Consider the following 55,776-nt stretch of genomic DNA (forward strand, 5'->3'; position numbering starts at 1 on the left):
GTGAGCGCGCCGGCCAGCCTGCTGTATTTCGACGGCCACTTCGACGTCGCGCCCATCCTGCCGGGCGTGGTGCAGGTGGACTGGGCGATCCATTACGGCCGCCACTATTTCAGCTTGCCGCCGCAGTTCAAGGGTATCAATGCGCTCAAGTTCCAGCAGGTGATCCAGCCGGAGACCCCGGTGCAGCTGGAACTGCTGCACGATATTGCCAAGGGCTGCCTGCACTTCCGCTATGTATCCGATGCGGGGCAGTATGCCAGCGGCCGCGTCATATTGGGAGAGGCGGATGCCTGACTTCAAACCCTGCATCGTGGTGCCGGTCTATGACCACGAACACGCGATCGGCGCAGTGCTGGACGGGCTGCTGCGCCATGGCGCGCCATGCATCCTGGTCGACGACGGCAGCGGCGCCGCCTGCGCCGCCGTGCTGGACGCGCTGGCACAACAACATGCCGGCGCCGTAACGCTGGTGCGGCTGGCGCAGAACCAGGGCAAGGGCGTCGCTGTGCTGAGCGGTTTCCGCCGCGCGGCGGAATTGGGCTACACCCACGTGCTGCAAATCGACGCCGACGGCCAGCACGAAACCGCCGATGTGCCGAAGTTCCTGGCGCAAGCCGCCGCACACCCGGACGCCATCATCGCCGGCCATCCGGTCTATGACGAGTCGGTGCCGAAGGTGCGCCTGTACGGACGCTACGCCACCCACATCTGGGTCTGGATCAATACCCTGTCGTTCGACATCAAGGATTCGATGTGCGGCTTCCGCGTCTATCCCGTTGCGGCGGTCAATGCGCTGGCGGCGCGCCGCCCTATCGGCGAACGCATGAACTTCGACACCGACATCCTGGTGCGGCTGTTCTGGGAAGGCCTGCAAGTGGTGAACCTGCCGACCGGCGTCCGCTATCCGGCGGACGGCGTATCGCACTTCCGCATGTGGGGCGACAATGTGCTGATCACGTGGATGCACGTCAAACTGTTCTTCGGCATGTGGCCGCGCATTCCGCGCCTGTTGGCGCGCAAAAGGCAGGTCCGATGATCGCGCGCCGCTTGCATTGGGCCTCCATCAACGAGATCACTTTCGTGGCGGGCATGCGCCTGATGTTCTGGATTTGCCGGGTATTCGGCCGCTGGCCGTTTCGCGTGGTGCTGTATCCGGTGCTCTGTTGGTACGTATTGAGCAAGCCGCAACCGCGCCGCGCTTCGCAGGCGTATTTGCGCCGCGTGGCCGGCTACACCTCAAGCGCGACGCCGGGCGTGCTGCGCCACTTCGCCGCTTTCGGCGAGAGCATCCTCGACAAGATGTTGCTGTGGGCTGGCTTGTTCAAGCTCGATACGGTCGACGTGCATGGCGGCGACTTGATTGTCGACGCGGCGGCGGCGGGGCGGGGTGGCCTGGTGATCTGCGCCCACCTGGGCAACCTGGAGCTGTGCCGCGTGCTGTCGCGCCGGCGCCACGACATCAAGTTGACGGTGCTGGTACACACCAAGCACGCGCAAGCCTTCAACGACATGCTGGCCCACCTCAATCCGGCGAGCCAGCTGAATTTGTTGCAGGTGACCGAGATGTCGCCGGCCACCGCGATGCTGTTGTCCGAGCGCGTGGCGCGCGGCGAGTTTGTGGTGATCGCCGGCGACCGCATCCCGGTGTCGCACAATCCGCGCGTGGCGTTGGCCGACTTCATGGGCACACCGGCGCCGTTCCCGGTCGGCCCGTATGTGCTGGCCAACCTCCTGCAATGCCCGGTCTTCCTGCTGTTCTCGATCCGCCAGGGACGCCGCTCGGCGCTGTATTTTGAAGCCTTCCGCGACGTCGTGCGTATCCCGCGCCAGGACCGCGACGCCGCATTCCAGCAACTCGCTGGCGACTATGCGCGGCGTCTGGAGCACTACTGCCTGCGCGCGCCGCTACAGTGGTTTAACTTTTACGATTTCTGGCATTTAGCCCAACTGGAACGATCCGATGCACCTCGCTGACACAGTCCAACTCAATTCCACGCCGCGTACCGTGCGCTTCGACCGGGATCGCCTGACGATCGAAGACATCGTCGACATCGCGCAAGGCCGGGCCGTTGCCGCGCTGTCGGACGATCCTGACTTCCGCGACGCCATCGCACGCGGCGCCGACTTCCTCGACCGCCTGCTGCGCGAGGACGGCACCGTCTATGGCGTCACCACCGGCTACGGCGATTCCTGCACCGTGGTGGTGCCGCCGGAACTGATAGCGGAGCTGCCGCACCATCTGTACACCTACCACGGCGTCGGCCTGGGCGAGTACTTCACGCCGGCGCAGACGCGGGCCATCCTGGCTTCGCGCCTGGCGTCGTTGAGCAAGGGCTACTCCGGCGTCAGCGTCGAGCTGCTGCTGCAAATCACACGATTGCTGGACGCCGGTCTGCTGCCGCTGATACCGTCCGAAGGCTCGGTCGGCGCCAGCGGCGACCTGACGCCGCTGTCCTATCTGGCGGCGGTGCTGTGCGGCGAGCGAGAAGTGTGGCGCGGTGGCGTCCAGGTGCCGGCCGCGCAGGCCTTGCGGGAAGCCGGCATCACGCCGCTGCGCCTGCGGCCGAAGGAAGGGCTGGCGATCATGAACGGCACCGCCGTCATGACCGCGCTGGCCTGCATGGCCTACGACCGCGCCGAATATCTGGTCCAGCTGAGCACCCGCATCACGGCGATGGCTTCGTTCGCGATGGACGGTAACGCCCATCACTTCGACGAGGTGCTGTTCTCGGTCAAGCCGCACAGCGGCATGCAGCAGGTGGCGGCCTGGCTGCGCAGCGACCTGCCGACCGACCAGTGGGAACGCAACGGCAAGCGGCTGCAGGACCGCTATTCGATCCGCTGCGCGCCGCACGTGATCGGCGTGCTGGCCGACGCGATGCCGTTCTTCCGTTCCTCGATCGAGAACGAACTCAATAGCGCCAACGACAATCCGCTGATCGACGCCGACAACGAGCGCGTGCTGCACGGCGGCCATTTCTACGGCGGCCATATCGCCTTCGCGATGGACGGCATGAAGAACGCGGTCGCCAACCTGGCCGACCTGCTGGACCGCCAGATGGCGCTGCTGGTCGACAGCCGTTACAACCACGGCCTGCCGGCCAATCTGTCCGGCGCCACCGGCGCGCGCGCGCCGATCAACCACGGCCTGAAGGCCTTGCAGATCAGCGCTTCGGCGTGGACGGCGGAAGCGCTCAAGCTGACGATGCCCGCTTCGGTGTTCTCGCGCTCGACCGAGTGCCACAACCAGGACAAGGTCAGCATGGGCACCATCGCCGCGCGCGACTGCCTGCGTGTGCTGGAACTGACGGAGCAGGTCGTGGCCGCGCTGTTGATCACCGTGCGCCAGGGCGTATGGCTGCGTTGCCAGGTCAGCCCCGAGCTGCAGCCGCAGTCCGCGCTGGCGGCGATGCAGGAAGCGCTGGGCGCCGACATCAAGCCGGTCGAGGAAGACCGCCGGCTGGAGCCGGACCTGCGCCTGCTGCTGGAACGCATCCGCGCCAAGGCATGGGATTTGTATGCGCCGAACTAACAGGGAAAGCCGCTGGTTCGCGGAAGTCGAGATGCAGGTGCAGTTCTTCGACCTCGATCCGATGGAGATCGTCTGGCATGGCCGCTACGTCAAGTATTTGGAAGTGGTGCGCTGCGCGCTGCTGGACAAGATAGGCTACAACTATCCGCAGATGAAGGAATCCGGCTACTCGTGGCCGGTGATCGACATGCAGCTGCGCTATGTGGGTTCGGCCACCTTCGGCCAGACGCTCAAGCTGCGCGCCGACATCGTCGAATGGGAAAACCGCCTGAAGATCGACTATCTGATTACCGACGCCGCCACCGGCAAGCGTTTGAACCGCGCCAGCACTACCATGGTCGCCGTCGATCTCGCCACCAAGGAGATGTGCTACGTGTCGCCTCCTGTGCTGTTTGAAAAATTGGGGATAGAACCTTTATGAAGCCGATGATTAAGCTGATGATTAAGCCGATGAAATCGATATTGCTGGCGACCGCGCTGGTTGCCCTGGGCCAGGCTCACGCCGCCGCGCCGGTGGCGAAGATCCAGGCCATGCTGGCCAAGCCGCCGGTGATGTGCGGCCGCTTCGACCAGAGCAAGCAGCTGGCCGGCATGAAGAAGCCGCTGGCCTCCAACGGCCGCTTTTGCGTGGTCGCCGGCAAGGGCGTGTTGTGGCGCACCTTGCAGCCTTTCCCCAGCACGCTGCGCCTGACGCGCGACGAAATCGTCAACTATCAGGGCGACCGCGTGGCGATGCGCCTGGATGCCAAAACCGAGCCGACCGTCCGCATGATCAACAACGTGCTGTTCTCGCTGCTGTCCGGCGACCTTGGACAGCTGGAGACGCTGTTCGAGGTGGACAGCACGGTTGACGCCAACAGCTGGAACGTGATGCTCAAGCCGCGCCAGCCGGGGTTGGAGAAGGCGATCGGCACCATCAAACTCGATGGCGGCGCCTACGTCAAGACCATCGTCATGGGCGATGCCGCCGGCGACCGCACCACCATCGTATTCTCGGCGATCCAGGCTGGCGAAGCCGCGCTGACCAAGGAAGAGGCGGCGTTGTTTTGAGCCGTACCCGCCAACTCGCGCTGCTGTGGGCCGTGGTGGTCTGCCTGCTGCTGGGGCATAACGCCTATCTGTGGCTGGTGCAGCGCATCGCGCCGGATACCGACATCATGGCGCTGCTGCCGGTGCAGGAGCGTGATCCCGTGCTGCAGCAATCGTTCAGCCATATGGTCGACGCGGCGCAGCAGCGGGTGGTGGTGCTGGTCGGTGCGGACGACTGGCAGGACGCCCGGCGCGCGGCGGACGCCTACAGCGCCGTGCTGGCCGTCCGCAAGGATATATTCGAAGCGACGCCGATCAACGAGCAGACGCAGAACGACTGGCTGTCGTTGTTCCAGCGCCACCGGTTGACGCTGATGACGGCGCAGCAGGAGGCGCAGTTGCGCGCGCAGCCGCCGCAGTTCTGGCTCGAAGCGGCGCTGGCGAAACTGTACGCACCATTCGGCGGCCCGAACCTGGGTTCGTGGCGGGACGATCCGTTCGGCCTTTTCTCCGGCTGGCTGCAGGAGCGGGCGCAGGAAACGCCGGTGCGTCCGCGCGACGGCCACCTGTACGTCGCCGACGGGCAGCGCCAGTACGTGCTGCTGCCGCTGACGCTGAAAGTGCCTGCGCTGTCGATGACGGCGCAGGAAACCGTGCTGCCGTTGCTGAAGCAGGCCGGCGACGCCGCCCGCAAGGCGTTGCCGCAAGTTGAGTTGATACAGGCCGGCGTGATCCTGCACGCGGCCAACGCCAGCGCCCAGGCCAGCGGCGAAGTGTCCACCATCGGCATCGGCTCGCTGGTCGGCATCGTGCTGCTGATGTGGTTTGCCTTCCACTCGTTCAAGCCGATTTCGCTGATCCTGCTGTCGATCGGTATCGGCTGCCTCGGTGCGCTGTCGGTGTGCTGGCTGCTGTTCGGCCGCGTCCACCTGATGACATTGGTGTTCGGCGCAAGCCTGATCGGCGTGGCGCAGGACTACGGCATCTACTTCCTGTGCAACCGCCTCGCGGCCGATGAAAAGCTGGCATCGCCGGCGTTGTTGAAGCGCCTGCTGCCGGGCCTGGGCCTGACCTTGCTGGCGGCGGTGATCGGCTACATGGGACTGGCGCTGACGCCGTTCCCTGGCCTGCGCCAGATGGCGGTGTTTTCCGCGCTCGGACTGGTGTTCGCCTGGCTGACGGTGGTGTGCTGGTTCCCCGCGCTGATCGGCGGCCGCACGCTGAAGAGCGGGGCGCTGGTGCGCGTTTATGGCGCGGCCTTGCAGCGCTGGCCGCTGTTGCGCATGAACCGCGCCACGCTGCTGGCCGCCGTGGCGTTCGCGCTGGCGGCGGGCTACGGCGTGAGCCGCCTGGGCGCCAACGACGATATCCGCCTGCTGCAAAATCCGTCGAAGCGCCTGATCGCCGACCAGATCAAGTTGAGCAAGCTGCTGGACGCGCCGACGCCGGTGCAGTACTTCCTGGTGCGTGGCGATTCCGTCGAGACGGTGTTGCAGCGCGAAGAGGCGCTGAAGGCGCGGCTGGACCCGATGGTGGCGGCGCGACGCATCTCCGGCTACCAGGCGATGTCGAACTGGGTGCCGTCCGCGCGCACGCAAGCCGCGCGCCGTCAACTGATCGAAGAAAAGCTGCTGGCAGCCGGCGGTCCGCTGCACGCCATCGCCGCGCAAACCGGCGAGGATGCGCAATGGGTGGCCGCCACCGCCGCCGGCTTGCGCAGCGCCGCGGCGCCGCTGACGCTGGACGATTTCCTGAAGACCCCCGCCAGCGAACCGTGGCGCCATCTGTGGCTGGGTGACGTCAAAGGCGTCTACGCCAGCATCGTCGCGTTGCGTGGCCTGTCCGGCGCCGCCGTGCCGCAGGTGCTGCAGGCCGCCGATGGATTGCAGGGCGTGCATTGGGTCGACAAGGTGGCCGAGATTTCGTCGGTGCTGGGCCGCTATCGCCAGTATATGAGCTGGGTGGTGCTGGGCGCCTACGCGGTGGTGTTTGCGCTGCTGTTCCCGCGCTACCGCCGCCGGACCTGGCGCGTGCTGGCGCCGACCGCGCTGGCCAGCATCGCCACGCTGGCCCTGCTCGGCATGGCGTCGCAGAACCTCCAGCTGTTCCACGTGCTGGCGTTGATGCTGCTGCTGGGCGTCGGTGTCGACTACGGTATCTTCATGCAAGAGCATCCCGACCGCAGTGACCGCACGCCGTGGCTGGCGGTCGGCATGTCGGCGGCGAATACGATTTTATCCTTCGGTCTGCTGGGACTGAGTTCCACACCGGCGTTGCAGGCTTTCGGCCTGACGATGCTGCTGGGGACCGCGCTGGTCTGGTTGATTGTTCCCTGTTTTGGTTCCGCCAACGAAAGCAAATATGACTGACGCAATGAACATCGAAGCCGTTGAAATCCTGATTGTCGGCGCCGGCCCCGCGGGAGCGGTGGCCGCCGCGCTGCTGCGCCAGCAGGGGCGCCAGGTGCTGGTGCTCGAACGCGAACAGTTCCCGCGCTTTTCCATCGGCGAGAGCCTGCTGCCGCAAAGCATGGCCTATCTGGAGCAGGCGGGCATGCTGCAGGCGGTGGTCGAAGCGGGTTTCCAGTTCAAGAACGGCGCGGCCTTCATGCGCAACGGCCGCTATACCGATTTCGATTTCCGCGACAAACACTCGGCTGGATGGGGCACCACCTACCAGGTGCAGCGTGCCGACTTCGATCATATTCTGGCCAGGGAAGCGGAGCGTTTCGGCGCCGAGGTGCGCTATCGCCATGAAGTGCTGGATATCCAACTGGGCACGAACGGAGTTCCTGCCCTGGTCACGGTCAAGCGAGCGGACGGCGAGCAGTATCAGGTTCGCGCCGGCTTCATACTGGACGCCAGCGGTTTTGGCCGCGTCCTGCCGCGCCTCCTGAAACTGGAAACACCGTCCAACTTCCCGGTGCGCGGCGCGATCTTCACCCACATTGAAGACGGTATCCATGGCGGCGGTTTCGACCGCACCAAGATACGGGTCACCGTGCATCCCCAGCATTGCGACGTCTGGTTCTGGACCATTCCGTTTGCCGGCGGCCGCTGTTCGCTGGGCGTGGTGGCGGAGACCAGCTTCCTCGATCGCTACCAGGGCAGCGCCACCGAGCGTCTGCAAGCGATCGTGGCGGAAGAGCCGTCGCTGTCGGCGCTGCTGGGCAATGCCAAGTGGGATACGCCGGCGCGCCAGATCGTCGGCTACTCGGCCAACGTCGACAAGCTGTGGGGCGAGGGCTACGCCTTGCTGGGCAATGCGGGCGAGTTCCTCGATCCGGTCTTCTCGTCGGGCGTCACCATCGCCTTCAAGTCGGCCAGCCTGGCCGCGGCAGTGCTGGAGCGCCAGTTCGCCGGCGAGCAGGTCGACTGGCAAGCCGACTTCGGCGCGCCGCTGCGCAAGGGCGTGGACACCTTCCGCGCCTTTGTCGAGTCCTGGTATGCCGGCGGCTTCCAGACCATCATCTTCCATGAGAATCAACAGCCGGAGGTGAAACGCATGATTTCAGCCATCCTGGCCGGTTATGCCTGGGACCTGACCAATCCATTCGTCAAGGAGACGTCGCGCCGCCTGACGGCACTGGAGGCAGTATGCGCGCAGGGCTGATGCGCCGTTGTGCGCCGTCGCTCGCAGGGGTGCTTGCTGCACTGCTGCTGGCCGCCTGCGCCACCACGCCGCCGCCGCAGGCCCGCCTGGGACTGAAACTGGCGCCGGCGGCGCTGGGCACGTCGATCAGCGTGCAACAGCACCTGAAGGTCGAGCGCAACGGCCGCACCGATGATCTCGACGTCGCGCTGCAAGTGGAGCCGGACGCGATCGACGTCGTCGGCCTGGCGTTCAGCCAGCGCGTACTGACGCTGCATTACGATGGCAAGGAGCTGACCTCGTGGCGACATGTGATGCTGCCTTCGCAGGTGCGCCCTGAGGACGTGCTGGAGGACATGCAGCTGACCCTGTGGCCGGCCGAGGCGATCGCCGCCGCGCTGCCGCCGGGCTGGCGGATCGCGGAACAGGGCGCGCACCGCACCCTGTTCCTGGACGATCAACCCATCATGCAGATATCCTACAGCGGTACGCCGCGCTGGAGCGGCACCGTGGTGCTGGACAATTTACGATATCACTATAAGCTGACAATACAGTTTGCGGCGCCTACCGAATGAGAACGATGTATGTTGAAATTTTATCTGAACGCTTGCGGCATAGTCTGCGCATTGGGCGACAGCCCGGCGCAGGTGAAGGCGCGCCTGTACGCGGGCGAGACAGGGCTGGCGGCCACCGATAGCTGCTCGCCCGGCCGCCAGCTCCCGCTGGGCCGCGTGCAGGCGGAACTGCCGTCCGTGGCGCATCTGCCGCCGCGCCAGCGCAGCCGCAACAACGCGCTGGCTCTGGCGGCATTGGCGCAGATCCGTCCCCAAGTGGATGCCGCGATCGCGCGTTACGGCGCCGGGCGCGTTGGTGTGGTGCTCGGCACCAGCACCTCCGGCATCGGCGAGGCGGAAGGGGCCCTGGCCGGCCATGCGTCCGACGGCGTGCTGCCGCCGGACTTCGACTACGGCCAGCAGGAGATGGGATCGCTGGCCGAGATGCTGGCGTGGGAGCTGGGCCTGGCCGGTCCGGCCTATGTGCATTCCAGCGCCTGCTCGTCGAGCGCCAAGGCCATGGCCGGCGCCGCGCGCCTGATCAAAATGGGCTTGTGCGACGCGGTGCTGACCGGCGGTGTCGATTCGCTGTGCGCGTTCACGGTGGCAGGCTTCGCCGCGCTGGAGTCGGTCAGCGCGGCGCAGTGCAATCCGATGAGCGCCAATCGCGACGGCATCAACATCGGCGAGGGCGCGGCCTTGTTCCTGATGAGCGGCGAGACCGCCACGGTCGCCTTGCTGGGCTGGGGCGAATCGTCGGACGGCTATCACATGTCCGCCCCCGATCCCGCCGGCGTGGGCGCGCGGCTGGCGATGACGCAGGCGCTGGAACGCGGCGGCGTGGCGGCGTCGCAGATCGACTACATCAACATGCACGGCACGGCGACGCGCCAGAACGACGCGATGGAGTCGGGCGCGATCGCGGCCTTGTTCGGCCACGAGGTGGCGGTCAGTTCCACCAAACCCTTCACCGGCCACACGCTGGGCGCGGCGGCCGCGGTCGAAGCGGCCTTGTGCTGGCTTGCCATGCAGGACGATAACCCGCAAGGCCGCTTGCCGCCGCACCTGTGGGACGGCGCCGCCGATCCGGCGCTGCCGGTGCTGAACCTGGTGGCGCGCGGTGCGGCGCTGGGCCGTCCCTTGCGTCATGTGCTGAGCAGCTCATTCGCGTTCGGCGGCTCCAATGCGGCGCTGCTGCTGGGGAGGACCGCATGACGATGCCGGACGTGCGCGAGCTGGTGCCGCATTCCGGCACGATGCTGCTGCTCGACCGGGTGCTGAGCGCGGACACCGATAACCTCTGCGCCGAGGTGACCATCCACGCCGGCAGCACGCTGGCGGGGGAGGGCGGCGTCGGCGCCTGGGTGGGCATCGAATACATGGCGCAGGCGATCGCCGCGCACGCCGGCTGGGAGGCCTGGCAGCGCAGCGAGGCGGTCAAGGTGGGCTTGCTGCTCGGGTCGCGCAAGTATGTGTGCGGCGTGCCGTTGTTCGCCACGGGCAGCGTGCTGCATGTGCACGTGCATCGGGTGCTGCAAGGTGAAAACGGCCTGGGTGCGTTCGACTGCCGCATCGATGTCGCCGGCGGCGCCAGCGGCGTGGCGACGGCCACGGTGACGGTGTTCAAGCCCGATAATGTCAAACAATTTCTCGAAGATGGAAACGTAGTATGAATCAGAACAAGTCCATGAGCGTGCTGGTGACGGGATCGTCGCGTGGCATCGGTAAGGCGATCGCGCTGCGCCTCGCGCGCGACGGCTACGACCTGGTGCTGCATTGCCGCAGCCAGCGCGCCGAGGCCGATGCGGTCGCGCAGCAGATCGCCGAAATGGGCCGCGCGGTGCGCGTGTTGCAGTTCGATATCGGCGACCGCGCCGCCACGGCCGCCGCGCTGGAAGCGGACATCGAGCAGCATGGCTGCTACTACGGCGTGGTGTGCAACGCCGGCGTCGCGCGCGACAACGCCTTCCCGGCGATGTCCGGCGAGGACTGGGACATCGTGCTGAAAACGAACCTGGACGGCTTCTACAACGTGCTCAATCCGCTGGTGATGCCGCTGGTCCAGCGCCGCAAGCCGGGCCGCATCGTTACGCTGGCGTCGGTGTCGGGATTGATCGGTAATCGCGGTCAGGTCAACTACAGCGCGGCCAAGGCCGGCATCATCGGCGCCACCAAGGCGCTGGCGCTGGAACTGGCCAAGCGCGCCATCACCGTCAATTGCGTGGCGCCGGGATTGATCGAAACCGATATGACCAGCGAGGTGCCGATGGAGGAAGCGCTGAAGATGATACCGGCGCGCCGCGTCGGCAAACCGGAGGAGGTGGCCGCTGCCGTCAGCTTCCTGATCGGCGAAGAGGCGGGCTACATCACGCGCCAGGTCATCTCCGTCAACGGCGGCCTGGCATGAGTCGCCGCGTCGCCGTCACCGGCATGGCCGGCATCAGCCCGATCGGCAACGACTGGGCTACGATACGCGAGCGCCTGCGCCAGTACCGCAACGCCGTGGTGCGCATGGCGGAGTGGGAGGACTACGAGGGCCTGAACACGCGCCTGGGCGCGCCGGCCGCGCCGTTCGCGCTGACCGAACGTTATAACCGCAAGGCGACCCGCAGCATGGGCCGCGTCGCCCTGATGGCCACGCGCGCAAGCGAGCTGGCGCTGGCCGACGCCGGCCTGCTGGAGCACCCGCTGCTCAAGGGCGGCGACATGGGCGTGTCCTTCGGCTCGTCGGCGGGCACGCCGAGCGCCATCGGCGACTTCGGCCGCATGATGGAGGAGCGCAGCACCAAGGGCATCAACGCCACCACCTACATCAAGATGATGGCGCATACGGCGCCGGTGAATATCGGCGTCTTCTTCGGCCTCACCGGCCGCGTGATCACCACGTCCAGCGCCTGTACTTCCGGCAGCCAGGGCATAGGCTATGCCTACGAGGCTATCCGCGGCGGCAAGCAGCTGGCGATGGTGGCCGGCGGCGCCGAGGAGCTGTGCGCCACCGAGGCGGCGGTGTTCGACACCCTGTTCGCCACCAGCACCCGCAACGACGCCGGCCACACCACGCCGCGGCCGTTCGACGGCGGCCGCGATGGGCTGGTGATCGGCGAGGGCGCCGGCTGCCTGATTCTGGAGGACTTGGATCACGCGCAGGCGCGCGGCGCCGTGATCCACGCGGAGCTGGTCGGCTTCGGCACCAACAGCGACGGCTGCCACGTCACCCAGCCGAACGCGGCCACCATGCAGAAGGCGATGCAGCTGGCCTTGAAGGACGCCGGCCTGCAGCCGTCGGATATCGGCTACATCAATGCGCACGGCACCGGCACCCACCAAGGCGACATCGCGGAGTCGCAGGCGACGCTGGCGGTGTTCGGCGGCGCCACGCCCATCAGCTCCCTCAAGAGCTACATGGGCCACACGCTGGGCGCCTGCGGCGCGCTGGAAGCCTGGATCAGCATCGAGATGATGCGCGAGGGCTGGTTTGCGCCGACCATCAATCTGGATGTCGTCGATCCGGCGTGCGCGGCGCTGGACTACATCGTCGGCGAAGGCCGGCAGTTGGAATGCGAGTATGTGATGTCGAATAACTTCGCTTTCGGCGGCATCAACACATCGCTGATTTTCAAGCGGTACGTCAAGTAGCATGAGCGTCGAGGCCTCGCTCTGGATGGCCGACGCCGACGCCATGGCGGACGGGGATTTGCTGCGCCTATGCGAATGGCTGTCGGCGAGCGAGATGGCGCGCCACCGGCGCTTCGTCCGCGCACAGCGGCAACGCCAGTTCGTTGCGGGGCGGGTGTTGTTGCGCATGGCGCTGGGCTCCTTGCTGGGCGTGGCGCCGCGCGATATCGAGCTGGAAGACATTCCCGGCGGAGCGCCTTTGCTGAAGGCCCCCAAGGTACGCGGCCGTGTGCCCGGTTTCAGCATCGCGCACAGCGGCCGCTGGGTGGCATGCGCGGTGAGCGCGCAGACGACGCTGGGACTGGATATCGAAATGCGCGATACTCAGCGCGACCTGGCGGCACTGGCGGCGCAGGCCTTCGACGCGGACGAGATGGCGCAGTGGGCGCGTTTGCAGGCGTTGGACGAGGCGCAGCGCGTGGCCGGCTTTTACGGCTTGTGGAGCGGGAAGGAAGCGCGCTTCAAGCTGGGCGGGACAGCACATGCGCATCGTAGCGATGTGCCGCACGATGAATTGTCGATAGTGTTGTACAGCGCCTTGCCGCTGGCGGCGCCGCCACGGATGGAGCTCGTTACGCTGCCGTCATCGCCACAGCCAATTCCATAGACCCGGCAGCGGTTGATCGGCTCCGGCATCGTCGACGGTGCGGGCCAGCGCCGCGCGCTCCAGTTCCGCGCGATCGTCGTAGAACGGCTTGGCGGCCAGCGGCACGTCGAGTTCACGGGCGACATCGAGCAGGATCTCCAGATACTCCTGAATGTGGCGCGAGGTATAGGTGTTCACGTCGTGGAAGGTGACCACCACCGGCGTGCTGCCGTCGACCGAGGGCATGGCGCCGGCAGCCCAGCGTTTGCGGGTTTCGGCCAGATGGGTGAGCATATTGGAGCGCTTGTGCCAGCTGAAGTTGACGCCGTAGATCTTGCCGTCGTTGGCACTGAGGTCGGTCAGCAGCATGCGCATGCCGTGCTGGTGGTAGGACTCCAGCGTATCGGCGTTGTAGGCCCAGAACGGCGGGCGCACCAGCTTGGGCGCGACGCCGGTGGTGGCAATCAGGTCGTCGACGCCGCGCTGCATCGATTCATCCAGCGCCGCGCGGCTCATGAGGCGGTGGTTCGAATGGAAGGTGGTGGCGCTGTGCAGCGCCACCACATGGCCTTCGTCGTATTCGCGCCGTATCAGGGTGCGGCCGACCGCCGTGCCGCCGCCATGCCAGGCGCGGGTCTGGGTGAAGAAGACCGCCTTGATGTGGTCCTGCAGCGGGTTGCCGGCCAGCGTTTCGAGGATATGCACGGTCGGATTGTCGCTGTCGGCGGCGGCCGGGCCGTCGTCGAACGTCAGCAGGAAGCGTATCGGCGCAGGCGCCGCATCCTGGGCTGCGGCGCAAGGGCCCAGCAACATCGAGCAGAGGACCAGCAGCAGGCGGGGAAAAAGGTTGGACACGGACAGTCGGCATGGCGCGTGGAGCGGGACCGTTATTGTACGTGGTTTTGCCCGGGCTGCCCGCTCCCGGGCGCTTCCGGGCTTACTCGTCCAGGCTCCACACATACTGCATCCTGGTCCAGGACTGCTGCGGCACGCCGTCCACGGTGCCGGGCTTGAATTTGCACAGGCCCAGGCCGGTCTGGGCCGCGCGGTCCAGCTCCCGGAAACCGCTGGATTTCTCCACCTTCGAATCGGCCACCCGGCCGTCGGTGCCGATCAGCAGTGCCAGCGTGACGATGCCGGTATCGCCGTTGCGCAGCGCGGACTTGGGATAGTCCGGCTTGGCGCAGGCCTTGGCGTCCACCACCGCCGCCACCAGTTGCGGCGCCGCTTTCACCACCGTCTTCGCGCCCGGCTCGGCGATTCCCGGCTGGGAGGGCTGGGACGGCGGCTGCTCCGTCAGCGGGCGCGTCGTCACCGGCGGCGGGTTGGACGGCAGCACCGGCGTTTCCACCTGCGGCACGAAGATGTCCGGCGGGGCCAGCTTGGGCAGCGGCACGTCGGGCGGCATCACTTTCGGTGGCGGCGGCACGGGTGCGGTCGGCGTCAGGTCGATCACCGATTCCTTCGTCCTGAACACCGTCAGTTTGGAGCCGTGCAGGAAGGCCGCCAGCAGCGCCAGGTGCAACAGGGCCACGACGGTGAGACCGGTGAGATTCTTTTTCTGATGCATGGTTGCTCCTTAGTGGTGGTGGGGATTGCTATGTGTTGGAAGTATACTATTCCATGTAATAGCAAAATAAAAGGAAATTAATGGAATATTTTGCGTCGTGATGGTGTGGTATGCTTCCACCATCGGGTAGCAAATATTCCAGGAGGTAGTAGTGAAGAAGATACGGGTCTTGCTGGCGGACGATCATCCCATCGTGATGACAGGCTTCGCCATGTCGCTCGAAGGGCAGGGGCTGCACGTGGTGGGACAGGCGCGCACGCCGGAAGAGGCGCTGGAGCAGTACCGCCAGCTCAAGCCGGACGTGGCGGTGCTGGATATCCGCTTCGGCGAGCAGCTGACCGGCCTGGACGTGGCCAAGCAGATCCTGGCGCAGGCACCGGACGCCGCCATCGTCTTCCTCAGCCAGTTCGACCAGGACAGCCTGATCAAGGAAACCTACCGTCTCGGCGGCCGCGCCTTCATGACCAAGGATTGCGACCCGGCCGACCTGGCGGCGGCGGTGCGGCGCGCGCATGACGGCGAGCTGTACTTCCTGCCGCAGATCGCCGAGCGGCTGGCCAACCTATCGGTGCGGGGCGACGCTTCGCCGCAGTCGCAGCTGGACGAGCGCGCACTGGAGATCTTCACGCTGATGGCCGAAGGGCTGACCAACGCGGAGATCGCCGAGAAGCTCGACGTCTCCACCAAAACCATCAGCAACATCAGCCAGGCGGTGAAGGAAAAGCTGGGCGTGCACCGGCCGGCCTACATCACGCGGCTGGCCGTCAAGCACGGCCTGATCGAGCCGTAAGCGGATGCGGCGCGGGAAGCTCTACGACATGCGGCTCGACTTCTGGCGCCACTGGAGCGTGCGCGCGCGGCTGCTGTGCGTCACCGTCATCCCGCTGGCCTATATGTTCAGCACCTTCGTCTGGTACGCCTACCATTCGCGGCTGTCCGAGGTGCGCGAGGAGATGGCCGAGCGCGGCCCGCTGGTGGCCAAGGTGCTGGCCGAGAGCAGCGAATTCAGCCTGCTGTCGGGCCGCTACGACGACCTGCGGCTGACCATCAACGGCCTGCTGCGCTCGGATGCCAGCATCGACCGTATCGAGGTGCTGGACGCGCAGCGGCGCGAGCTGGTGCAGGCCTCGGCGCACGCGCCGGGCCAGCCGGATGCCCGCTACTACGAGGCGCCGGTGCTCAAGCGGCTGATGTTCGTGACCATGCTGGCCGCCGACGGCAAGCCCTACCTGAAGGACAAGCCGGCCGTCAGCAGCGTGGCGGTCGAGACGATGGGCTATGTGCGGGTGACGATGTCGCCGTCGGCGCTGCTGGTCAAGCAGACGCGCCGTTTTTATGTCGAGCTGCTGGTGGCCAGCCTGGGCCTGATGGCCTGCGCGCTGCTGGCGTGGCAGCTGTCGACCGGATTGAACGCATCGTTGCAGGCGTCGATGCAGGCGCTGCGCGCGGCCGATGCGGAAAAGCGCCGCCTGATCCGCAAGGTCAATACCGCCGTCGAGGATGAGCGCAAGAGCATCGCGCTGGAGATCCACGATGAACTCAACGCCACGCTGATCGCGGCGCGGCTGGAGGCGCAGCGCATCGTCGACGTCAGCGAGCCGGGCGAGGTGCGCGAGCGCGCGCAGTCCATCATCAAGCTGGCGCTGGGTCTCTACAACAGCGGCCGCACGCTGGTGCGGCGCCTGCGTCCCGAAGTGCTGGACATGCTGGGCCTGGACGGCGCGGTGGAGGAGATGGTGCGCCATTACGATCGCGCGCACGCCGGCTGCCGCTACAGCTTCCGCGCGGACGGCCAGTTCGCGCAGCTGGAGAGCGGCATCGGCATCTCGGCCTACCGCATCGTGCAGGAAGCCTTGTCCAACATCGCCAAGCACGCGCGCGCCACCAAGGTGACGGTGAGCCTGTCGCTGGACGGGGCAGGGCTGCGCATGGAGATCGCCGACAACGGCGGCGGCTACGACGCGGCGCTGGCCTCGCCCGGCATCGGCATCGTCGGCATGCGCGAGCGGGTGGCCGCCTTCGACGGCCGCATCGACATCAGCACCGCCATCGGCGCCGGCACGCGCATCGCCATCTTCATTCCGCAGGCAGCGCCCATGTCCTGAGCTGGATTGATCTGGCGCTAGCTTGTTGCTTATTGGCATGTTTGGATAGCGCGGCATGGGGTTATAATCCGTTCAACCTTTCCGTAACACCCATCAGAACGGATGCCGCAGACATGAGCCAGCCCAATCAGTTTTCCCTGTTGTCGCAACGCCGCTTCGCGCCGTTTTTCTGGACCCAGTTCCTCGGCGCCTTCAATGACAATCTGTTCAAGACCGCGCTGGTGGTGATGCTGACCTTCGACGCGATGAGCTGGACCACGCTGTCGCCGTCGCTGATCACCAACCTGATCCCCGGCCTGTTCATCCTGCCCTACGTGCTGTTCTCGGCCACCGCCGGCCAGCTGGCCGACAAGTTCGAAAAGTCCGGCCTGACGCGCTTCGTCAAATGGCTGGAGGTGGCCATCATGTGCATCGCCGGCCTCGGCTGGATGACGCACACCTTGTGGCTGCTGGTTACCGCCGTGGTCGGCATGGGCGTCCACTCGACCCTGTTCGGCCCCGTCAAATACGCCTACCTGCCGCAGCAGCTCAAGCCCGAGGAACTGATCGGCGGCAACGGCGTGACCGAGATGGGCACCTTCGTCGGCATCCTGCTGGGCGAGATCCTGGGCGCGGTGCTGGTGGTGCAAAAGCCCAACGGCATCGCCTTCGAAGCCGTCGCCACCATCGCCGTGGCGCTGCTCGGCCTGATCGCCAGCTACCGCATCCCGCTGGCCCCGGCTCCGGCGCCGGAGCTGAAGGTGAGCTGGAACTTCATCGGCGAATCGTTCCGCAACATCAACTTCTCCCGCAAGAACCGCGTGGTGTTCCTGTCCATGCTGGGCAACTCGTGGTTCTGGTTCTACGGCGCGCTGGTGCTGGCGCAGTTCCCGGTCTACGCCAAGGACTACCTGCACGGCGACCACAGCGTGTTCGTGCTGCTGCTGACGGTGTTCTCGCTGGGCGTGGGCAGCGGCTCGCTGCTGTGCGAGCGCCTGTCCGGCCGCAAGGTGGAGATCGGCCTGGTGCCGTTCGGCTCGATCGGCCTGTCGGTGTTCGGCGCCGACCTGTATTTCTCCAGCCAGGGTTTCAGCGCCGGCGCCGCCGCGCTGGCCGCCGGCCCGCACCTGGACGCCTTCGCGCTGATGGTGCAGCATGGCATGTGGCGCATCCTGTGCGACGTGCTGTTGATCGGCATGTTCGGCGGCTTCTTCATCGTGCCGCTGTTCGCGCTGATCCAGACCCGCTGCGATCCCGAACACATGTCGCGCACCATCGCCGGCATGAACATCCTCAACGCGCTGTTCATGGTGGCGGCCGCCGGCCTGGCCATCGTGCTGCTGGGGCAGGGCTTCACCATTCCGCAGTTGTTCCTGGTGACGGCCGCGCTGAACGCGGTGGTGGCGGTCTACATCTTCTCGCTGGTGCCGGAGTTCCTGATGCGCTTCCTGGCCTGGATGCTGATCCACACCGTGCACCGCGTGCGCCTGATCGACGCCGAGCGCATTCCGGCCGAAGGCGCGGCGGTGCTGGTGTGTAACCACGTCAGCTATGTCGACGCCATCGTCATCGGCGCGGCCAGCCCGCGGCCGATCCGCTTCGTGATGGACCATCGCATCTTCAAGCTGCCGCTGCTGGGCTGGATCTTCCGCACCGCGCGCGCGATCCCGATCGCGCCGGCCAAGGAAGACCCGTGGCTGATGGAGAAGGCCTATGTCGACATCGCCCAGGCGCTGCACGAAGGCGACCTGGTGTGCATCTTCCCGGAAGGCCGGCTGACCAGCACCGGCGAGATCAACGAGTTCAAGGGCGGCGTGTCCAAGATCGTCGAGCGCACCAAGGTGCCGGTGATCCCGATGGCGCTGCGCGGGCTGTGGGGCCATCTGCTGAGCCGCAGCGGCGCCAACGTGTTCGAGCGCGCCTTCCGCACCGGCCTGCGTTCGCGGCTGGCGCTGGCGGTCGGCGTGCCGGTGCCGCCGCAGGACGTGACGCCGGAAGGCTTGCAGGAACGCGTGCTGGCGCTGCGTGGCGATTGGAAGTAAATGCCACTTACTGGTTGTTACAAAGTCATTGCAAAAAAATACAGGTTTTCTTTAAACTAAGGGCCGATGCCTTACCGGGCGTCGCACACTCTAGGGGAAACCATGACCATACAAAAATATCTGCTGGCCGCGCTGTCCGCGAGCGGCGTCCTGACGCTGGCCGCCTGTGGCGGCGGCGATTTCATTCCCAACCCGTACAAGTTCCCGGACAAGGGCACGCCGGTGGCCTCCACCGTGACGATCGACTTCAACACCGGCATCGACGGCTGGCGTGCCGACGTCGCCGACTACACCGACAAGGACCGGCCGACCGAAGTCGCTTTCGGCTGGAAGGACTTGCCGGCGCCGCTGAACGGCAAGGGCTACTACCTGGCAGCGCGCAACAACCGCGCCAACGACGTACTGACCTACGCCACGCGCCAGCTGGAAGGCTTCGTGCCGACCACCAAATATGCGCTGACCTTCGAGATGCGCTACGCCACCGATGCGGCCACCGGTTGCACGGGCGCCGGCGGTTCGCGCGGCGACAGCGTGTACATGGTGGCGGCGGCCAACTACTACAACATCAACACGGTGGAGCGCTCCGACGGCCATTTCCGCATGAACGTGGACCGCGGCAACCAGGCGGTTTCCGGCACCGAGGGCAAGGTGCTCGGCACGCAAGGCGTCGCCGGCCTGGACTGCACCGGCGGCAGGTGGGCCAGCACCACCCGCAAGTCGAGCGAGGCGATCGTGGTGACGTCCGACAAAGACGGCCGCTTCTGGATCGCGCTGGGCGCCGACTCCGGCTTCGAAGGCAGCAACGCCTTCTACCTGCAAGGCGCGATCATCAACATCAAGCCGCTGTGAGCGGGGCGCGCAGGCTGGCGCGCAGTTCAGCGAGCGGCCTGCACCTGCTCGCGGTTCTGGCGCGCGCCGGCCAGCCGCACGATCTGGTCCAGCTCCACCGGCTTGACCAGGTGGTGATCGAAACCCGCCTCGCCGGAGCGGCGGCGGGCGTCGCCCTGGCCCCAGCCGGTCAGCGCGATCATCAGGATGCCGTCGGCGCCGGGGCGCTGGCGGATCGCCCGCGCGGTTTCGTAGCCGTCCATGCCGGGCATGCCGAGGTCGAGGATGATCAGGTCCGGCGGATGCTCGGCGCTGGCGGTGATGGCGCTGGCGCCGTCGTACACGGCGTGCGCGTCGAAGCCGTCGATCTCCAGCAGCGCCGCCAGCGAATCGGCGGCGTCCTGGTTGTCGTCCACCACCAGCACCTGCAACTTGCGGCCGTCGGCCGCGCCGGCGGCCGACGGCAAGGCCGGCTCGCGCGCGACGCCGCCCAGCACCGGCAGGCGGATCGCGAATTCGCTGCCCTGGCCGGGCCCGGCGCTGCGCGCCTCCACCGAGCCGCCGTGCATCTCGGCGAAGCGGCGGGCCAGGCTCAGGCCTATGCCCAGGCCGCTGGAGAACTGGCCGGCCACGGTCTTGCTCTGCTCGAACATGCGGAAGATGCGCGCGATGGCTTCGGCGTCCAGGCCGATGCCGTTGTCGCGCACCGTCACCAGCAACTCGTCGCCGCGGCACTGCGCGCTCACCGCCACCTGGCCGCCCTGCGGCGTGAACTTGACCGCGTTCGACAGGATGTTGGCGATGATTTGCACCACGCGCGCATAGTCGGCGTCCAGTATGACGTCCTCGGCCGGCAGCTGCCAGGCGATGGCGATGCGCTTGGCGTCCGCCGCTTGCAGGCACAGCTCGCCGACGTGGTTCATCACGGCGGCCAGGCTCACCTGCTGGCGCTGCAAGGTGATCTTGCCGCTGGTGATGCGGGCCACGTCCAGCAGGTCGTCGACCAGCCGCGTCAGCAGCCGCACCTGGCGCTCCACCATGTCGCGGATGCGCGCTACCGGCGGCGCGTCCGGATACAAATGCGTGAGCAGCGAGACCGAGGTGCGGATCGGCGCCAGCGGGTTGCGCAGCTCGTGGCCCAGGCTGGCGAGGAATTCATCCTTGCGGCGCGCCGCCTCGTGCACCTGGTACTGCTTGTTGCGCGCCCGCAGCGTGGCGTGCAGGGCGGTGATCAGGGTCAGCGTGCGCACCGGCCGCTCCATCAGGTGCAGATTGCCCAGGCCGGCCACGGCCTGGCGCACCGTCGGCGAATCGGCGCCGCGATGGGTCAGCAGGACGATGGGCAGGTCGGACCAGTCGGGCTGGCGCGCCACGTAATCCTGCAACAGTTTGTAGCCGCCCGGCGCCAGCGCTTCCTCCACCGTCAGCACCGCGCCCGCGCCGCGTTCCAGCTGCGCCGCCAGCTCCGCCAGCGTGCGGCAGACGTGGCTGTCGATGGCCGCCATCGCCATCACCTTGGCCGCCAGTGTGGCGTCCTGGCCGGTTGGCGCGTAGATCAGGATGCGCGTTTCCATCGGCGTCAGGCGGCCGGAGTACCGCCGCCGGCGGCCAGCGTTCCGTTGTAGGTGGGCACGCCGGTCAGGATGCCGTGGAAGTCGTTCAGCACCGGGCCGACGTGGATGCCGTCCTTGGCGATCTGGAACCGGCGGATGGTGCGCTCGTGCGCGCTGCCGCGCTTCTTGAATACGGAGATCGCCTGCCGCACCTCGCCCTGGGCTTCGAAGTAGCGCAGCATGATGACATTGTCGGCGATGTAGCTGGCGTCGATCGCGGTGGTCATGCCGCTGCCCAGCATGCCCTGCTGGACGCCGACCACGATGCTGACCACGCCGCGCTGGCCCAGGTAGGTGAGCAGCTCGTGCAGGTAGACGGTGAGGAAGCGTTCGTCCGGCACCGCGTTCAGGTAGCCGTTCAGGCTGTCGATGACGACCACCCGCACGCCGCGCTCGACCGCCTGCATCACCGCGTGCGAGAACTGGCCGGGCGCCAGCTCGGCCGGATCGATCTGCTGGATCGTCAGCAGCTGGCGGTCGATGGCCTCGGCCAGCTGCATGCCGACCCCGGCGGCGCGGTTCAGCATATTGTTGCGCGCCTCTTCGAACAGGAACATCGCGCACGGCTCACCGCGCTGGGTGGCGGCGTGCACGAACTGCGCCGCCAGCGTGGACTTGCCGGTGCCAGGCGGACCGGAGATCAGCGTGCTCATGCCTTCTTCGAGGCCGCCGCCGATCAGCTGGTCCAGCGCCGGCAGGCCGCTCGACAGCTGGCGCCGTTGGCTGACCACGCGGCTGGCGGCCGCCTCCAGGCGCGGGAAGACCTGCAGCCCGCCGCTGATGATTTTGTAGTCGTGGGCGCCGCCGCGGAAGGCGATGCCGCGGTACTTGACCACGCGCAGGCGGCGTCGCTCGGCGCCGTAGGCCTGGTCGGCCAGCTCCAGCGTCAGCACCGCGTGCGCCACGCTGCGCACTTGCAGGTCGGTGCTGAGGGCGGTGCGGTCGTCGAGGAAGATGGTGGTGCAGCTGCGGCTGCTCAGGTACTGCTTGAGCGCGAGCACCTGGCGCCGGTAGCGCAGCGGGCTTTCCGCCAGCAGCTGCAACTCCGACAGCGAATCGAGCACCACGCGGCTCGGCTGGTGGCGCTCGATGGCGGCGACGATGCGCTGGATGGTGGCGCCCAGTTCAATTTCGGACGGATGGAAGATGGTGTACTGCTGTTCGGGATCGAGCACGTCCTCGTTGGGCAGGATCTCTTCGATGTGGATGCCGTCCATGGTCCAGCCGTGCGACTGCGCCACGCTCAGCAGTTCGATGGCGGTTTCGGCCAGCGTGATGTAGAGCACCGTCTCGCCCTGGCGCACGCCCTCGTTGAGGAACTGCAGCGCCAGCGTGGTCTTGCCCGTGCCCGGTTCACCCTCGACCAGGTACAGCCGGTCGCGCGTCAGCCCCCCGGCCAGCACCTCATTCAGGCCGGGCACGCCGGTCGAAAGAAACAGATGAGTAACGCTGTTTTGTGCTTGCATGGGCGCTGTCCGAAAAGTTGGGGCCGCGGTCGCAGGGGCGCGGCTGATGTTTCGGCTGATACTACCTGAAATGGATAAAGCGGGATTTTCGATAGCAAACGTGCGCGCGGCGCTCAGCCCTGCAGGCGCTGCTGGGCGCTGCGCTGCTTGTCGAGGTACATCGCCCGGTCCGCGCGGCCGAGCAGCATCTCGATATCCTGCGGGTCGTCCGGATGGTGGATGGCGATGCCGATGCTGGCGCTCAGCGAGACGGTGGCGGTCTTCAGCCGGAACGGCTGTTGCAGCGCCGGCCGCAGCTTGTCGGCGGTCTCCTGCGCGGCGCTGTCGCTGTGCAGGTTTTCCAGGATGACGATGAACTCGTCGCCCGCGAGGCGGCCCACGGTGTCGGTCTTGCGCACGATGTGCTGCACCCGCGCGGCGAACTGGCGCAGCAGCTCGTCGCCTTCCTCGTGGCCGTAGCGGTCGTTGATCTGCTTGAAGCGGTCGAGGTCGAGGAAGAACACGGCGCAGCTCTGGCGCATGCGGTTGGCGCGCTGGATCGCCTCGGTCAGCGCCGTCATCAGCGCGCGCCGGTTGGGCAGGCCGGTGAGCGTGTCGCGCAGCGCCATCGCCTCCATTGATTCGAACAGCGACTTGCGCTCGCTGATGTCGTGCAGGAAGGCGATGAACAGGTGGCCGCTGCTGCGCGGCACATAGGCCAGCGACACTTCCACCGGCAGCTCCTGGCCGGCGCGGTTGCACAAGGTCAGTTCGATCCGGCGGTTGAGCACGGTGTCGGCGCCGCTGTCGGCCAGCTGGCGCATGTCGCGTTCGTAGGCGCGGCGCAGCAGCGGCGGCAGCACCATCGCCGCCAGCGGCTGGCCGATCACCTCGGCGCGGCGCCAGCCGAACAGTTTCTCGGCCTGGCGGTTCCAGTCCAGCACCACGCCGCCCGGATCGAGGGCGATGAAGGCGTCGTGGGCGTTGTCCAGGATGGCGCGCAGTTCGGCCGCGCGTTCCTGCAGCAGCAGCTGCGTGCTTTGTTCCTGCGCCAGCGCGCGTTCCAGCAGCAGCGCCTTGCGGGCGATCTCGCGGGTGCGCTCGCCGACGGTCGATTCCAGCTTCTCGTTCATGCCGCGCAGCGTGGCCAGGTGGTCCTGCTCGCTGTGCACCAGGTCGGCCAGCGCCTGCGACAGCACTTGCGCCTCGTGGAAGCTGTCGACCAGCGGAATTGGCGGCAGCGCGCCGGGCGGCGTATCGGCCGGCGCGGCCGAGCGCTGTTCGATGTTCTTGCTGAGCGCGTTGAGCGGGTTGGTGAGCCGGCGCGCCGCCGCCGCCGCCGCCAACGCCATGGCCACCCCGAGGATGGCGCCCAGCAGCAGAATCTGGCGTTCCAGCGCGCGCGCGCCGGCCAGCGCCACGTCTTCCGGCTGGCGCACCAGCACCGACCAGGTCAGCGTGGCGGGATCGTCCAGCTTGCCGGTGCGGGAGAAGCCGGTCAGGTAGCTGTGGCCGTCGGCCCAGGTTTCCTTCAGCGATCCCGGTACGCCCGATTGCGACAGCGCCAGGCTGGTGCTGCCGATGGTCTTTTCCTCGGTGCCCTTGGGGCCGAGCATGACGGTGCCGTCGCCGCGCACCACGAAGATATCGGCCGAGTATTGCTGGTCGGCCGGCGCCAGGATGGTTTGCACCATGCGCCGCGCCCAGTTCCAGCTCATGTGCACGCACAGCACGCCGCGGTAGCTGCCGTCCGAACGCAGCACCGGGCCGGCCGCGTCGACGAAGCGCCATGGGTCGGCGCTGTACGGCAGCTTCTTGCCGAGCAGGGTGGCGGGGTGGAAGTCGCCGGCATACAGTTTGTCGCGGCCGCCCTTGAACCAGGCGCGCATGCTGACGTCCTGGCCTTCGAGCAGGCCCTGGGTGGCGGCGTAGACGCTGCCGTCGGGATTGGCCAGGCCGATCCAGGCGTAGTCGGGGAAGGTTTTTTGCAGGCTCTCGAGCACCTGGCGGATCTCGGCGGGGGACTTGGCGTCGCGGATCTGCGGCAGCTCGGTCAGTAGCTGGACGTCGCCGGTGGCCTTCTGCACCACGCGGTTGAGCGAATCGCGCATCTGCCAGGACAGCTGCTGCAGACGCTGGCCCGCTTCGCGCTCGGCGTAGTCGATGGCGAAATGATCGACCAGCACCAGCAGCGACAGCACCGACATCAGCACCGTCGCGGCCACCCCCACTGTCACCAGCGTGGTGAGGCGCGGCCGGGCCGTGCGTGGGGTGGGCTGCGATGTCATGGCGCGGGCCGGAAAAGATGTCTGAAAGAAATTAAATTCATTGTAGCACCGGTCGCGCCGCGCGCCTCTTTCCCCGAGAGAAATTCACTGCCGCGCGCCACGCTTTGCCCTGCCATGGACAAAAAGCGCGCTTGACTTAATTAGAATGATCGTTCATTCTACGTACTTATGCACAATTTTTATACAGAAAGTCCCATCATGGAAGCTCTTTTCTGCAGGACCGCAGCCCTGATCGCTGTCGCCGCGCTGGCTGCCGGCTGCTCCAAAACCACGACCGAAGCACCTCATACGCAGGTGGCGGAAGTGGGCGTTTTTAAAGTGGCGCCGGAAGCGCTGCACATCACGACCGAACTGCCGGGCCGCACCGCCGCCTTCCAGGTGGCCGAAGTGCGCCCGCAGGTCAGCGGACTGATACAAAAACGCCTGTTTGTCGAAGGCGCCGACGTCAAGGCCGGCGTGGCGCTGTACCAGATCGACGCGGCCAGCTACCAGGCGGCCTACAACTCGGCCAAGGCGGCGCTGGCCAAGGCCAAGGCCAACCTGATGACCAGCGGCCCGAAAGTGGCGCGCTACAAGGACCTGGTCGCGATCGAAGGCGTGAGCCGCCAGGACTACGACGATGCCGTCGCCGCCAACGAGCAGGCCAAGGCCGACGTCGAATCGGCCGCCGCCGCGCTGGAGCAGGCGGACATCAACCTCAAATACACCCACGTCGACGCGCCGATCAGCGGCCGTATCAGCCGCTCGGCCGTCACGCCGGGCGCGCTGGTGACGGCCAACCAGACCGGCGCGCTGACCACCGTGCAGCAGCTGGACCCGATCTATGTCGACGTCACGCAGTCGAGCGAAGACCTGCTGCGCCTGAAGCGCGAGCTGGAAAACGGCGGCTTGAAGCAGGCCGGCGGCCAGGCCAGGGTCACGCTGCTGCTGTCGGACGGCAGCAAGTACGCCGAAAGCGGCAAGTTGCAGTTCTCCGATGTGACGGTCGATCCGGGTACCGGCAACGTCACCTTGCGCGCGCTGTTCCCGAACCCCAAGCACGATCTGCTGCCTGGCATGTTCGTGCGCGCGGTGGTGGAATCTGGCGTCAACGAGCAGGCCATCGCCGTGCCGCAGCAGGGCGTGACCCGCAACGCCAAAGGCGAAGCGACGGCGCTGGTGCTGAACAAGGAAGGCAAGGTCGAACAGCGCGTGCTCGTCACCGGCGGCACCATGGGCGACAAGTGGCTGGTCAAGTCCGGCCTGAACGCGGGCGACCTGCTGATCGTCGAAGGCGTGCAGAAGGTGAAGCCGGGTGCGGCGGCCAACGCCGCTAAACCCACTTCCGCTGCCGCAGCCGTGGCCGCGGGCGGCGCCATGCCGGCTAACGCCAAGAGCGCCCAATAAAGGAGCATCGCCATGTCACGTTTCTTTATTGACCGCCCGATCTTCGCGTGGGTCGTCGCCATTGTCATCATGCTGTCGGGCGTGATCGCGATACTCGGCCTGCCGATCGCGCAGTATCCAAGCATTGCGCCGCCATCGATTTCGATCAGCGGCTCGTATCCTGGCGCCTCCGCCAAGACGGTGGAAGATGCCGTCACCCAGGTCATCGAACAGAAGATGAAGGGCATCGATGGCCTGCGCTACATGTCCTCGTCGAGCGACGGCACCGGCGGCATCGGCATCACGCTGACCTTCAAGAGCGGCACCAACCCGGACATCGCCCAGGTGCAGGTGCAGAACAAGCTGCAGCTGGCAACGCCGCTGCTGCCGGCCATCGTTACGCAGCAAGGCCTGGTGGTGGCCAAAGCCACCAAGAACTTCATGATGGTGCTGGGCTTCGTCTCCGAAGACGGCAGCATGAAGCAGGCCGACCTGGGCGACTACGTGGCCGCCAACGTCATCGATCCGCTCAGCCGCGTGGAAGGCGTGGGCGACGTGACGCTGTTCGGCGCCCAGTACGCGATGCGCATCTGGCTCGATCCGGCCAAGCTGCAAAGCTATCAACTGACGCCGGCCGACGTCACCGCCGCCATCACCGCGCAGAACACCGAAGTCTCGGCCGGTGAACTGGGCGGCGCGCCCGCCATGCCGGGCCAGCAGCTCAACGCCACCGTATCGGCGCAGAGCCGCTTGCAGACCGCCGAGCAGTTCGGCGCAATCCTGTTGAAGACCGCAAGCAGCGGCGCCACCGTGCACCTGCGCGACGTGGCCCGCATGGAGCTGGGCAGCGAGAACTACAACGTGCTGGCCCGCTACAACGGCAAGGCCGCCACCGGCGTCGCCATCAAGCTGGCCACCGGTGCCAACGCGCTCGATACCGCCAACGCCGTCAAGGCGCGGATCGCATCGCTGGAGAAGCAGTTCCCGGCCGGGATGAAGGCGGTGATCGCCTTCGACACCACGCCGTTCGTCAAGCTGTCGATCGAGGAAGTGGTCAAGACGCTGGTGGAGGCGGTGATCCTGGTGTTCCTGGTGATGTACCTGTTCCTGCAAAACTTCCGCGCCACGCTGATCCCGACGATGGCGGTGCCGGTGGTGCTGCTGGGGACCTTCGCGATCCTGTCGGCGCTGGGCTATTCGATCAACACGCTGACCATGTTCGCGGTGGTGCTGGCGATCGGCCTGCTGGTCGATGACGCCATCGTGGTGGTGGAGAACGTCGAGCGCGTGATGACGGAAGAGGGCTTGTCCCCGGTCGAGGCGACGCGCAAATCGATGGGCCAGATCAGCGGCGCGCTGGTGGGTATCGCGATGGTGCTGTCGGCGGTGTTCGTGCCGATGGCTTTCTTCAGCGGCTCCACCGGCGTGATCTACCGCCAGTTCTCGGTCACGATCGTGTCGGCGATGGTGCTGTCGGTGCTGGTGGCGATGATCTTCACGCCGGCCTTGTGTGCGACCTTGCTCAAGCCTGTGGCCAAGGGGCATGTGGCGATCAACACCGGCTTCTTCGGCTGGTTCAACCGCAGCTTCGACCGCAGCAGCTTGAAGTATCAGGGCTGGGTCGGCGCGCTGCTGAACCGCAGCGGACGTTCGCTGATCATGTACGCGCTGCTGCTGGCGGTGCTGGCCTTCGTGTTCGTGCGCCTGCCGACTTCCTTCCTGCCGGAAGAAGACCAGGGCGTGTTGTTCTCGCAAATCCAGCTGCCGACCGGCGCGACCCAGCAGCGCACGCTGAAGGTGATCGAAAAAGTCGAGCAGCACTTCCTGAACGAAGAGAAGGATTCGGTGGCGTCGGTGTTCGCGGTGGCTGGTTTCAGCTTCAGCGGCAACGGCCAGAACACCGGTATCGCCTTCGTGCGCATGAAGGACTGGTCGGAGCGCAAGAGCGCCGGCCAGCGGGTGAACGCTATCGTCGGCCGCGCCATGGGCAGCTTCTCGCAGATCAAGGATGCGATGGTGTTCGCCTTCGCGCCGCCTGCGGTGCTGGAACTGGGCAACGCCAGCGGCTTCGACTTGCAGCTGCAGGACCAGGGCGGCGTCGGCCACGAAGCGCTGATGGCGGCGCGTAACCAGATGCTGGGCATGGCATCCAAGAATCCGGTGCTGATGGCGGTGCGTCCGAACGGACAGGAGGACACGCCGCAGTACAAGATCACCGTCGACCAGCAGAAGGCGACCGCGCTGGGCTTGTCCATCGCCGATGTGAACAAGGTGCTCAGCACCGCCTGGGGTAGCGCCTACGTCAACGATTTCGTCGACCGTGGCCGCGTGAAGAAGGTGTATATGCAGGGACAGCCGGATTCGCGCATGTCGCCGGAAGACCTGGGTAAATGGTTTGTCCGTAACGCTGACGGCGAGATGGTGCCTTTCTCGGCCTTCTCGACCGGCAAATGGATCTATGCGTCGCCGCGCCTGGAGCGCTACAACGGCCTGCCATCGACCGAGATCCTCGGCATGCCGGCGCCGGGCCAGAGCTCGGGCGCCGCGATGGCGGAAATCGAGAAGATGGCGGCCAAGCTGCCGCCGGGTATCGGCTTCGAGTGGACCGGCCTGTCGACGGAAGAACGCGACTCCGGCTCGCAGACGACGCAGCTGTATGCGATCTCGATCCTGATCGTGTTCCTGTGTCTGGCCGCGCTGTATGAAAGCTGGTCGATTCCGTTCTCGGTGCTGTTGGTGGTGCCGCTGGGTGTGATCGGCTCGGTGCTGGCGACGTATGTGTTCAAGCTGTCGAACGACGTGTACTTCCAGGTCGGCTTGCTGACCGTGGTGGGCCTGGCGGCGAAGAACGCGATCCTGATCGTGGAGTTTGCGAAGGAGCTGCAGGAGCAGGGCGTGGAATTGAAGCAGGCGACCTTGCAGGCCGTGCGTCTGCGATTGCGTCCGATCCTGATGACGTCCATCGCCTTCGGCCTCGGCGTGCTGCCACTGGCGATCAGCAGCGGCGCCGGTTCCGGTAGCCAGAACGCGATCGGCGTCGGCGTGTTGGGCGGGATGCTGTCGGCTACCTTCCTGGGCATCTTCTTTGTGCCGGTGTTCTTTGTACTGGTGCGCGGTTTCTTCAGCAAGAAGGCCGCCGTTCCTGCCGCTGTTGTGGAGACACATTAATTGTGGATAAATTCATGAAAAAATCTTTACTCTCCATGGCGGCGCTGGCGATGTTGGCCGGTTGCAGCCTGGCGCCGGTGTATGAACGTCCGGCGCAACCGGTGGCGCAAGCCTGGCCGGCCGGCGATGCCTACAAAGGCCTGCCGGCAGCGGCGGCCGATGCCAAGCCGGTGTCCGAAATCCAGTGGCGCGAATACTTTGCCGACGAGCGCCTGCGCAAGGTGATCGCGCTGGCGCTGGCCAACAACCGCGACCTGCGCGTTTCGGTTCTCAACATCGAGAAGGCCAAGGCGCAGTACAACATCGACAGCGCCGCCTTGCTGCCGAAGCTGTCGGCCAATGTCGGCCAGAGCGCATCGCGCACGCCGTCGACCATGACCGGCACCGGCGAGGCGGCCATCAACCGCCAGTACAGCGGCGGCTTGGCGATGGCGTCGTATGAGCTGGGCTTCTTCGGTAAGGTGCGCAACCTGTCCGAGGCCGGCTTGCAGACCTACCTCGGCACCGAGGAAGCACGCCGCGCGCAGCAGATCACGCTGGTGGCCGAAGTGGCCAACGCCTACCTGACGCTGATCGCCGACCAGCAGCGCCTGAAGCTGGCGGCGGAAACGCTGCGCAGCCAGCAAACGTCCTATGACCTGAGCAAGAAGCGCTTCGATTCCGGCGTCACCTCCGGCGTGGATATGTACGAAGCGCAGACCAGCGTGGAATCGGCGCGCAGCGACATGGCGGTCTACACCGCGCAAGTGGCGCTGGACCAGAACGCGCTGACGCTGCTGGTCGGCAGCGGCGTGCCTGCGGACTTGCTGCCCGCCGGCGAACTGGATGCGGTGACCCAGCTGGCCGCGATTCCGGCTGGCCTGCCGTCGGACCTGCTGCAAGCCCGTCCCGACGTGCAGGAAGCCGAACGCGCGCTGCGCTCCGCCAACGCCAACATAGGCGTGGCGCGTGCCGCCTTCTTCCCCAGCATCTCGCTGACGGCGTCGGGCGGCAGCGCGAGCAGCACCTTGTCCGGCCTGTTCAAGGCGGGATCGTCGACGTGGAGCTTCGTCCCGCAGATCAATTTGCCGATCTTCGACGGCGGCGTCAATCGCGCCAACCTGAATATCGCCAAAGCCAACCGCGAGATCTCGGTGGCGCAGTACGAAAAGGCGATCCAGGTGGCTTTCCGCGAAGTGGCCGATGCGCTGGCCCAGCGCGGCACGCTGGACGAGCGCATCGCCTCGCAGCAGGCGCTGGTCGACGCGGCGGACAAGAGCTTCCGCATCCACGAGGCGCGCTACCGCAAGGGCGCAGACTCGTACCTGAACGCGCTGGTGTCGCAGCGCGCGCTGTATGCTGCGCAGCAGGGGTTGATCTCGGCGCGGCTGGTCAAATCGAGCAACGCGGTCACCCTGTACAAGGTGCTGGGCGGCGGCTGGCAGCCGGAAGTGGCGCAGCAGCGCGGTTAAGGCGGACGGGGCGGCGGGCGCAAAGTGTTGCGCGCCCGCCGCCTTCAATTGCTGATAAATTGACAAAAATGGTCTGCTTCGCCACAGTACCGCCTCAGGCAAGTTCGTTACCCAAGGAAGACCACATGACCGCACCCATCGTAAAACGACGCACCGACCCGGAACGCGCGCAGAATCGGCGCAACCAGGTGCTGGAAGCGGCCGCCGTCTGCTTTGCGCGCAGCGGCTTCCATGGCGCGAGCATGTCCGAGATATCCAAGCAGGCCGGCATGAGCGCTGGCCATATCTACAATTATTTCGACAGCAAGGATGCGATTATCCTGGCCTTCGTCAACCGCGAGGCCGAGCATGTATCGGGCCTGTTGCGCGACCTGGCGACGCGTGAGGATCCGCTGGAGGCGATGCTGGAAGATGCGCCCATCCACATCGACGAGTCGCTCGATCCGCAGCCATGGAGTGTGCCGCTGGAGATGTTCGCCGAAGCCTCGCGCAATCCGGTCATCGCTGCCAGGCTGCGCGAAAATGAAGAAGTCTCGCGCGTGCAGTTGCGTGCACTGGTCAAGCGTGGCCGCGAACAGCGCAACCTGCCGGTGGACGATGTGCTGCTGGATGGCCGTCTTGACACGCTGATCTCCTACTTCCATGGTCTGACGATACGCGCGCTGTATCGGCCCAATATGAACCGCGCCAGCCTGGTGGACTCCTTCCGTGTCGCCATGCGCGCGCTGCTGATGACCTGATTTGTCTCGTATTGTTTCCGTCCGCTGCGCGCGAGCGGAGGCTGTTGTACCATGATCGATCTCCCATTCCCGCCTATCGGAGCATCATGACATCCTATGTAATTCCCGCCCATGACATCGTCGGCCTGCCGGTCGCCGGTACCGCCGATCTTTTCCCTGTACGCCGCGTCTACTGCGTCGGCCGCAACTACGCGGCGCACGCGCGTGAGATGGGCTTCGACCCGGACCGCGAACCGCCGTTCTTCTTCTGCAAACCGAATGACGCGCAGGCGGTCATTCCGGTGGCGCCGGGCGCGGTGCTGGACCTGCCGTATCCGCAGGTGACGAACAATCTGCACTACGAGTGCGAACTGGTGGTTGCCATCGGCAAGGGCGGCAGCAATATCGCGGTGGAAGACGCTGCGGCGCATATCTTCGGCTACGCGGTGGGGTTGGACATGACGCGCCGCGACCTGCAATTCAAAATGCGCGACGCCGGCCGTCCCTGGGAAATCGGCAAGGCCTTCGATTATTCAGCGCCGGTGGGCTTGATCCATCGCGCGGCCGAAGCGGGCGATATCAACCGCGCTACGATCCAGCTGGAAGTGGATGGCGTGACCAAGCAATCGGCTACCATCGATCATCTGATCTGGTCGATCAGCGAGACCATCGCCAATTTGTCCACGCTGTTCGCGCTGGCGCCGGGTGACCTGATTTTCAGCGGCACGCCGGAAGGTGTGGGCGCCGTGGTGCGCGGACAGACGCTGGTGGGCAAGGTGGACGGCCTGTCCGGCATCGCCGTCAAATTGGTGTAAATCGTTTATAGCAGTGCGTCGATCGCCGTCAAGGCGGCGAGGGCGCCCATTGCCAGGCCCACATCGAGCGGGCTGGCGACATCCGGTTCGCGCGGATTAATCCGTATCATGCGTCCGTTGTGATTCTTGAGTACGCGCTCGCCGAAGTGGCGCACCGACGGGACCACCGCGCCCGCGCCCACCTCGATCACCAGCGGACGTTGCGCCGTTTGCAGCAGGGATTGCAGGCGCGCCTCCTGCATCACCGTGCGGCGCTCATTCCATCCCCAATCACCGAACATCAGGATATTCGGCCGCCCCATGCCGCCGCAGTGTGGGCAAACCGGTGCGGCGTTCAGCAGGCGGCAAGCTTCGATGTCGACTTCGGGTACGAAGCCGTCGGCGCTCCAGATATCCGGGCCGCAGGGCTCCATGCATTGCAGGTGATGGATGGAGCCGTGGTATTCGTGGACGGGGTGCGCGTCGAAGCCGGCGCGTTGGAAGTGGCCGTCCACGTTGCTGGTGAAGACGCCGTAGCCGGCCTCCATGCCTTCGCCCCAGGCCTTGAGCAGGGCGAAGCCGGCGTGCGGCGTGGTGTTGCGGTAGAGCTGGAGGCGATGGCCGTAGAACCCCCACGCCAGCGTTGGATCGGAGCGGAAGGTGTAGGGCGTGGCGATGCTGGAGAACTCCATGCGCGCGCGGCCGAGGGCGGGGTAGACCTGCCAGAAGCCTTCGTTGCCGCGGAAGTCGGGCAGGCCGGAATCGACGCCCATGCCGGCGCCGGCGGCGATGATCAGGGCGTCGGCCTGTTTGACGAGGTCAGCGGCTTGGCTGAGGGCGGCGAGTTCGGCGGGGGAATGCATGCAGGCTTTCGATGGCGAGCAGAATTGCTTATCTTACTCCTGCGCAGGGGAAGGTATGTTGCATCAAAGATGAAAGCAAACATGACAAATACTTAAAGCCGCTGCTATAATTCCAAATTCGTCGGGGCGTAGCGCAGCCTGGTAGCGTACTTGCATGGGGTGCAAGGGGTCGGAAGTTCGAATCTTCTCGCCCCGACCAATAGAATCAACAGCTTAGGCCAGTCTTCGGACTGGCCTTTGTTGTTTTTGCAAGTCTGTACCCCAACAAATACCCCAACAAACTTCTTTTAGCGCTCAAACCCCAGTCTCACGATTTTCTGCCGGTGTTGGGGTACAACTGCGACTGGCGTCGATACGGCTTTCTACCCAGGCCAGCACCTCTTCCCGAACCCATGCCGAAGCGTGCCTGGTTATCTTAACCCGCGCCGGGAATTCGCCGCGCTTGGTGTAGGCGTAGACGGTGCTGCGCGACAGCCCGCAGATCGCCATCACTTCCGGCAGGCGGATCATTCGTGTGGCGCGGGGCAGGGGTGATCGTTTCATGTTTTCCTCCGTTGTCTATGTGCTGCCAGCACTGTCCTCCGATTGCCGCGCAAGTGCGACCCGAAATAGGCCCCGTTTTTGGTGTCGATTCTTTGCTAGCTTCGTCGACAAATAAACCGATGAGAATTTTAAGTCGGTGATGCCGGCGCGATGGCAAGTGGAGGACAATATGCTTTTCGACGCGAAGGATCGCCCTTCGCGCAACTTGGCATCACGCCAGGCGTAGCGCTCGTCACGCGCCCTTAGTCTCCAAATTTGTTTTTAGATTGGCTTCGCCTTTGAGCGAGCCCGCGATCAGCCTGGATAGGCTGCATCCATATTGCGCATCCTTCCCTCGAGGGAGCTGCGCGTCACATCGTGCGCATTCACGCACCGTCCCCACCTCACGCGGCGATCTGCCGCCGCGTGCATGTCGATACGCCGCCCGAGTCCGCGGCGCAAATCGCGCGTCGTTACTGGCGGCCTGCTGCCAGTGACGACGCGCTAGCAACCAAGCGCTATAAGGGCTCCGCCGCTGATTTCTCAGTGACGGCGGCCAGTGACAGCGGATCTACCGCTATCAGCGCAGCAGAACGCTGCTTGCCAACCTTGCCCCTCGTGGGCCGACAACGTGTGCGAGGCACACCCCATGGACCCTGGGTAACTGGTCCCACCGCGATCAGGCTTCTACAAGGAGCGGATCGCGGCGCCATACGCGCATGCGGCGCGGGCAAGCAGTGAACATACCGCATACACGGGAGTGGTGTCCCGGGGCCTTTACAAACCGTCCTTGCTGCGGCAAGCACGGTGGCCAGAAACACTCACCTGACTCGATTACACCAAGTTTGATTTAAGGAGCATGCGATGCGCGACTTGAACTATCAACTTAAGCAGCTGTGCGACCGCAATCGCGATGGCAGCTATGCCACGCAGTCCGACCGCGCGCGGATACTCTCGCATGTGGCCGACCAGCTGCACGACCTCGGATATCGCCATATGAATGCTGACAGTCTGCGTCCCAAGCACGTGGACGCCCTGGTGCAGCAGTGGAAGGCCGATGGCGTCAGCGCCGGCACGATGAAGAATCGCATGAGTGCCATGCGCTGGTGGGCGCAGAAAATCGGCAAAGACAATATCATCGCGCGCGATAACGGCAGCTACGACATCGACAAGCGCACCTTTGTCACCAGCATCTCCAAGGCCAAGGTGCTTGACGATGCAGGCCTGGCGAAGATCACGGATGCGTACACGGCGATGTCGCTGCGGCTGCAATCCGCGTTTGGATTGAGGCGCGAGGAGAGCATCAAGATCGTTCCAGCGTGGGCCGATGGCGGCGATCGACTGAAGCTCAAGGATACGTGGACCAAGGGTGGCAGGTATCGTGAGATCGCTATTCGCACGCCGGAACAACGCACCGTGCTCAATGAGGCCAAGCGGCTTGCTGCTGGCGGTAGTCTCATTCCGTCTAACTTACGGTACCGCGATCAGCTTCAGCGCTTTCGCGCGCAGTGCGATAAGGCGGGAATTCATGGTGTCCATGGACTGCGCCACAACTACGCGCAGGAACGCTACCGGCAGCTCACCGGCTGGCACAGCCCGGCGCGAGGCGGCCCCCGGTCATCGGAACTAGGGCCGGAGCAACGACAACGGGATCTCTCGGCACGCTTGTTATTGTCAGAAGAAATGGGCCACGGTCGCGAACAAATTACGGCGGTGTACTTGGGCCGTTAGAGTAGGACGTTGTGCTCTCAGCTCTAAGTTAGGCAGCCTGTTGTGACAAACTGTGAATTTTCCTTGGTGGCAGGAATGTTATGCTGGCGAGTGGAGTGATATTCACTCGACGGATGGCCTTCGGACAGAATTATGCACAATCAACCTGCCTAGAGGCAACTGGAAATGCGCAAAATTTTGCAGGTGCTCATTGTGACGCTGTTTTGTATTTGGACCACCACCGAGTCGAGCGAACTGAGCGATGTCTCGATGATTCAGCTCATAGCCAATCCTCAGCAGTATGACGGTCAACCAATTCGGCTGATTGCCTTCTTGAACTTGGAGTTTGAAGGTAACGCCCTCTACCTGCATCGCGAGGACTTCGATAGATCCATAGTTTCCAATGCGGTTTGGATATCCTTGGAGGATCACCAAGTTCGTACTTCAAGAAAGCTCAGTTCAACGAGTATTCTCAACTATATTGGCCAAGAGTTTTACTCGTGTTAAAGCTTATTGGGTGGGGCAAGAAGCGCTGGTATTGCTAGAAAAGGGACCCGCTTAACTGTAGGCGCAGGCTCACCTAGTGAGCTTGACTTGAAGCTTAACTGAACCTCGGTCCGACTCCGGCCACTACCAGCCGCTCTTTATCAATTGAGTGGTGTGTATTAGCCCGTTTCATTAATAAATTACTGATCATATGGCGAACTTTAAAAGTGCACTTGTTGCAGTTTTTTTTGGTGTAATTTCTTTCAATTGTTTAGCGAAAGATGGAGGCAGTATATCGATCGACAAGTTGATAGATCCATCTGGAACTTCTTATGCCACATTGTCTCCCGACGGCCAACATTTAGCGCTAATAAAATTTAATGGCCATAGAAAAACATTAATGGTTGGTGACGTCGATACGTTTGAATTTCACGAAATTGTTCACGATAAAAATCTTCGTTTTTTTGAAATGATGATGGGAGATCTGGATTTTGACCAGGATCCAATTGACGTCATTTGGATAGCTAATGACCTATTTGGCGTTAACTATAATAATCACGCAAACTCCTTTGATTTAAAAGGAAACCATCTTAAATATATTGGAAAGAAAATAATTGGAAAAATATCAACGGATGCGCAGTCAGATTACGTCCTAGCATTCACAAACTTAGAGTCGGGCGATCTTGCGCGAGTAGATGCGAGAACTGGGACCGCTGTGCCATATCGCTTCAAAATGAGTGGCAATGCTATTCAATTCGCTCTCGATAAATCCGGTCTTCCACGTGCGGTTACGATGATCGACTCCGCAATTTGGAAAGACTCGTCGACTGTAAGTAATTGGTTTAAGCCATCTAATAGTCAATATTGGGAGAAACTCGCTGAATTCGGTATTGCTGATGATTATTGGACACCGCTGTTTGTACCAGATGATGATGGTACACTGCTTGTTAGATCACGTGCAGGTACTGACCACTACGGTATATATCGTTACGATACGAAGACAAAGCAACTTGGTGAAAAAGTCATTAGTTATCCTGATGCTGATATTCTATCAGTTGAAGGGATAAATGCAGAGTCATTGACGCGGGTACGAACTAGTGGCATGTTGCCTAAGCAAATCTGGTTTGATCCTGTTTGGACTAGGCTTCAGAAGTTGGTCGATGAAGCACTTCCTGAACGCATCAATCTCCTCTCCGGAGAACCATCTAAGCGCATTGTGGTCTTTTCGTATGGCGCTGTTGACCCAGGTAGCTGGTATTTAATGGAAGTGCCGACCCTAAAATTATCTAAATTTGGTAACTTGCGAGACGCAGTTCAGGTTGATCAGATGCGCCCGATGCAATCTATGTTCTACAAGGCCGATGATGGTCTAACAATTCCAGCTTACCTCACCCTACCCAAAGGAAATGATAGGAACCTACCGACGGTAATCATGATACATGGTGGGCCAAACGTTCGCGATACTTGGGGCTGGGACGAAGACGTGCAGTTTTTAGCAAGCCGTGGATATGCAGTGCTTCAACCTCAATTCAGGGGGTCTTATGGTTTTGGTCTCAAGTTTCAAACGGCAGGCTATTCTCAATGGGGATTGGCAATGCAGGACGATGTTACAGCAGGTGTCAAGTACTTGATACAGCAAGGTATTACGAATCCAAAAAGGGTTTGCATATTCGGTGCTAGTTATGGGGGGTACGCGGCCCTATGGGGATTGGTAAAGAATCCAGAATTATATCGATGTGGAATTAGTTTTGCAGGCGTGACCGATCTTGAGTTAATGTTGACGGGAAAGTCTGAATCGAACTCGAGCAAGATTGCTAAAGAACTGATGCTGTCGAGAATCGGTGACATTCGTGTGAATAAGCAAAAATTTGATCAGGTATCGCCTTTAAAAAAAGCCAAGTTGATTAATGCCCCTGTTCTTTTAATGCATGGAGAGTTAGATCAACGTGTACCTTTAGTTCAGGGAGAACGGATGCGTGATGCATTGTCCAATGAAGGAAAGTCCGTAGAGTGGATTACCTTTCCGCGAGAGGGACATGGCCTGTATTACTTGGATAGTAGAAGGCGGTACTTTAAGGCTTTAGAGCAGTTTTTAGATAAATATCTTGGTTCGGATACTGAACCGTAGTTTCCTCCGGCTCAGTTCGGTAACTGACGTTGGCTTTGCAACTGACATAGGAAAAGGATCACTTGGACGCCAGTGCTCCAACTCATGCTGCGGCTAATTGAGAGTGTTCCACGGCTCTTTAAGTATCCGAAGAAGCTGCGATATTTTCAGCATTCACGATTGTTTCTAACTGCCGTCCTAGCTTGTTCCATGCGTCCCGTTTTTCGCGAGCATAGTCGTAGTGCAGGTAATGGCGGCGCACTTTGTTTCCCGACAGTACGTGGTTTTGGCAGCGGTCGATGACGTCCAGGGTGACGCCGAGACTTTGCATGAGTGTGGCACCCGTCCTGCGCAAGTCATGCGCGGTCCACGCACCGAATTTTCCATTGTGCAGCACGAGACGATCATCCTGGCGGCGATGCGTCATCTTGGCGCGAGGCCCGCCGTCGCGGCCGTGCTTGAACATTGTCTGCCGGTCACTGATTTGTTTGGTGATCGCTCGCGGGGAAATGTGGAGCGTGCCCATGTAGTTCGGGAAGCACCAGTCTGTGTCCCCGCTGCAATGGTACAAGCGGCGAAAATACCGCAGCGCGAAATCGGACAGCGAGATAGTCAGGCTGCCGACGCGGTCCTTCACGTTTTCCTTTGGTATAAACCATTCCGCACGTTCGAAGCTGACATGCTCCCAGCGCGCCATGGTCAGCTCGCCGACCCGGCACATGGTCGACAGCATGATCCAGATCGCGCATTCGGTGGTGATTTCGATGGGCTGCACGGCGGTGCGCCTGTTTGCCGCTTGGACGTATTCCTTCCGCGCGCGGTCGAAGACGGTGTGCAGTTCGTGAATCTCTGCATGGGAGAGCACTCGCTCTCGCACGCCGCGCGGATCGAAGTCTGGGCTGACGATGCGGCCGATCTCGATCAGATCCATCGGGTTGCCCTCGACGAGCAGGCGACGCCACGGCTGACGCTTCTGTGCCCAGTTCAGCATCTGCTTCAGGTTGTTCCGCAGTGAGACGGCGCTGCGGTTGGCGCCACGCGCCACCATGGTACGTAGCACCTGACGCAGATCGTGCTCCGTCAGTGCGCGGACGGCGACGCCACCAATCTTGGGCAAGACGTCGGCATTGAACTGCCGTTTCAATTCTGCGTTGTCGTTCTTGCGGCGCACGCCGTCCAGCAGCCAGACGTCGAACATATCGCGCACTGTCAGGCCGGCCTCGCGCTGCGCCTCAACCTGGGCCAGCTTCGCTTCCAGCGCCTCCTGGACTTCGATCTTCTGCACCTTTTTTACCGTCGCGGGATCGGCACCGGTGGCCGCGCGGGCGCGCGCGGCGTCACGCGCCTCCCTGATCTGCGTCAGGCTGTCGTGCGGCCACGAGCCGCACGAAATGTCATGCAGCTTGTCGCCATGCCGGTAGCGGTAGTAGAAGGGGATGGTGAGCGTATTGTCGGCCTTGACGCGCACGCGTCCGAACAGTCCGCCATCATCGCGGACCACGAGTCCGGCTTGTTTCGGGGTGATCGCCAACAATTCTTTGTGAGTGATCCGAGACATCTTGTATTCCAGACAGTCACCCCTGAAAGAGGGCGGAGTTTTTTACAAGGGGTCGCAAGAGGAGCAAAAAATACCCCAACAAATACCCCAACAAAACGCTCGGCTAGGACTGGATGAGTACGGATGGGTATAGACGCATGGTAGCGCCAAGCCGTTGATTCTTAATGATGTTGCTCAACGGATGGACGTTCCTGGATGCTAAAGGAAGAGTTAACTCGGCCATGGGGTGCAAGGGGTCGGAAGTTCGAATCTTCTCGCCCCGACCAATAGAATCAACAGCTTAGGCCAGTCTTCGGACTGGCCTTTGTTGTTTTTGCAGGCCTGTACGCCAACAAACTTCTTCTTTTAGAGGGCAAACCCCAGTCCCACGATTTTCTGCCGGTGTTGGAGTACAACTGCGACTGGCGTGGATACGGCTTTCTACCCAGGCCAGCACCTCTTCCCGAACCCATGCCGAAGCGTGCCTGGTTATCTTAACCCGTGCCGGGAATTCGCCGCGCTTGGTGTAGGCGTAGACGGTGCTGCGCGACAGCCCGCAGATCGCCATCACTTCCGGCAGGCGGATCATTCGGGTGGTGCGGGGCAGGGGTGGTCGTTTCATCTCTTCCTCCATTGTCCATTTGCTACCAGCACTGTTTTTTGTCTTCTCCGGTGTGGCGACAAGCCGAGCCGCATTGGTGCCGCCCGATTTTTGCCAGAGCGCTGGCATGCCGCATTACTTCGGGCACCTCTAGCGGCCCTCCATGCCCCATGTGAAACCGCTTTCCGCCGGCCTCCACCATGCGCATCAGTTCGCGCGACACGATGGCGGGATCGTCTTCAAACGGTGGGCGGATGGCACGGCCTTTGAAAATCATGCCGCCGATCAGGATCCCCGATGCGATCAGGTCGCCAACCATCATGTCCTCGGACGCAAGTTCCACCACGATCGATCCTGGCGTATGGCCGCCGGTATGACGAACGATGCCCTCGACACCGAAGTCGAGCAGATCGACGGTTTCGCCATCCTTCATCATCAGGTCGGGAACGAAGCCCTTATAGGGCTCATGCGGGATGGGCGTCTTCAGGAACAGCTTGCCCACCCAACCCGTGGTGCAATAAGTCATCGGCATCTTGCGGCTATAGAAGTCCGCATCGTCCTGATGCGCCAGGATCGGTGCTCCCGACAGGGCCCGGACCTGCGCCGCGCTGCCGGCATGATCGGTATGGGCATGGGTCACGACAATCAACTTGATGTCGCGGAACGACAGGCCGTGCCGGGCCAGCGCCCTGCCGATCTTGTGTTCAGAGCCCGGGATGCCGGCGTCGATCAGGATGCAACCGGTATCCGTGCGGATGATATGGGCATTGACCATCCCGAAAGGCAGGATCGGAACGGTGATGATTTCGGTCTTGAGCATGGCGATTTCCTTTAATGGGCAGGGATTCGGCGGGGGTGTGCCAGCATGGCGAAATCGCGGATCAGCTCTGTCAGGTCGCCCGCTGCCTCGAGGGGAGATAGGTGGCCGACACCAGGCAGGACGTGCAGTTTTGCATGTGCAATGCGGGGCATCAGTTCCTCGCGAAGAACCGTGGGCGGATCGACCTTGTCAGCTTCGCCCGCGATGACCAGCGTGGGCACGCGGATTGCGGTGACTTGCGCGGTGATATCCTCCTGGCTGGCGTTCTGCGGCCAAGCCGTCTTGGCCTGAGGCGAACCACTCAGGCTGTCGGCGATAACCTGCTCGCGATCCTCGGTGCTAAGTGCCGTTGCCGTCAACACGTGATCTAGAGTCATTTCGACCGCCTGGCGGCTAGAATAGGCGAGTGTCATGCGCTCACGTGCCTCCACAGGCATGGCCATCGGCGAAGGTGGTGAAGGGGCGATCAGCACCAAGCCGGCCAAGCCTGCGGGCTGACGCGAGGCCAGGAGCTGCGCGACCTTTCCGCCCATCGAGTGGCCCACCAGGATGTAGGACTTCAGGTCCAGCGCCTCGATAACGCCCAGCGCGTCGGCTGCGAGATCGTCCAAGCCGTAGCCGCTCAGCGGCGCATCCGACTGCCCCCAGCCGCGATGGTCGAGCGCGACGGTCCGAAAGGACGAGGCCAGCGCCGTAGTCACATGGCGCCAGGTCCGCGAGGAGCCGCCCCAATAATGCAGGAACACGAGGGACAGCTCGCCCTGGCCTTGCTCTTCAACATGGATGCGGATGCCGTTCGAGGCGATGTTCATGAGGATTTCCTTCTCTGTGTAGGACCCCACTGACGGTGGGAATGAGGTAAGTATAGATAACATACTGGGAGGCGACAATCAGCAGTGTGTTATCATCAATCGATAATAATATGATCGAATTGGAGGCCGAATGGATCGTTTGACCAGCATGGCGGTATTCGTTGCGGCGGCGGAGGAAGGCAGCCTGAGCAGCGCGGCCCGGCGCTTCGGTCTCTCGGCGTCAATGGCCGGCAAGCATGTCTCGTCGATCGAGGCGGATTTGGGCGTCCGGTTGATGCAGCGCAGTACCCGGAAGCTTCACCTCACCGAGTTGGGCCGTGGCTATTACGCTCGCTGCAAGCGGATACTGGAGGAGTACGAGGACGCGAAGCGCGAGGTCGGCGACGCCCAGCAGTCGGTCCAGGGGACGCTGCGGGTTGCTGCCCCGATCACCTTCGGTGCCATGCACATGGGCGAGGTCGTGGCCAGTTACATGGACCAGCATCCGCGCGTCGGCGTGGAGATCATGCTCAACGACCGCTATGTCGACCTGTTGGCGGAGGGCGTCGATATGGCCATCCGCATCGGTCGCCTGGCCGATTCAGACCTGGTTGCGCGTCGCCTGGCACCGTGCCGCATGGTGATCTGCGCCGCACCGGGTTTTCTTGATCGCCACGGCGTTCCCAGGACCATCGAAGACCTGCGCCGCGCACCGCGACTGGCCTTCAGTGAGGCGATTTCGTCTGGGGATTGGACGCTCACCGATCCCGACGGCCAGACGCAGGTGATCGACGGGCCAATCCGGATGGCCGCCAACAACACGCAGATGCTGCTTGCCGCAGCGATGGCCGGTGGCGGCGTGACCTATGGCCCGAGTTTCGTCTTCGGCGAAGCCATTGCCAGAGGTGATCTTGTGGCGCTCATGCCTGACCACCAGACGGCGCCGCTGACGATCCACGCTGTCTATCCGAGCAAGCGTCACGTTTCGCTAAAGCTCCGCAGCTTCGTCGAGCACCTGATCGCCCGTTTTGGTGGAACGCCGCCTTGGGACCGAAGTGAAGAGCGGAGACGGTAATTGAAACAGGCGGACTTCGCGGCCAGGCTGCGCGAGTTGTTGGCGGCCTCGGCGGCCAGCGTGGGGCGCCTATTGCAATATTGTATTTGTAACTCAGTTGCCGCTGCGCTCGGTCATTGGCCTGTGCAAGCAACAAACCCTTGGCGCACCCGCTCGCTGGCAACTAGCGCGCGTCTTTCGGTCTATCCCCTTTGGGCCAGTCATTCACCCTGGCCGCGAAGTCTGGCCTGGGTTGCTGCGTGAAGTAGGCGGCGACGTCGACCGCTTCCTGTGCAGACAGTGTGCCGCCTTGGCCGAGCGGCATGTTGTGTTTGACGAAGGCGGCGGCGGTGAACATGCGCGCCATCCCTGCGCCCACGTTGAATGAGTCTTTGCCCCACACCGGCGGGAAAATATAACCCCCTTGCGGATTCTTTGTGCCCTGTCCGTCTGTGCCGTGGCAGGAGGCGCATTGCGCCGCGTAGACGGCCTTGCCGTGTTCGCGGTCTGGAACGAGCGAGGCGTCAATCTTTTCGAAGCCCCGGCCTGCAACACTGGTGCCCGTTGGGACGCCTGCAGACAACCACTTCATGTATGCCATGATGGCGTTCATTTCGGCTGAGTCGTACGCCAGGGGCTGGTGTGTGCGCGCTCAGGCACCCAGTCCGACCTTCGCAGCCATGCCTAACGCGATCAGGCCGGCGACCAGGGCAAATCCCTGCTGCAGCCTGGGACCGCTCAAGCGGCCGGCGACAAGGCGGCCACCAAGCATGCCCGCCATCGCACCGGTGGCAAACGGTACGCCGATTTGCCAGTTCATGCGTCCGGCAATGGCGGTCGAGATGACGCCGGAGGCGGACACCAGCGTAATCACAGCCAGGGACGTCGCGACGATAGCCTGCATCGAAGCGTTGGTGGCCTTCTTGAGTGCCGGCACAATGACAAAACCGCCGCCGACGCCTAGCAAGCCCGACAGGAAGCCGGCGCCCGCACCAGAAAGTGCGAGGGCGCGCGTGCAGGCGGCGGTCCAGACAAAGCGCCCGGTACCATTATCCAGTTGACACGGCGGCACAGGCTGGGCTTGCGCCGGATGTGGCGCGCCGGTGGGCGCTTGCCTGAACATGCGCAGTGCCACAAAGGCCAGCACGGCGGCGAAGAGCAGAGTCAGCGGCCCGTTGGGGAGGCGGTGGGCGAGCCATAGGCCGACCGGTGAGGCCAACGTACCGCTAGCCGCCATCAACACTGCCGCCCGGTAGCGCACGATGCCGGCGCGCAGGCCGATCAGCGCTCCGACTGCGGCGGCCAGTCCCACCGCGAGCAGGGCTACCGGCGCAGCCTCCGCCACGCCGAGGTGCAGAACGAACAGCAACAGAGGAACGGCAAGAATTGCCCCTCCTGCTCCCGTCAGCGCGAGGATGAGGCCGACTGTGGCTCCTAATACGGCACTGCTGGTGGCAATATTGTCCATCGCTTCACTGCGGACGTTGCGTTGCGCGTAACTTCACCCGTTCAATTATTTCGAAGAGGGCCATTCCCGCCACCATGGCGGCCACGAAGCCAATTGCCTTCGAATATCCGGCACCCAGCGCGACCAGAGCGGGTCCCGGGCAGAAGCCCGCCAAGCCCCAGCCAACACCGAAGGCGGCGCTCCCCAGCACAAGCCGCAACGTTACGTCGGCGCTGGCCGGCAGCTGGACGGGCAATCCCAGCAATGAGCGCTGGCGGCGTTGGGCAATCAGGAATGCGAGCGAGCCGATCGCGATGGCGCCGGCCATGACCAGGGCCAGGGACGGGTCCCAGTGTCCTGCCAGGTCGAGAAAACTCTGCACCTTGGCGGGATTGGCCATACCAGAGACCATCAATCCCACGCTGAAGAGCAGTCCCGCAAACAATGCAGTTAATGCGCTCATGTCAGCCTCCAATCAGATGTCGTTGCACGAAGACCGTCAGGAACCCTGCCCCCATGAACGTCAGGGTGGCGACCAGGGAGCGGATCGACCCGCGCGAGATTCCGCAAACGCCATGGCCGCTCGTGCAGCCGCTGGCATAGCGGGTGCCGATGCCGACCAGGAAGCCGGCGCACAGAATTTCACTCCAGCTCGCCTGTATGTCGGCCACCGCCGGCCTGCCAAGCAGACCCGCGATAATGGGGGCGGCGACCAGACCGGCCAGGAAGGTCAGGCGCCAGGCCATGTCTTTGCGTGGAAAGCTGAACAGGCCTCCGAGGATGCCACTGATGCCAGCGATGCGGCCATTGAACAGTATCAGCACGGCGGCGGCCGCTCCGATGATGAGGCCACCCCCGAGGGACATGGCGGGGGTGAAGTTGGCGAGGTCTATCTGCATGTCGTCTCCGCTGAGGTATCGGCACAGAATTGTTGATACAGCACCGCCATGACGGCCAGGGCCTCTTTGTTCACCACCGAATAAAAGATGCTCTTGCCATCCCGGCGCGTGCTCACCAGACCGCTTTCACGGAGCACGGTCAGTTGCTGCGATAGCGTGGGCTGCCGGATGCCGAGCAGCTTTTCCAGCTCACCTACGGACAACTCGCCTTGCGATAGCTGGCACATCACGAGCAGGCGGTCCTGATTGGCAAGAACCTTGAGCAGCGCGCATGCGTTCGCCGCAGCAGCCTGCATCACGCTGGGGTCGATGGGGGGATGGGTTTGCTCCATGGGGCACCTGAGATTTCAATAAAAATCATTATATCACTAGATATAATATGATACTGTATAATTTATTGCAGACAAGGAGACCATCATGCAACCCACGATACGCCCGTTCTTCGATTTCGCTACCTGGACAGTGACCTATGTGGTCTATCAAGCAGGGCGCCCCGAGTGCGCAGTGATTGACTCGGTACTCGACTACGACCCCAAGTCGGGACGAACGACGACGGCCAGTGCCGATCGAGTCATTGCATTCGTGCACGAGCATGGGCTGCGCGTCGATTGGCTGCTGGAGACGCACGCGCACGCCGACCACCTTTCCGCCGCCCACTACCTCAAGCGCCATCTTGGTGGCCGCATCGCCATCGGGCAGAACATTCGGCAGGTACAGGGCGTGTTCAAGAAGCTCTTCAATCTGGAACCGGAATTCCAGCCCGACGGGGCGCAGTTCGACCACCTGTTCGAAGACGAGGAGACGTTTGCGATTGGCGGCCTGGCCTGCAGGGCGATGCATGTCCCGGGGCATACGCCGGCGGATATGGCGTATCAGATAGGGGACGTGGTATTTGTGGGCGATACGCTTTTCATGCCGGACGTCGGCACCGCGCGCTGCGATTTTCCGGGCGGCGATGCCCACGAACTGTACCGCTCCATTCGCAAACTGCTGGAGCTCCCGGGCGCCACCCGCCTTTTCATGTGCCACGATTACCCGCCTGAGGGACGAGATGCTGCGTGGGAGACGACGGTGCGCGAGCAACGCAATGCCAACATTCACATGCATGACGGTGTGAGCGAGGATCAATTCGTGGCGATGCGGCGGGCGCGCGATGCAACGCTGGAGATGCCCACCCTGATATTGCCTGCGGTGCAGGTGAATATCAGGGCAGGGGAGTTGCCTCCGGCGGAGGAGAACGGGGTGCGCTATCTCAAAATCCCTCTGAACGCCATCTGACAAAAGGGGCAAACTGTGCCGCGCGATATTGGCTCTGGACAAACCCCAGGATAGTCAATAAATGGCACTTTGCCGGCACTGACCCCGAAGCTGGAAAGAAAAGAAATGAGGACTTGTAAACGCCTAGAGTCTGCTGTACTATAGCCCCACAGGCGGACCTCGTTCGCCTTGAATTAAGTTCACCGCGCACCGATTGTCGCGGGAGCAAGCCACCCTGGAGGTGGCTTTTTCTATTGCGTGGTCACTTTTCTGTCGCCGCCTCTTCAATAGCAACGCGAACCTTGTCGGCGAACCCGAGGTATTTTGCGCCGCCAGACGGTCCGTCCTGATAGTAGATGTGGACTCCATCGTCCTGTTCGACCGCCCATATTTCAGTTTCGATCCTGGTCGTGTCAGCAAGCGCGCTTACTGCGTCAATCGTTGTGCGCGATCCGGGTTGAAGATGTTTGATGACATTCTTGGTTCGCTCGGTTGCAAGCGGGATAAACACTGCTTCGATTTGTTCGGACATGAATTCTCCTGGTGATGATTCATAGTAGACGAACGCTACGTTTTTCGGCGCGCCGCTGGTGAGTAGTGGGAATGGGCAACACCACGCAACCGCCGAAAGAAGCCGTCCGCGAGTACATGGAGCGCCGCACGCACGTGCCGATGGATCCATCCTCGCGATGGCTGAGAATGAAATGCGCGGACCGTGCCAAGCTGGCGGCCCAGGAATCGGAGGGCTCAGCACGATCGCGGCTATCATAGCGTCGATCGGTGCAGCCCATCGTCTGGTTCAAGAGCTGGTTTTAAGTGAAGAGAGGAGACGGTAATTGAAACAAGCGGACTTCGCGGCCAGGCTGCGCGAGTTGTTGGCGGCCTCGGCGGCCTCGCTGTTCGACGCGTGGCTGGCGCTGATGGAGCAGGACATCGCCGAGGGCTGGTGCGCCTTTTATGCGCGCGAACTGTGGCTGCGCGATCATCTTCCGCCGCCGCTGATCAACGAGCCGGGGCGGGCCTACATGATCGAGCAATTGCGGCAGCGCCTGCGGCTGCCCTTTGGCGAGGAATGCTTGCCCGCCGCGCCCGCGCTGCCGCAGGGATACCGGAATTACCTGGAGACCGGGCAGTTATCGGTGTTCCAACGGTCGGTGACGCCGTGGGATTTGACGGCCGATGCCGTCGCCACCCGGCTGCTGGAGACCGAGCACCGGCACGCCGCGTTCGAGATGGTCCGCAATGAACTCGACTGGTACGTGGCGGCGTGCGAGCGTTGCACGCTGACGCCGCCGTTGCTGTTGCTGCCGAAAGAGGAATCGCCGACGCTGCGCGACCAGGCCGTGCCTCTGGCCTACGACAACAGCTATTGGTGGGCGCTGTGCCAACCCGCGCATCGCATCGTGCTCGATGGCGACCATAACGGCATGTTGACGCCGGCCGTCAACCGGGAGCTGATGGCCGCGCTGGCGCCCGATTTCCCTTATAGCGAAGCGCTGAGCAACGCCAAGCGCCTGGTGTTCGTGCAGCAGGGCGATGGCCCGCAGGCGTGGGCGGTGCTGATCGATAAGACCGGCGGCGCGGCGATGTTCCGGTATCCGCCGCAATTGATCCTGATCGAGCGCGCCTCCAGCAAGAAGCTCAAGGATGCGCAGGTGCTGTTCCAGAACGTGATCGGCAAGCGCTACTTCACGCAGGCCCTGATGGCTCAGCGCGCCATGGAGCTGGAGCTGCGGTTTCATTTGCCGCGCATGCGGCGTTTGATCGCGATCTACCAACCCTTCGTGGACCAGGCCGGAGCGCTGCCGGCCGTGATGGCGACGCATTCGGAGCGGATCAATCCCGCGCGCGATGCTTGATGCGATTGAGACGCAAGGCGTTGGTCACCACCGACACCGAACTCAACGCCATCGCCGCACCTGCGACGACCGGCGATAGCAACACGCCAAAAGCCGGGTAGAGCACACCGGCAGCTATCGGTATGCCCAGCGCGTTGTAGCCGAAGGCGAACACAAAATTCTGGCGGATATTGCGCATGGTGGCGCGCGACAGCATGGTGGCGTTTGCTATGCCTCGCAGATCGCCTTTGACCAGCGTCACCCCGGCGCTTTCCATCGCTATGTCGGTTCCCGACCCCATCGCAATGCCGACATCGGCTTGTGCCAGGGCTGGCGCGTCGTTGATGCCGTCGCCGGCCATGGCGACCGTGTGTCCTTCCGCTTGCAAGCGCTTGACGTGAGCGGCCTTGTCCTGCGGCAGGACTTCGGACAGGGTTTCGTCGATGCCGAGCTTGCGCGCGACGGCTTCGGCGGTGCTGCGTGAATCGCCGGTCAACATGATGACGCGCACGCCGGTTTGCTTGAGCGCCGCGATCGCGCCCTGGGTACTTTCCTTGATGGGGTCCGCCACCGCCGCGATGCCGGAGGCGACGCCGTTCACGGCGAAGAACACGACGGTCTTTGCCTCCGCCCGCCAAGCCTCGGCGCGGCTTTCCCAGCCTGTCGTGGCGACGCCGCGCTGCGCCAGGAAACCCCGACTGCCGACCAGCACGATTTTGCCGCCGACCTCTGCCTGCACCCCAAGACCGTTGACGGCTTCAAAGGCTGTCGTCGCCAGCGGCGTCACGCCGCGCGCTTTGGCGCCTTCGACGATGGCGGCGCCGATCGGATGTTCGGATCGCTGTTCCACGCCCGCCACCAGTGCCAGCGCCTCATGCTCGGGCATGCCTTCGACGATGAGGTCGGTGAGCGCGGGACGGCCGAGCGTCAGCGTGCCGGTCTTGTCGACCAGCACAATATCGATGTCCCGCATGCGCTCGATGGCTTCCGCGTTGCGAAACAGTATGCCCATGCGGGCGCCTTGCCCCATGGCGACGGTCATTGAAATCGGTGTTGCCAGCCCAACCGCGCAAGGGCAGGCGATGATCAATACCGCGATCGCGTTGATCAATGCGTAGCCCAGACGTGGAGCGGGGCCGGCAGACCACCACACCAGCGCGGTGACGAGGGCAATGCCGACGACGACCTGGACAAAGTGCGCAGCGATGATGTCGGCGAGACGTTGAATCGGTGCACGTGTGCGTTGCGCTTCGCCCACCATGTGTACGATGCGCGCCAGCAGTGTGTCGGCGCCGATGCGCTCGGCACGGATCAGCAGGGTGCCGTTGCCGTTGACGGTCGCCCCGATTACCTTGCTGCCGACCACCTTCGCCACGGGCACCGGTTCGCCGCTGATCATCGATTCGTCCACGCGGCTGGCGCCTTCGAGCACGCTGCCATCCACCGGAATTTTTTCGCCCGGCTTGACGCGCAGCCGGTCGCCGACCAGCACCGCATCCAATGCCACCTGTACCTCAGTCCCATCGGCGCCCAGGCGCCATGCGACATTGGGCGCGAGTTTGAGCAGCTGCTGGATGGCCTGGCTGGTCTGGCCCATGGCGCGCGACTGCAGATAGTCGCCCAGAATCACCAGGGTCACGATCACCGCAGCAGCTTCGAAATAGGTGCCGACCGCGCCATCATGTTCGCGGAAATCCGGCGGGAATAATTCAGGGGAAATCACGGCAACCAAGCTGAACAGATAGGCCAGCCCGACGCCCAGCCCGATCAGGGTGTACATATTCAATGATCGATGCAGGATGGATAAGCAGAACTTGCGCAGGATGGGCCAGCCCACCCCAAGGACAACCGGCGTGCCCAGCGCAAATTCAATCCAGCCGCGTGCGCGCGGCTGAATGCCGAGCAGGTCATGTAGGCCGACCATCGGCGCCATCGCCAGCACCAGCAGCGGAAGAGACAGCATCACCCCGATCCACAGGCGGCGTGCCATGTCGCGCAATTCCTGCGCGCCGGCGTCTTCCGTTCCCGCCACCGGCACCAGCGCCATCCCGCACTTCGGACAACTGCCGGGCGCCTCGCGCACAATTTCCGGGTGCATCGGACAGGTATAGCTTGCCGCGTGCGGGGAGGCCTGCTGCAATGGGGTGGATGCGGAGGCAATCATTTGGAAACCGGCGCCGCTTCCTTCGCGCTTTGATGTTGCAACATCTGCTCCATCATCATCTGCATCATTTCCATGCGCTTTTCCATCATGTCGGAGTGCATCATCATGCCGCCACCTGCTTTTTCGCCGGCCTTCGATCCATCCATGGCGTGCATGGCCTTCATATTGTCCTGCATGGCCTGCATGTGTTCCTGCATCAGCTTTTGTCGCTCCTTGGGATCGGTTGTCGTCTGAATTTTTTCCATCTGGCGCTGCATCTTCTGCATATTTTCCATCATCCCTGCCTGCGTGGCGTTCGGGCCCGTGTCTGAATGATGTGGGTCTGCGGCGCCAGCCTGGGATACCCCAAGCAGAGCGGCGAGGAAGGCGATTGCGATGGCGGTTTTCATGGTCGTTTCCTGGTTGGATACTAGTTTTCGTTGATGCACTTGTTAAAGCACCAGCACATGGTCCGGCAGTTCATTCCTGCCTTTGCGCTCTGCCGGATAATGTTCCTTTAAATGGCGGGTCACCGCCTCAATGCCGCCGAGCACACCCGCCTCATAGTCGCCTTGCTTGAAAGCGGCTTCCATCTGACGGCAAATTTGTTCCCATTCGTGCGGACCTGCTTTGCCGTGAATGCCGCGGTCGGCAACAATCTCGACGCTGCGATCGGCCAGCAACAGGTAAATCAAGACCCCGTTGTTATGCTCCGTGTCCCATATCCTGCATTGCGAAAACACGTCGATGGCACGCGCCCTGGCAGACTGATTGCGGAAGAGCGGTGCGCCGTCCAATGCGGCCTCCACCACAAAACGAATTTCGCCGGCGTGGCTGCGCTCGCTGGAGGCGATGGCATGTTCAATCGCAGTCAGCGTCCGGGGCGGAAAGGCGCGTTTGATTTGCCAGCGTGTCGTCAGCAGATGCCGCACCAGGCGTTGGATGTTCATCGTTACCATCTCCCTGAGGCGCCGCCACCGCCAAAGCTGCCGCCGCCTCCGCCGAAGCCGCCTCCGCCAGAGCCTGAGCCACCGCGACCGAAGCCGCCGGCGAAACCGCCAAGACCGCGTCCGAGCATGCCGCCGCCAACTAAGGTGAACAACAGCGCCAGCACGCCGGCGGCGACGGCAATATAGACCGTTCCGGCCAACAGCCAGACGATGCCGGCCACCGCGCCGCCGGTGAGGATGGCGCCGGGAAGCCTGCCCAGTATGGCGCGCAGCACGCTCCCGATGGCGAACACCAGGATGAAGGCGACCGGCAGGTAGCGCTGTGCGCCGGCCACGCCGCCCAGCCTCGTTGCGGGCGCCGGCAATTGCTCGCCGTCGACCAGGCGCATCATCTGTTCGGCGCCGGCGGCAATGCCGCCATAGAAATCGTCTTGCTTGAAATAGGGCGTAATGATCTCGCTGATAATGCGCTTGCTGGTCGCGTCATTGAGCGCCCCCTCCAAGCCGTAGCCGACTTCGATGCGGAGTGCGCGATCGTTCTTGGCCACCACCAGGATGGCGCCGTCGTCGATTTTCTTGCGTCCCAGCTTCCATTGCTCAGCGACGCGCAATGCGTATTGCTCGATCGTCTCCGGCCCCGTGGTGGGGACGATGAGCACCGCGAGCTGACTGCCTTTCCTCGCTTCGAACGATTGCAGGCTTTGTTCCAGATCGCTTGCCTGGTCGGCTGTCAGTGTCGCGGTCTGGTCGATAACGTGACCCGTCAATGGCGGAACGGCGAGTTGAGCGCTGGTGGACAACGGCAGCCATAGCAGTAACACCAGCAATGGCGCGCTTGCCGTGCGCAGCGCACGCGCCATCGTCGTCATTTGGTCTTCTCCGTGGCGTCAGCTTGAGGCTTGACGGGCGCCGATTTGAAGTCGACCATCGGCGGCTTGCTGATTTCCTTTTCGTTGTCGACCGAAAAATTGGGTTTCGCCTGGTAGCCGAAGACCATGGCCGTCAGATTGGAAGGAAACGAACGCACGGTGACGTTGTATTCCTGGACGGACTTGATGTAGCGATTGCGCGCCACGGAGATGCGGTTTTCCGTGCCTTCCAGCTGTGCTTGCAGATCCCGGAAATTGGCATCGGCTTTTAACTGCGGATAGTTTTCACTGACTGCAAGCAAACGCGACAGCGCGCCGGACAACGCGCCTTGAGCGGCCTGGAATTTGGCAAAGGCGGCCGGATCGTTCAACACGTCCGGCGTCACCTGCACGGAGGTCGCCGCTGCCCGCGCCTGCGTCACTTGCGTCAGCACAGCCTGTTCATGCGCCGCATATCCCTTGACGGTGTTGACCAGGTTAGGAATCAGGTCGGCCCGTCGTTGATATTGGTTGACTACCTCCGACCAGCTCGCCTTGATTTGCTCATCATTGTTTTGCAAGGTGTTGTAGCCGCATCCTGAAATGCAAAGCAAAGTGATTATCGCCAGCAACTTCCACAATTTACGCACTTGATTTCTCCAAGGAACTACACCGGTTTGGTGCATGTGTAAATCAGGCTAGTCGTCTGACCATTGATTTTCTATGATCTGGATCAAACGTTTGCCCATAATCGGGGCCTGCGGGCCGCCGGCGGCCAAGTGTCGCGCGCCCACCGCGCTTGTTTCCTAAACAACGCTAAACTTCATGCAAACTTTGAAAGTTTGTAGAGCCACCATCGCTTCTTCTGTATAAATCTTTCTGGTTGGAATGCGGTCCCCATCGATATGCAAGCGGCTTTTGAGCCGTTTAGGAAATCCTCAGGGTTCGCGTTGCAATGCGGTAGCCAGTTGCCGCCAAATAATAAATACAGCCCCTCGCAGGGCACACGACCAGGAGACAGCACATGACGTTAAAAACCCCTCACGCTGCACGCCAGCGCCGCTGGACCAAGACGCCGATCGCCACGGCCTTGAGCCTCGGCTTGATGACCCTTTCCAGCGCCCACGCGCAGACCGCGTCCGCCGATAAACCGGCCGAGAAAACCGCCGACGGCAAGCCGATCGACTCCGTGGTCGTCACCGGCTACCGTTACGCGATCGAGAAAAGCCTCGACCAGAAGCGCAACGCCAATGCCATCGTCGACGTGGTCACCGCCGAAGACATCGGCAAGTTCCCCGACAAGAACGTGGCCGACGCGCTGCAGCGCGTGCCTGGCGTGATCATCGACCGCAGCGGCGGCGAGGGCAAGAACGTCAGCGTCCGCGGCCTGTCGTCGGAGCTGACCCTGACCCAGTTGAACGGCAACTACATCGCCACGGCCGAGTCCAACGGCGATCCGACCCGTTCCTTCAACTACATGCTGATGCCGGCCAACATGTTGTCCAGCGCCGAACTGTTCAAGACGCCGGAAGCGCGCATCGACGAAGGCGGCATCGGCGGCACCGTGATCCTGCACACCCGCCGTCCGCTGGAAGTGAAGTCGGGCACCGGCTTCGTGTCCGCCGAAGGCACCTGGGCCGACACCAGCAAGAAGACCGACGGCCAGTTCTCCGGCCAGTACGCCTGGCACGACGAGAGCAACCGCTTCGGCGTGCTGGTTGGCTACACGCAGCAGAAACGCACCACCCGCACCATGGGCGCCAGCACCGAAAACTGGCAATGGTATGGCGACGACTACGACGCCCATCCGGCCACCGACGTCAACGGCAAACCGTCCAATATGAACAGCTACTGGTGGGGCCAGTCCGGCTTCAAGGACCAGAGCGGCAAGAAATACACCAATTTCATGATGCCGACCTCGGTCAACTTCGACGTCAAGACCGAGGACCGCGAGCGCAAGGGCGGCCAACTGACCCTGCAAGCCAAGCCGGTTCGCAACCTGACCGTGACCGGTAACTACTTCCGCTTCGACCTGTCGCAGAACTCGCAGACCAACACGCTGAAGATCCCCGAGTGGAATCTGGCGCGCTACGACGGCGACGGCAACTGGGCCGGCGGCCGCATGCTCGACGGCCTGACCTTTGACCGCAGCGGCACCATCGTCACCGGCGCGCAATACAGTGCGCATCCCGGCAAGACCTACTACTGCAGCGGCGACCAAGCCAAGGCGGGCGGCCTGACCAACACCGGCGGCTTCGGTCCGGACGATTGCACCATCCCGACGCCGCAGATCACCGGCAGCTACAACCGCGAAAAAGCGCTGTCGCAAACCGCCGACATCGAAGTCGAATGGCACGGCGAGGCGCTGGACGCCACCTTCAAGGGCGGCCGTACCTGGGCCGGCGGCGGTCCGGAGCTGCAATTCGGCATGCCGATCAAGCCGCGCCTGCAAAACGCGGACGGCAGCTGGACCCTCGGCAACTACGCCAGTGCCTGGAGCTTGGCCGGCAAGCCGACCATGACCTTCTCGCCGGAACTGATGGCCAACCTGCAGAAGGGCATAGGCGAGATCGACCTCGGTTCGACCAGCTCGTCGTGGACCCACAACAGCACCGAGCAGAAGTACGCCCAGGCCGATTTCACCTGGCACGCCGACAGCACCTGGCTGGACTCGCTGCAATTCGGCGGCAAGTACCGTGACGGCGGCACCCACCGCAGCACCGGCAACAACTACTGGGTGTGCAAGGGCGCCGATCCGACCAACTACGACAAGCGCTACCAGGCCGGCTGCGATCCCACGGCCAACAAGTTCCAGTCGCAGTTCCTGTACAGCCAGTCGCTGGACAACCTGGCGGGCGGCATCAGCGCCAGCGCTTTCCCGGCGATTAACTATCCGGCCTACATCGCCTACCTGAACCAGACCTACGGCGCTATGCAGACCCGCAACGAAGACAACTTCGTCTACAACGTCAACGAGAAGATTTCGTCGACCTACTTCCAGGCCAACATCAAGACCGACCGTCTGCGCGGTAACGTCGGCCTGCGCGTGGTGCGCACCAAACAGCATGCCGACTCGACCGACCGCGTCGACAACTACAACGACTACTTCTTCAACGGCGCCAATGGCAGCCCGGCGCCTTGCCAGGCGGGCGGCGCACCGGCGGTCGGCGCGCCTGCCGGCTCCGGTTGCACCAGCGGCTTCACCCGGCTGCCGGACAGCACCGCGCGCAGCTCGTCGTTCGTGCTCAGTTCGCTCGATCGCAGCTACACCGACGTGCTGCCTAGCTTCAACCTGGCCTTCGACGTACGCAAGGACCTGCTGCTGCGCGTGGCCGCATCCAAGGTGGTGTCGCGGCCGAGCTATGGCGACATCGCGTCGCCGGGCGGTTTGCAGTACTACAGCCAGGAATACGTCAACGACCGCCGTCTGATCGGTGGCGGCGACAAGCAGGGCTGGTTCGGCGAAGGCAGCAACAAGCAGCTCGATCCGTACAAGGCTACCCAGCTCGACGTGGGCCTGGAGTGGTACTTCCACCGTGGTTCCGTGCTTGGCGCCGACCTGTTCCGCA

General features: G+C 63.5%; 52 protein-coding genes and 1 tRNA gene (2 of these 53 only partly in view). 31 read left to right on the top strand and 22 right to left on the bottom strand.

All coding sequences use genetic code 11. The features are described from left to right. The 14 genes in view from RUGAMON1_RS21925 to RUGAMON1_RS21990 are tightly spaced (at most 9 nt apart) and all read left to right on the top strand, a layout consistent with a single transcriptional unit that may run on beyond the window. Positions 1 to 294: the final stretch of an ApeI family dehydratase gene (locus tag RUGAMON1_RS21925; protein WP_445232527.1), read on the top strand. It extends 1,458 nt beyond the left edge of the window; only the last 294 of its 1,752 coding nucleotides appear in the window; its start codon lies off the left edge, out of view; its stop codon occupies positions 292 to 294. Continuing rightward, positions 287 to 1,036 carry a glycosyltransferase family 2 protein gene (locus tag RUGAMON1_RS21930; RefSeq protein WP_445232528.1) on the top strand — a complete coding sequence of 250 codons (750 nt, stop codon included), beginning with the start codon at positions 287 to 289 and terminating at the stop codon, positions 1,034 to 1,036. Before RUGAMON1_RS21925 ends, RUGAMON1_RS21930 begins: the two co-directional genes overlap by 8 nt. After that, a complete protein-coding gene (locus tag RUGAMON1_RS21935) occupies positions 1,033 to 1,974 on the top strand; it encodes a lysophospholipid acyltransferase family protein (protein WP_445232529.1) in 942 nt (313 codons plus the stop codon). Before RUGAMON1_RS21930 ends, RUGAMON1_RS21935 begins: the two co-directional genes overlap by 4 nt. Then, positions 1,961 to 3,532, top strand: a complete 1,572-nt coding sequence (locus RUGAMON1_RS21940) for an HAL/PAL/TAL family ammonia-lyase (RefSeq protein ID WP_445232530.1) — start codon at positions 1,961 to 1,963, stop codon at positions 3,530 to 3,532. The genes RUGAMON1_RS21935 and RUGAMON1_RS21940 overlap by 14 nt, the downstream gene beginning before the upstream one ends. Continuing rightward, positions 3,519 to 3,953: an acyl-CoA thioesterase gene (locus RUGAMON1_RS21945; protein WP_445232531.1), complete on the top strand. Its 435-nt coding sequence runs from the start codon at positions 3,519 to 3,521 to the stop codon at positions 3,951 to 3,953. Before RUGAMON1_RS21940 ends, RUGAMON1_RS21945 begins: the two co-directional genes overlap by 14 nt. Continuing rightward, positions 3,950 to 4,582: a LolA family protein gene (locus RUGAMON1_RS21950; RefSeq protein WP_445232532.1), complete on the top strand. Its 633-nt coding sequence runs from the start codon at positions 3,950 to 3,952 to the stop codon at positions 4,580 to 4,582. The genes RUGAMON1_RS21945 and RUGAMON1_RS21950 overlap by 4 nt, the downstream gene beginning before the upstream one ends. Continuing rightward, on the top strand, positions 4,579 to 6,930 hold the full coding sequence (locus RUGAMON1_RS21955) for an MMPL family transporter (RefSeq protein ID WP_445232533.1): 2,352 nt from the start codon (positions 4,579 to 4,581) through the stop codon (positions 6,928 to 6,930). Before RUGAMON1_RS21950 ends, RUGAMON1_RS21955 begins: the two co-directional genes overlap by 4 nt. 4 nt (positions 6,931 to 6,934) lie before the next feature. Then, positions 6,935 to 8,173 carry an NAD(P)/FAD-dependent oxidoreductase gene (locus RUGAMON1_RS21960; protein ID WP_445232658.1) on the top strand — a complete coding sequence of 413 codons (1,239 nt, stop codon included), beginning with the start codon at positions 6,935 to 6,937 and terminating at the stop codon, positions 8,171 to 8,173. Further along, positions 8,158 to 8,727 carry a DUF3261 domain-containing protein gene (locus RUGAMON1_RS21965; RefSeq protein WP_445232534.1) on the top strand — a complete coding sequence of 190 codons (570 nt, stop codon included), beginning with the start codon at positions 8,158 to 8,160 and terminating at the stop codon, positions 8,725 to 8,727. The genes RUGAMON1_RS21960 and RUGAMON1_RS21965 overlap by 16 nt, the downstream gene beginning before the upstream one ends. Positions 8,728 to 8,736: 9 nt before the next feature. Then, positions 8,737 to 9,921: a beta-ketoacyl-ACP synthase gene (locus tag RUGAMON1_RS21970; RefSeq protein ID WP_445232535.1), complete on the top strand. Its 1,185-nt coding sequence runs from the start codon at positions 8,737 to 8,739 to the stop codon at positions 9,919 to 9,921. After that, on the top strand, positions 9,918 to 10,379 hold the full coding sequence (locus RUGAMON1_RS21975; RefSeq protein ID WP_445232536.1) for a hotdog family protein: 462 nt from the start codon (positions 9,918 to 9,920) through the stop codon (positions 10,377 to 10,379). The genes RUGAMON1_RS21970 and RUGAMON1_RS21975 overlap by 4 nt, the downstream gene beginning before the upstream one ends. Further along, the gene (fabG, locus tag RUGAMON1_RS21980) at positions 10,376 to 11,113 is read left to right on the top strand and encodes a 3-oxoacyl-ACP reductase FabG (RefSeq protein WP_445232537.1); all 738 of its coding nucleotides are present in this window, start codon (positions 10,376 to 10,378) and stop codon (positions 11,111 to 11,113) included. Before RUGAMON1_RS21975 ends, fabG begins: the two co-directional genes overlap by 4 nt. Then, positions 11,110 to 12,342 (top strand): beta-ketoacyl-ACP synthase, encoded by a 1,233-nt coding sequence (locus tag RUGAMON1_RS21985; protein ID WP_445232538.1) that lies wholly within the window; start codon positions 11,110 to 11,112, stop codon positions 12,340 to 12,342. Before fabG ends, RUGAMON1_RS21985 begins: the two co-directional genes overlap by 4 nt. A gap of 1 nt (position 12,343) precedes the next feature. Continuing rightward, complete coding sequence (locus RUGAMON1_RS21990) at positions 12,344 to 12,988, top strand: 4'-phosphopantetheinyl transferase family protein (RefSeq protein ID WP_445232539.1); 645 nt, start codon at positions 12,344 to 12,346, stop codon at positions 12,986 to 12,988. On the opposite strand, the gene RUGAMON1_RS21995 is transcribed toward RUGAMON1_RS21990, so the two are convergent. Further along, positions 12,965 to 13,822: a polysaccharide deacetylase family protein gene (locus RUGAMON1_RS21995; RefSeq protein WP_445232540.1), complete on the bottom strand. Its 858-nt coding sequence runs from the start codon at positions 13,820 to 13,822 to the stop codon at positions 12,965 to 12,967. The genes RUGAMON1_RS21990 and RUGAMON1_RS21995 overlap by 24 nt on opposite strands. 82 nt (positions 13,823 to 13,904) lie before the next feature. Next, positions 13,905 to 14,537 carry an energy transducer TonB gene (locus RUGAMON1_RS22000; RefSeq protein ID WP_445232541.1) on the bottom strand — a complete coding sequence of 211 codons (633 nt, stop codon included), beginning with the start codon at positions 14,535 to 14,537 and terminating at the stop codon, positions 13,905 to 13,907. Positions 14,538 to 14,688: 151 nt separating this feature from the next. Between RUGAMON1_RS22000 and RUGAMON1_RS22005 the strand changes: the two genes are divergently transcribed. The 4 genes from RUGAMON1_RS22005 (at position 14,689) to RUGAMON1_RS22020 (ending at position 19,512) form a co-directional block, all read left to right on the top strand. Continuing rightward, complete coding sequence (locus RUGAMON1_RS22005) at positions 14,689 to 15,327, top strand: response regulator (protein ID WP_445232542.1); 639 nt, start codon at positions 14,689 to 14,691, stop codon at positions 15,325 to 15,327. A gap of 4 nt (positions 15,328 to 15,331) precedes the next feature. Next, entirely contained in the window at positions 15,332 to 16,642 is a 1,311-nt protein-coding gene (locus RUGAMON1_RS22010) for an ATP-binding protein (RefSeq protein WP_445232543.1), read from the top strand. A gap of 113 nt (positions 16,643 to 16,755) precedes the next feature. Next, positions 16,756 to 18,663, top strand: coding sequence for an MFS transporter (locus RUGAMON1_RS22015; RefSeq protein WP_445232544.1), 1,908 nt, complete (start codon positions 16,756 to 16,758; stop codon positions 18,661 to 18,663). Positions 18,664 to 18,765: 102 nt separating this feature from the next. Next, the gene (locus RUGAMON1_RS22020; protein WP_445232545.1) at positions 18,766 to 19,512 is read left to right on the top strand and encodes a hypothetical protein; all 747 of its coding nucleotides are present in this window, start codon (positions 18,766 to 18,768) and stop codon (positions 19,510 to 19,512) included. A 26-nt stretch (positions 19,513 to 19,538) separates the two neighbouring features. Here the strand turns inward: RUGAMON1_RS22020 and RUGAMON1_RS22025 are convergent, their stop codons facing one another. From RUGAMON1_RS22025 to RUGAMON1_RS22035, 3 genes are all read right to left on the bottom strand, one after another. Then, positions 19,539 to 21,065 (bottom strand): hybrid sensor histidine kinase/response regulator, encoded by a 1,527-nt coding sequence (locus RUGAMON1_RS22025; RefSeq protein WP_445232546.1) that lies wholly within the window; start codon positions 21,063 to 21,065, stop codon positions 19,539 to 19,541. Between the two features lie 5 nt (positions 21,066 to 21,070). Beyond that, positions 21,071 to 22,570, bottom strand: coding sequence for an ATPase domain-containing protein (locus RUGAMON1_RS22030; protein ID WP_445232547.1), 1,500 nt, complete (start codon positions 22,568 to 22,570; stop codon positions 21,071 to 21,073). Between the two features lie 113 nt (positions 22,571 to 22,683). Next, on the bottom strand, positions 22,684 to 24,837 hold the full coding sequence (locus RUGAMON1_RS22035; RefSeq protein ID WP_445232548.1) for a diguanylate cyclase domain-containing protein: 2,154 nt from the start codon (positions 24,835 to 24,837) through the stop codon (positions 22,684 to 22,686). 198 nt (positions 24,838 to 25,035) lie between these two features. Between RUGAMON1_RS22035 and RUGAMON1_RS22040 the strand changes: the two genes are divergently transcribed. The 5 genes from RUGAMON1_RS22040 to RUGAMON1_RS22060 all read left to right on the top strand — a co-directional run bounded on the left by RUGAMON1_RS22040 (position 25,036) and on the right by RUGAMON1_RS22060 (position 32,355). Continuing rightward, positions 25,036 to 26,223, top strand: a complete 1,188-nt coding sequence (locus RUGAMON1_RS22040) for an efflux RND transporter periplasmic adaptor subunit (protein WP_445232549.1) — start codon at positions 25,036 to 25,038, stop codon at positions 26,221 to 26,223. 12 nt (positions 26,224 to 26,235) lie between these two features. Next, positions 26,236 to 29,370, top strand: coding sequence for an efflux RND transporter permease subunit (locus RUGAMON1_RS22045; protein WP_445232550.1), 3,135 nt, complete (start codon positions 26,236 to 26,238; stop codon positions 29,368 to 29,370). 14 nt (positions 29,371 to 29,384) lie between these two features. Further along, the gene (locus RUGAMON1_RS22050) at positions 29,385 to 30,821 is read left to right on the top strand and encodes an efflux transporter outer membrane subunit (protein WP_445232551.1); all 1,437 of its coding nucleotides are present in this window, start codon (positions 29,385 to 29,387) and stop codon (positions 30,819 to 30,821) included. Between the two features lie 125 nt (positions 30,822 to 30,946). After that, positions 30,947 to 31,561, top strand: coding sequence for a TetR/AcrR family transcriptional regulator (locus RUGAMON1_RS22055; protein ID WP_445232552.1), 615 nt, complete (start codon positions 30,947 to 30,949; stop codon positions 31,559 to 31,561). Between the two features lie 86 nt (positions 31,562 to 31,647). Next, positions 31,648 to 32,355 carry a fumarylacetoacetate hydrolase family protein gene (locus tag RUGAMON1_RS22060; protein ID WP_445232553.1) on the top strand — a complete coding sequence of 236 codons (708 nt, stop codon included), beginning with the start codon at positions 31,648 to 31,650 and terminating at the stop codon, positions 32,353 to 32,355. 5 nt (positions 32,356 to 32,360) lie between these two features. Here the strand turns inward: RUGAMON1_RS22060 and RUGAMON1_RS22065 are convergent, their stop codons facing one another. Next, the gene (locus tag RUGAMON1_RS22065) at positions 32,361 to 33,197 is read right to left on the bottom strand and encodes an SIR2 family NAD-dependent protein deacylase (RefSeq protein WP_445232554.1); all 837 of its coding nucleotides are present in this window, start codon (positions 33,195 to 33,197) and stop codon (positions 32,361 to 32,363) included. Positions 33,198 to 33,319: 122 nt separating this feature from the next. Between RUGAMON1_RS22065 and RUGAMON1_RS22070 the strand changes: the two genes are divergently transcribed. After that, positions 33,320 to 33,396 (top strand) — tRNA-Pro (locus RUGAMON1_RS22070). A 95-nt stretch (positions 33,397 to 33,491) separates the two neighbouring features. Here the strand turns inward: RUGAMON1_RS22070 and RUGAMON1_RS22075 are convergent. Further along, on the bottom strand, positions 33,492 to 33,740 hold the full coding sequence (locus RUGAMON1_RS22075; protein WP_445232555.1) for a helix-turn-helix transcriptional regulator: 249 nt from the start codon (positions 33,738 to 33,740) through the stop codon (positions 33,492 to 33,494). Between the two features lie 843 nt (positions 33,741 to 34,583). Between RUGAMON1_RS22075 and RUGAMON1_RS22080 the strand changes: the two genes are divergently transcribed. The 3 genes from RUGAMON1_RS22080 to RUGAMON1_RS22090 all read left to right on the top strand — a co-directional run bounded on the left by RUGAMON1_RS22080 (position 34,584) and on the right by RUGAMON1_RS22090 (position 38,043). Continuing rightward, complete coding sequence (locus RUGAMON1_RS22080) at positions 34,584 to 35,450, top strand: phage integrase N-terminal domain-containing protein (protein ID WP_445232556.1); 867 nt, start codon at positions 34,584 to 34,586, stop codon at positions 35,448 to 35,450. Positions 35,451 to 35,615: 165 nt separating this feature from the next. Continuing rightward, a complete protein-coding gene (locus RUGAMON1_RS22085) occupies positions 35,616 to 35,936 on the top strand; it encodes a hypothetical protein (RefSeq protein WP_445232557.1) in 321 nt (106 codons plus the stop codon). Between the two features lie 190 nt (positions 35,937 to 36,126). Then, positions 36,127 to 38,043, top strand: coding sequence for a S9 family peptidase (locus tag RUGAMON1_RS22090; protein ID WP_445232558.1), 1,917 nt, complete (start codon positions 36,127 to 36,129; stop codon positions 38,041 to 38,043). Positions 38,044 to 38,161: 118 nt separating this feature from the next. Here the strand turns inward: RUGAMON1_RS22090 and RUGAMON1_RS22095 are convergent, their stop codons facing one another. The 4 genes from RUGAMON1_RS22095 to RUGAMON1_RS22110 form a co-directional block, all read right to left on the bottom strand. Next, entirely contained in the window at positions 38,162 to 39,580 is a 1,419-nt protein-coding gene (locus tag RUGAMON1_RS22095; RefSeq protein ID WP_445232559.1) for a tyrosine-type recombinase/integrase, read from the bottom strand. A 280-nt stretch (positions 39,581 to 39,860) separates the two neighbouring features. Next, positions 39,861 to 40,181: a helix-turn-helix transcriptional regulator gene (locus RUGAMON1_RS22100; RefSeq protein ID WP_445232560.1), complete on the bottom strand. Its 321-nt coding sequence runs from the start codon at positions 40,179 to 40,181 to the stop codon at positions 39,861 to 39,863. 22 nt (positions 40,182 to 40,203) lie between these two features. Then, entirely contained in the window at positions 40,204 to 40,980 is a 777-nt protein-coding gene (locus tag RUGAMON1_RS22105) for an MBL fold metallo-hydrolase (RefSeq protein WP_445232561.1), read from the bottom strand. An 11-nt stretch (positions 40,981 to 40,991) separates the two neighbouring features. Beyond that, positions 40,992 to 41,792, bottom strand: coding sequence for an alpha/beta fold hydrolase (locus tag RUGAMON1_RS22110; protein ID WP_445232562.1), 801 nt, complete (start codon positions 41,790 to 41,792; stop codon positions 40,992 to 40,994). Between the two features lie 130 nt (positions 41,793 to 41,922). Between RUGAMON1_RS22110 and RUGAMON1_RS22115 the strand changes: the two genes are divergently transcribed. After that, complete coding sequence (locus tag RUGAMON1_RS22115) at positions 41,923 to 42,846, top strand: LysR family transcriptional regulator (protein WP_445232563.1); 924 nt, start codon at positions 41,923 to 41,925, stop codon at positions 42,844 to 42,846. 163 nt (positions 42,847 to 43,009) lie between these two features. Here RUGAMON1_RS22115 and RUGAMON1_RS22120 read toward each other — a convergent pair whose 3' ends face one another. From RUGAMON1_RS22120 to RUGAMON1_RS22140, 5 genes are read right to left on the bottom strand one after another with little or no spacing between them, the layout of a single operon-like run. Next, positions 43,010 to 43,438 carry a c-type cytochrome gene (locus tag RUGAMON1_RS22120; protein ID WP_445232564.1) on the bottom strand — a complete coding sequence of 143 codons (429 nt, stop codon included), beginning with the start codon at positions 43,436 to 43,438 and terminating at the stop codon, positions 43,010 to 43,012. A gap of 39 nt (positions 43,439 to 43,477) precedes the next feature. Next, positions 43,478 to 44,293 (bottom strand): sulfite exporter TauE/SafE family protein, encoded by an 816-nt coding sequence (locus RUGAMON1_RS22125; protein ID WP_445232565.1) that lies wholly within the window; start codon positions 44,291 to 44,293, stop codon positions 43,478 to 43,480. A gap of 4 nt (positions 44,294 to 44,297) precedes the next feature. Continuing rightward, positions 44,298 to 44,735 carry a DUF6691 family protein gene (locus RUGAMON1_RS22130; protein ID WP_445232566.1) on the bottom strand — a complete coding sequence of 146 codons (438 nt, stop codon included), beginning with the start codon at positions 44,733 to 44,735 and terminating at the stop codon, positions 44,298 to 44,300. A 1-nt stretch (position 44,736) separates the two neighbouring features. Then, positions 44,737 to 45,171 carry a YeeE/YedE family protein gene (locus RUGAMON1_RS22135; protein ID WP_445232567.1) on the bottom strand — a complete coding sequence of 145 codons (435 nt, stop codon included), beginning with the start codon at positions 45,169 to 45,171 and terminating at the stop codon, positions 44,737 to 44,739. Beyond that, entirely contained in the window at positions 45,162 to 45,503 is a 342-nt protein-coding gene (locus tag RUGAMON1_RS22140; RefSeq protein WP_445232568.1) for a metalloregulator ArsR/SmtB family transcription factor, read from the bottom strand. Before RUGAMON1_RS22140 ends, RUGAMON1_RS22135 begins: the two co-directional genes overlap by 10 nt. Positions 45,504 to 45,588: 85 nt before the next feature. On the opposite strand from RUGAMON1_RS22140, the gene RUGAMON1_RS22145 reads away from it, so the two are divergent. Beyond that, the gene (locus RUGAMON1_RS22145) at positions 45,589 to 46,449 is read left to right on the top strand and encodes an MBL fold metallo-hydrolase (protein ID WP_445232569.1); all 861 of its coding nucleotides are present in this window, start codon (positions 45,589 to 45,591) and stop codon (positions 46,447 to 46,449) included. Between the two features lie 241 nt (positions 46,450 to 46,690). On the opposite strand, the gene RUGAMON1_RS22150 is transcribed toward RUGAMON1_RS22145, so the two are convergent. Next, positions 46,691 to 46,960, bottom strand: a complete 270-nt coding sequence (locus tag RUGAMON1_RS22150; protein WP_445232570.1) for a hypothetical protein — start codon at positions 46,958 to 46,960, stop codon at positions 46,691 to 46,693. A 304-nt stretch (positions 46,961 to 47,264) separates the two neighbouring features. On the opposite strand from RUGAMON1_RS22150, the gene RUGAMON1_RS22155 reads away from it, so the two are divergent. Continuing rightward, positions 47,265 to 48,287, top strand: a complete 1,023-nt coding sequence (locus RUGAMON1_RS22155) for a hypothetical protein (protein WP_445232571.1) — start codon at positions 47,265 to 47,267, stop codon at positions 48,285 to 48,287. On the opposite strand, the gene RUGAMON1_RS22160 is transcribed toward RUGAMON1_RS22155, so the two are convergent. From RUGAMON1_RS22160 to RUGAMON1_RS22180, 5 genes are read right to left on the bottom strand one after another with little or no spacing between them, the layout of a single operon-like run. Further along, positions 48,265 to 50,430, bottom strand: coding sequence for a copper-transporting P-type ATPase (locus RUGAMON1_RS22160; RefSeq protein ID WP_445232572.1), 2,166 nt, complete (start codon positions 50,428 to 50,430; stop codon positions 48,265 to 48,267). The genes RUGAMON1_RS22155 and RUGAMON1_RS22160 overlap by 23 nt on opposite strands. Beyond that, on the bottom strand, positions 50,427 to 50,819 hold the full coding sequence (locus RUGAMON1_RS22165) for a hypothetical protein (RefSeq protein WP_445232573.1): 393 nt from the start codon (positions 50,817 to 50,819) through the stop codon (positions 50,427 to 50,429). Before RUGAMON1_RS22165 ends, RUGAMON1_RS22160 begins: the two co-directional genes overlap by 4 nt. Before the next feature lie 42 nt (positions 50,820 to 50,861). After that, entirely contained in the window at positions 50,862 to 51,359 is a 498-nt protein-coding gene (locus tag RUGAMON1_RS22170) for a TPM domain-containing protein (RefSeq protein ID WP_445232574.1), read from the bottom strand. Between the two features lie 2 nt (positions 51,360 to 51,361). Then, on the bottom strand, positions 51,362 to 52,228 hold the full coding sequence (locus RUGAMON1_RS22175) for a TPM domain-containing protein (protein WP_445232575.1): 867 nt from the start codon (positions 52,226 to 52,228) through the stop codon (positions 51,362 to 51,364). Continuing rightward, positions 52,225 to 52,857: a LemA family protein gene (locus RUGAMON1_RS22180; protein ID WP_445232576.1), complete on the bottom strand. Its 633-nt coding sequence runs from the start codon at positions 52,855 to 52,857 to the stop codon at positions 52,225 to 52,227. The genes RUGAMON1_RS22175 and RUGAMON1_RS22180 overlap by 4 nt, the downstream gene beginning before the upstream one ends. Before the next feature lie 374 nt (positions 52,858 to 53,231). On the opposite strand from RUGAMON1_RS22180, the gene RUGAMON1_RS22185 reads away from it, so the two are divergent. Continuing rightward, a protein-coding gene (locus RUGAMON1_RS22185) for a TonB-dependent receptor (RefSeq protein WP_445232577.1) crosses the window boundary here: on the top strand, positions 53,232 to 55,776 show its 5' portion. 566 nt of this gene lie beyond the right edge of the window; 2,545 of the gene's 3,111 nt are visible here — the first part of the coding sequence; its start codon is at positions 53,232 to 53,234; its stop codon lies beyond the right edge, outside the window.

The sequence above is a fragment of the Duganella rhizosphaerae genome, from assembly GCF_040364205.1.
Lineage (GTDB): Bacteria > Pseudomonadota > Gammaproteobacteria > Burkholderiales > Burkholderiaceae_D > Rugamonas > Rugamonas rhizosphaerae.

Bases quoted from the DNA above. Each gene is read 5' to 3' on its own strand.
- RUGAMON1_RS22060 (WP_445232553.1), top strand. From the start codon at position 31,648: ATGACATCCTATGTAATTCCCGCCCATGACATCGTCGGCCTGCCGGTC.
- fabG (WP_445232537.1), top strand. From the start codon at position 10,376: ATGAATCAGAACAAGTCCATGAGCGTGCTGGTGACGGGATCGTCGCGT.
- RUGAMON1_RS22000 (WP_445232541.1), bottom strand. From the start codon at position 14,537: ATGCATCAGAAAAAGAATCTCACCGGTCTCACCGTCGTGGCCCTGTTG.
- RUGAMON1_RS22115 (WP_445232563.1), top strand. From the start codon at position 41,923: ATGGATCGTTTGACCAGCATGGCGGTATTCGTTGCGGCGGCGGAGGAA.
- RUGAMON1_RS21970 (WP_445232535.1), top strand. From the start codon at position 8,737: ATGTTGAAATTTTATCTGAACGCTTGCGGCATAGTCTGCGCATTGGGC.
- RUGAMON1_RS21940 (WP_445232530.1), top strand. From the start codon at position 1,961: ATGCACCTCGCTGACACAGTCCAACTCAATTCCACGCCGCGTACCGTG.
- RUGAMON1_RS22075 (WP_445232555.1), bottom strand. From the start codon at position 33,740: ATGAAACGATCACCCCTGCCCCGCGCCACACGAATGATCCGCCTGCCG.
- RUGAMON1_RS22135 (WP_445232567.1), bottom strand. From the start codon at position 45,171: ATGCAGATAGACCTCGCCAACTTCACCCCCGCCATGTCCCTCGGGGGT.
- RUGAMON1_RS22165 (WP_445232573.1), bottom strand. From the start codon at position 50,819: ATGAAAACCGCCATCGCAATCGCCTTCCTCGCCGCTCTGCTTGGGGTA.
- RUGAMON1_RS22175 (WP_445232575.1), bottom strand. From the start codon at position 52,228: ATGACGACGATGGCGCGTGCGCTGCGCACGGCAAGCGCGCCATTGCTG.
- RUGAMON1_RS22050 (WP_445232551.1), top strand. From the start codon at position 29,385: ATGAAAAAATCTTTACTCTCCATGGCGGCGCTGGCGATGTTGGCCGGT.
- RUGAMON1_RS22105 (WP_445232561.1), bottom strand. From the start codon at position 40,980: ATGCTCAAGACCGAAATCATCACCGTTCCGATCCTGCCTTTCGGGATG.
- RUGAMON1_RS22100 (WP_445232560.1), bottom strand. From the start codon at position 40,181: ATGAAACGACCACCCCTGCCCCGCACCACCCGAATGATCCGCCTGCCG.
- RUGAMON1_RS21975 (WP_445232536.1), top strand. From the start codon at position 9,918: ATGACGATGCCGGACGTGCGCGAGCTGGTGCCGCATTCCGGCACGATG.
- RUGAMON1_RS22015 (WP_445232544.1), top strand. From the start codon at position 16,756: ATGAGCCAGCCCAATCAGTTTTCCCTGTTGTCGCAACGCCGCTTCGCG.
- RUGAMON1_RS22090 (WP_445232558.1), top strand. From the start codon at position 36,127: ATGGCGAACTTTAAAAGTGCACTTGTTGCAGTTTTTTTTGGTGTAATT.
- RUGAMON1_RS21935 (WP_445232529.1), top strand. From the start codon at position 1,033: ATGATCGCGCGCCGCTTGCATTGGGCCTCCATCAACGAGATCACTTTC.
- RUGAMON1_RS22065 (WP_445232554.1), bottom strand. From the start codon at position 33,197: ATGCATTCCCCCGCCGAACTCGCCGCCCTCAGCCAAGCCGCTGACCTC.
- RUGAMON1_RS22110 (WP_445232562.1), bottom strand. From the start codon at position 41,792: ATGAACATCGCCTCGAACGGCATCCGCATCCATGTTGAAGAGCAAGGC.
- RUGAMON1_RS21945 (WP_445232531.1), top strand. From the start codon at position 3,519: ATGCGCCGAACTAACAGGGAAAGCCGCTGGTTCGCGGAAGTCGAGATG.
- RUGAMON1_RS22080 (WP_445232556.1), top strand. From the start codon at position 34,584: ATGCGCGACTTGAACTATCAACTTAAGCAGCTGTGCGACCGCAATCGC.
- RUGAMON1_RS22035 (WP_445232548.1), bottom strand. From the start codon at position 24,837: ATGACATCGCAGCCCACCCCACGCACGGCCCGGCCGCGCCTCACCACG.
- RUGAMON1_RS22130 (WP_445232566.1), bottom strand. From the start codon at position 44,735: ATGAGCGCATTAACTGCATTGTTTGCGGGACTGCTCTTCAGCGTGGGA.
- RUGAMON1_RS21960 (WP_445232658.1), top strand. From the start codon at position 6,935: ATGAACATCGAAGCCGTTGAAATCCTGATTGTCGGCGCCGGCCCCGCG.
- RUGAMON1_RS22020 (WP_445232545.1), top strand. From the start codon at position 18,766: ATGACCATACAAAAATATCTGCTGGCCGCGCTGTCCGCGAGCGGCGTC.
- RUGAMON1_RS22140 (WP_445232568.1), bottom strand. From the start codon at position 45,503: ATGGAGCAAACCCATCCCCCCATCGACCCCAGCGTGATGCAGGCTGCT.
- RUGAMON1_RS22025 (WP_445232546.1), bottom strand. From the start codon at position 21,065: ATGGAAACGCGCATCCTGATCTACGCGCCAACCGGCCAGGACGCCACA.
- RUGAMON1_RS22030 (WP_445232547.1), bottom strand. From the start codon at position 22,570: ATGCAAGCACAAAACAGCGTTACTCATCTGTTTCTTTCGACCGGCGTG.
- RUGAMON1_RS22010 (WP_445232543.1), top strand. From the start codon at position 15,332: ATGCGGCGCGGGAAGCTCTACGACATGCGGCTCGACTTCTGGCGCCAC.
- RUGAMON1_RS21990 (WP_445232539.1), top strand. From the start codon at position 12,344: ATGAGCGTCGAGGCCTCGCTCTGGATGGCCGACGCCGACGCCATGGCG.
- RUGAMON1_RS22045 (WP_445232550.1), top strand. From the start codon at position 26,236: ATGTCACGTTTCTTTATTGACCGCCCGATCTTCGCGTGGGTCGTCGCC.
- RUGAMON1_RS22145 (WP_445232569.1), top strand. From the start codon at position 45,589: ATGCAACCCACGATACGCCCGTTCTTCGATTTCGCTACCTGGACAGTG.
- RUGAMON1_RS21985 (WP_445232538.1), top strand. From the start codon at position 11,110: ATGAGTCGCCGCGTCGCCGTCACCGGCATGGCCGGCATCAGCCCGATC.
- RUGAMON1_RS22150 (WP_445232570.1), bottom strand. From the start codon at position 46,960: ATGTCCGAACAAATCGAAGCAGTGTTTATCCCGCTTGCAACCGAGCGA.
- RUGAMON1_RS21965 (WP_445232534.1), top strand. From the start codon at position 8,158: ATGCGCGCAGGGCTGATGCGCCGTTGTGCGCCGTCGCTCGCAGGGGTG.
- RUGAMON1_RS21950 (WP_445232532.1), top strand. From the start codon at position 3,950: ATGAAGCCGATGATTAAGCTGATGATTAAGCCGATGAAATCGATATTG.
- RUGAMON1_RS22120 (WP_445232564.1), bottom strand. From the start codon at position 43,438: ATGAACGCCATCATGGCATACATGAAGTGGTTGTCTGCAGGCGTCCCA.
- RUGAMON1_RS22095 (WP_445232559.1), bottom strand. From the start codon at position 39,580: ATGTCTCGGATCACTCACAAAGAATTGTTGGCGATCACCCCGAAACAA.
- RUGAMON1_RS22055 (WP_445232552.1), top strand. From the start codon at position 30,947: ATGACCGCACCCATCGTAAAACGACGCACCGACCCGGAACGCGCGCAG.
- RUGAMON1_RS22040 (WP_445232549.1), top strand. From the start codon at position 25,036: ATGGAAGCTCTTTTCTGCAGGACCGCAGCCCTGATCGCTGTCGCCGCG.
- RUGAMON1_RS22170 (WP_445232574.1), bottom strand. From the start codon at position 51,359: ATGAACATCCAACGCCTGGTGCGGCATCTGCTGACGACACGCTGGCAA.
- RUGAMON1_RS22125 (WP_445232565.1), bottom strand. From the start codon at position 44,293: ATGGACAATATTGCCACCAGCAGTGCCGTATTAGGAGCCACAGTCGGC.
- RUGAMON1_RS21930 (WP_445232528.1), top strand. From the start codon at position 287: ATGCCTGACTTCAAACCCTGCATCGTGGTGCCGGTCTATGACCACGAA.
- RUGAMON1_RS22160 (WP_445232572.1), bottom strand. From the start codon at position 50,430: ATGATTGCCTCCGCATCCACCCCATTGCAGCAGGCCTCCCCGCACGCG.
- RUGAMON1_RS22085 (WP_445232557.1), top strand. From the start codon at position 35,616: ATGCGCAAAATTTTGCAGGTGCTCATTGTGACGCTGTTTTGTATTTGG.